The 57,175-nt window shown below is 69.1% G+C and carries 51 protein-coding genes, 1 tRNA gene and 1 pseudogene (2 of these 53 running past the window's edge); 28 read left to right on the top strand and 25 right to left on the bottom strand.

Going from position 1 to position 57,175, the window contains the following annotated elements:
* Together WEF05_03645 and WEF05_03650 are read left to right on the top strand one after the other, a co-directional pair.
* A protein-coding gene (locus tag WEF05_03645) for a lysophospholipid acyltransferase family protein (protein ID MEX1100990.1) crosses the window boundary here: on the top strand, nt 1-258 show its end. Its footprint begins 648 nt before the window's first position; only the last 258 of its 906 coding nucleotides appear in the window; the start codon falls outside the window, past its left edge; its stop codon occupies nt 256-258.
* A 13-nt stretch (nt 259-271) separates the two neighbouring features.
* Nucleotides 272-886, top strand: a complete 615-nt coding sequence (locus WEF05_03650) for a TetR/AcrR family transcriptional regulator (GenBank protein MEX1100991.1) — start codon at nt 272-274, stop codon at nt 884-886.
* Here the strand turns inward: WEF05_03650 and WEF05_03655 are convergent.
* Together WEF05_03655 and rpsD are read right to left on the bottom strand one after the other, a co-directional pair.
* Entirely contained in the window at nt 883-1,167 is a 285-nt protein-coding gene (locus WEF05_03655; GenBank protein ID MEX1100992.1) for a hypothetical protein, read from the bottom strand. The two genes, WEF05_03650 and WEF05_03655, sit on opposite strands and share 4 nt — an antisense overlap.
* A gap of 139 nt (nt 1,168-1,306) precedes the next feature.
* Entirely contained in the window at nt 1,307-1,909 is a 603-nt protein-coding gene (gene rpsD / locus WEF05_03660) for a 30S ribosomal protein S4 (protein ID MEX1100993.1), read from the bottom strand.
* A 126-nt stretch (nt 1,910-2,035) separates the two neighbouring features.
* Here rpsD and WEF05_03665 point away from each other — a divergent pair, with 126 nt between their 5' ends.
* Both WEF05_03665 and WEF05_03670 read left to right on the top strand, forming a co-directional pair.
* A complete protein-coding gene (locus WEF05_03665; GenBank protein MEX1100994.1) occupies nt 2,036-2,962 on the top strand; it encodes an ADP-ribosylglycohydrolase family protein in 927 nt (308 codons plus the stop codon).
* A gap of 98 nt (nt 2,963-3,060) precedes the next feature.
* Nucleotides 3,061-5,520: a glycogen debranching N-terminal domain-containing protein gene (locus WEF05_03670; protein MEX1100995.1), complete on the top strand. Its 2,460-nt coding sequence runs from the start codon at nt 3,061-3,063 to the stop codon at nt 5,518-5,520.
* A gap of 5 nt (nt 5,521-5,525) precedes the next feature.
* On the opposite strand, the gene WEF05_03675 is transcribed toward WEF05_03670, so the two are convergent.
* Together WEF05_03675 and WEF05_03680 are read right to left on the bottom strand one after the other, a co-directional pair.
* On the bottom strand, nt 5,526-6,608 hold the full coding sequence (locus tag WEF05_03675; GenBank protein MEX1100996.1) for an NlpC/P60 family protein: 1,083 nt from the start codon (nt 6,606-6,608) through the stop codon (nt 5,526-5,528).
* Between the two features lie 237 nt (nt 6,609-6,845).
* Nucleotides 6,846-6,919: transfer RNA gene (locus tag WEF05_03680), tRNA-Pro, on the bottom strand.
* A 108-nt stretch (nt 6,920-7,027) separates the two neighbouring features.
* Here WEF05_03680 and WEF05_03685 point away from each other — a divergent pair.
* A complete protein-coding gene (locus tag WEF05_03685) occupies nt 7,028-8,053 on the top strand; it encodes a glycosyltransferase family 4 protein (GenBank protein MEX1100997.1) in 1,026 nt (341 codons plus the stop codon).
* Here the strand turns inward: WEF05_03685 and WEF05_03690 are convergent.
* Nucleotides 8,032-8,976 (bottom strand): metallophosphoesterase, encoded by a 945-nt coding sequence (locus WEF05_03690; GenBank protein MEX1100998.1) that lies wholly within the window; start codon nt 8,974-8,976, stop codon nt 8,032-8,034. The two genes, WEF05_03685 and WEF05_03690, sit on opposite strands and share 22 nt — an antisense overlap.
* 16 nt (nt 8,977-8,992) lie before the next feature.
* Between WEF05_03690 and WEF05_03695 the strand changes: the two genes are divergently transcribed.
* Entirely contained in the window at nt 8,993-9,448 is a 456-nt protein-coding gene (locus WEF05_03695; GenBank protein ID MEX1100999.1) for a GatB/YqeY domain-containing protein, read from the top strand.
* A 9-nt stretch (nt 9,449-9,457) separates the two neighbouring features.
* Here WEF05_03695 and WEF05_03700 read toward each other — a convergent pair whose 3' ends face one another.
* On the bottom strand, nt 9,458-11,977 hold the full coding sequence (locus tag WEF05_03700; protein ID MEX1101000.1) for a transglycosylase domain-containing protein: 2,520 nt from the start codon (nt 11,975-11,977) through the stop codon (nt 9,458-9,460).
* Between the two features lie 79 nt (nt 11,978-12,056).
* On the opposite strand from WEF05_03700, the gene WEF05_03705 reads away from it, so the two are divergent.
* The 3 genes from WEF05_03705 to WEF05_03715 all read left to right on the top strand — a co-directional run bounded on the left by WEF05_03705 (nt 12,057) and on the right by WEF05_03715 (nt 14,329).
* Nucleotides 12,057-13,430 (top strand): NfeD family protein, encoded by a 1,374-nt coding sequence (locus WEF05_03705; GenBank protein MEX1101001.1) that lies wholly within the window; start codon nt 12,057-12,059, stop codon nt 13,428-13,430.
* Nucleotides 13,431-13,535: 105 nt separating this feature from the next.
* Entirely contained in the window at nt 13,536-13,826 is a 291-nt protein-coding gene (locus WEF05_03710) for a WhiB family transcriptional regulator (GenBank protein MEX1101002.1), read from the top strand.
* A gap of 23 nt (nt 13,827-13,849) precedes the next feature.
* Complete coding sequence (locus WEF05_03715) at nt 13,850-14,329, top strand: RidA family protein (GenBank protein ID MEX1101003.1); 480 nt, start codon at nt 13,850-13,852, stop codon at nt 14,327-14,329.
* Here the strand turns inward: WEF05_03715 and selB are convergent.
* The 3 genes from selB to WEF05_03730 are packed head-to-tail and all read right to left on the bottom strand — an operon-like array spanning nt 14,318 to nt 18,118.
* A complete protein-coding gene (selB, locus tag WEF05_03720; protein MEX1101004.1) occupies nt 14,318-16,183 on the bottom strand; it encodes a selenocysteine-specific translation elongation factor in 1,866 nt (621 codons plus the stop codon). The two genes, WEF05_03715 and selB, sit on opposite strands and share 12 nt — an antisense overlap.
* Nucleotides 16,184-16,190: 7 nt before the next feature.
* The gene (gene selA / locus WEF05_03725) at nt 16,191-17,582 is read right to left on the bottom strand and encodes an L-seryl-tRNA(Sec) selenium transferase (protein MEX1101005.1); all 1,392 of its coding nucleotides are present in this window, start codon (nt 17,580-17,582) and stop codon (nt 16,191-16,193) included.
* A gap of 26 nt (nt 17,583-17,608) precedes the next feature.
* Nucleotides 17,609-18,118 carry a DinB family protein gene (locus tag WEF05_03730; protein ID MEX1101006.1) on the bottom strand — a complete coding sequence of 170 codons (510 nt, stop codon included), beginning with the start codon at nt 18,116-18,118 and terminating at the stop codon, nt 17,609-17,611.
* Between the two features lie 73 nt (nt 18,119-18,191).
* On the opposite strand from WEF05_03730, the gene WEF05_03735 reads away from it, so the two are divergent.
* Entirely contained in the window at nt 18,192-19,382 is a 1,191-nt protein-coding gene (locus tag WEF05_03735; protein ID MEX1101007.1) for an NADH-quinone oxidoreductase subunit D, read from the top strand.
* Here the strand turns inward: WEF05_03735 and WEF05_03740 are convergent.
* Nucleotides 19,379-20,836, bottom strand: a complete 1,458-nt coding sequence (locus WEF05_03740; protein ID MEX1101008.1) for a sialidase family protein — start codon at nt 20,834-20,836, stop codon at nt 19,379-19,381. The genes WEF05_03735 and WEF05_03740 overlap by 4 nt on opposite strands.
* Before the next feature lie 140 nt (nt 20,837-20,976).
* On the opposite strand from WEF05_03740, the gene WEF05_03745 reads away from it, so the two are divergent.
* From WEF05_03745 to WEF05_03760, 4 genes are read left to right on the top strand one after another with little or no spacing between them, the layout of a single operon-like run.
* Nucleotides 20,977-21,753, top strand: coding sequence for a carbohydrate ABC transporter permease (locus WEF05_03745; GenBank protein MEX1101009.1), 777 nt, complete (start codon nt 20,977-20,979; stop codon nt 21,751-21,753).
* A gap of 56 nt (nt 21,754-21,809) precedes the next feature.
* Complete coding sequence (locus WEF05_03750; GenBank protein MEX1101010.1) at nt 21,810-23,060, top strand: sugar ABC transporter substrate-binding protein; 1,251 nt, start codon at nt 21,810-21,812, stop codon at nt 23,058-23,060.
* 2 nt (nt 23,061-23,062) lie between these two features.
* Entirely contained in the window at nt 23,063-24,130 is a 1,068-nt protein-coding gene (locus WEF05_03755) for an ABC transporter ATP-binding protein (protein ID MEX1101011.1), read from the top strand.
* 2 nt (nt 24,131-24,132) lie between these two features.
* Complete coding sequence (locus tag WEF05_03760) at nt 24,133-25,020, top strand: sugar ABC transporter permease (protein ID MEX1101012.1); 888 nt, start codon at nt 24,133-24,135, stop codon at nt 25,018-25,020.
* Between the two features lie 4 nt (nt 25,021-25,024).
* Here the strand turns inward: WEF05_03760 and WEF05_03765 are convergent, their stop codons facing one another.
* Nucleotides 25,025-25,912 (bottom strand): carbon-nitrogen hydrolase family protein, encoded by an 888-nt coding sequence (locus WEF05_03765; GenBank protein MEX1101013.1) that lies wholly within the window; start codon nt 25,910-25,912, stop codon nt 25,025-25,027.
* Nucleotides 25,913-25,922: 10 nt separating this feature from the next.
* Nucleotides 25,923-27,038, bottom strand: coding sequence for an SAM-dependent methyltransferase (locus WEF05_03770; protein MEX1101014.1), 1,116 nt, complete (start codon nt 27,036-27,038; stop codon nt 25,923-25,925).
* Between the two features lie 78 nt (nt 27,039-27,116).
* Here WEF05_03770 and WEF05_03775 point away from each other — a divergent pair, with 78 nt between their 5' ends.
* On the top strand, nt 27,117-27,833 hold the full coding sequence (locus WEF05_03775) for an NUDIX domain-containing protein (GenBank protein ID MEX1101015.1): 717 nt from the start codon (nt 27,117-27,119) through the stop codon (nt 27,831-27,833).
* 8 nt (nt 27,834-27,841) lie between these two features.
* Entirely contained in the window at nt 27,842-28,711 is an 870-nt protein-coding gene (locus WEF05_03780) for an MBL fold metallo-hydrolase (protein ID MEX1101016.1), read from the top strand.
* Nucleotides 28,712-28,750: 39 nt separating this feature from the next.
* On the opposite strand, the gene WEF05_03785 is transcribed toward WEF05_03780, so the two are convergent.
* Nucleotides 28,751-29,422, bottom strand: a complete 672-nt coding sequence (locus tag WEF05_03785) for a Crp/Fnr family transcriptional regulator (GenBank protein ID MEX1101017.1) — start codon at nt 29,420-29,422, stop codon at nt 28,751-28,753.
* Nucleotides 29,423-29,575: 153 nt separating this feature from the next.
* Here WEF05_03785 and WEF05_03790 point away from each other — a divergent pair, with 153 nt between their 5' ends.
* The gene (locus tag WEF05_03790; GenBank protein MEX1101018.1) at nt 29,576-29,995 is read left to right on the top strand and encodes a cyclic nucleotide-binding domain-containing protein; all 420 of its coding nucleotides are present in this window, start codon (nt 29,576-29,578) and stop codon (nt 29,993-29,995) included.
* A gap of 12 nt (nt 29,996-30,007) precedes the next feature.
* On the top strand, nt 30,008-30,391 hold the full coding sequence (locus WEF05_03795; protein ID MEX1101019.1) for a hypothetical protein: 384 nt from the start codon (nt 30,008-30,010) through the stop codon (nt 30,389-30,391).
* A gap of 9 nt (nt 30,392-30,400) precedes the next feature.
* Here WEF05_03795 and WEF05_03800 read toward each other — a convergent pair whose 3' ends face one another.
* The 7 genes from WEF05_03800 to WEF05_03830 form a co-directional block, all read right to left on the bottom strand.
* The gene (locus WEF05_03800) at nt 30,401-33,640 is read right to left on the bottom strand and encodes an ATP-dependent DNA helicase (GenBank protein MEX1101020.1); all 3,240 of its coding nucleotides are present in this window, start codon (nt 33,638-33,640) and stop codon (nt 30,401-30,403) included.
* Nucleotides 33,637-36,543: an ATP-dependent DNA helicase gene (locus WEF05_03805; GenBank protein MEX1101021.1), complete on the bottom strand. Its 2,907-nt coding sequence runs from the start codon at nt 36,541-36,543 to the stop codon at nt 33,637-33,639. Before WEF05_03805 ends, WEF05_03800 begins: the two co-directional genes overlap by 4 nt.
* A gap of 59 nt (nt 36,544-36,602) precedes the next feature.
* The gene (locus WEF05_03810) at nt 36,603-37,775 is read right to left on the bottom strand and encodes a site-2 protease family protein (protein MEX1101022.1); all 1,173 of its coding nucleotides are present in this window, start codon (nt 37,773-37,775) and stop codon (nt 36,603-36,605) included.
* A gap of 29 nt (nt 37,776-37,804) precedes the next feature.
* A complete protein-coding gene (locus WEF05_03815) occupies nt 37,805-38,680 on the bottom strand; it encodes a DUF72 domain-containing protein (GenBank protein ID MEX1101023.1) in 876 nt (291 codons plus the stop codon).
* Between the two features lie 64 nt (nt 38,681-38,744).
* Nucleotides 38,745-39,227 carry a hypothetical protein gene (locus WEF05_03820; GenBank protein MEX1101024.1) on the bottom strand — a complete coding sequence of 161 codons (483 nt, stop codon included), beginning with the start codon at nt 39,225-39,227 and terminating at the stop codon, nt 38,745-38,747.
* Nucleotides 39,228-39,333: 106 nt separating this feature from the next.
* Nucleotides 39,334-39,750 (bottom strand): PGPGW domain-containing protein, encoded by a 417-nt coding sequence (locus tag WEF05_03825; protein ID MEX1101025.1) that lies wholly within the window; start codon nt 39,748-39,750, stop codon nt 39,334-39,336.
* Between the two features lie 34 nt (nt 39,751-39,784).
* Nucleotides 39,785-40,807 (bottom strand): TerC family protein, encoded by a 1,023-nt coding sequence (locus tag WEF05_03830; GenBank protein MEX1101026.1) that lies wholly within the window; start codon nt 40,805-40,807, stop codon nt 39,785-39,787.
* Between the two features lie 484 nt (nt 40,808-41,291).
* Here WEF05_03830 and WEF05_03835 point away from each other — a divergent pair, with 484 nt between their 5' ends.
* A complete protein-coding gene (locus tag WEF05_03835; protein MEX1101027.1) occupies nt 41,292-42,611 on the top strand; it encodes an ATP-binding protein in 1,320 nt (439 codons plus the stop codon).
* 652 nt (nt 42,612-43,263) lie between these two features.
* A pseudogene (locus WEF05_03840) lies at nt 43,264-44,361 on the top strand (histidine kinase).
* 40 nt (nt 44,362-44,401) lie between these two features.
* Here WEF05_03840 and WEF05_03845 read toward each other — a convergent pair.
* The gene (locus WEF05_03845) at nt 44,402-45,091 is read right to left on the bottom strand and encodes a DUF5317 domain-containing protein (protein MEX1101028.1); all 690 of its coding nucleotides are present in this window, start codon (nt 45,089-45,091) and stop codon (nt 44,402-44,404) included.
* Nucleotides 45,092-45,249: 158 nt separating this feature from the next.
* Here WEF05_03845 and WEF05_03850 point away from each other — a divergent pair, with 158 nt between their 5' ends.
* The 4 genes from WEF05_03850 (at nt 45,250) to WEF05_03865 (ending at nt 48,427) form a co-directional block, all read left to right on the top strand.
* On the top strand, nt 45,250-46,113 hold the full coding sequence (locus tag WEF05_03850; protein ID MEX1101029.1) for an oxygenase MpaB family protein: 864 nt from the start codon (nt 45,250-45,252) through the stop codon (nt 46,111-46,113).
* A 47-nt stretch (nt 46,114-46,160) separates the two neighbouring features.
* Nucleotides 46,161-46,937: an HAD-IIA family hydrolase gene (locus tag WEF05_03855; GenBank protein ID MEX1101030.1), complete on the top strand. Its 777-nt coding sequence runs from the start codon at nt 46,161-46,163 to the stop codon at nt 46,935-46,937.
* 67 nt (nt 46,938-47,004) lie between these two features.
* Nucleotides 47,005-47,700 (top strand): class I SAM-dependent methyltransferase, encoded by a 696-nt coding sequence (locus WEF05_03860; protein MEX1101031.1) that lies wholly within the window; start codon nt 47,005-47,007, stop codon nt 47,698-47,700.
* Nucleotides 47,693-48,427, top strand: coding sequence for a hypothetical protein (locus WEF05_03865; GenBank protein ID MEX1101032.1), 735 nt, complete (start codon nt 47,693-47,695; stop codon nt 48,425-48,427). The genes WEF05_03860 and WEF05_03865 overlap by 8 nt, the downstream gene beginning before the upstream one ends.
* A gap of 8 nt (nt 48,428-48,435) precedes the next feature.
* On the opposite strand, the gene WEF05_03870 is transcribed toward WEF05_03865, so the two are convergent.
* Nucleotides 48,436-50,382 (bottom strand): UvrD-helicase domain-containing protein, encoded by a 1,947-nt coding sequence (locus WEF05_03870; protein MEX1101033.1) that lies wholly within the window; start codon nt 50,380-50,382, stop codon nt 48,436-48,438.
* A 127-nt stretch (nt 50,383-50,509) separates the two neighbouring features.
* On the opposite strand from WEF05_03870, the gene WEF05_03875 reads away from it, so the two are divergent.
* From WEF05_03875 to WEF05_03885, 3 genes are all read left to right on the top strand, one after another.
* The gene (locus WEF05_03875; GenBank protein MEX1101034.1) at nt 50,510-51,904 is read left to right on the top strand and encodes a CapA family protein; all 1,395 of its coding nucleotides are present in this window, start codon (nt 50,510-50,512) and stop codon (nt 51,902-51,904) included.
* A gap of 46 nt (nt 51,905-51,950) precedes the next feature.
* Nucleotides 51,951-52,376, top strand: coding sequence for a hypothetical protein (locus WEF05_03880; protein MEX1101035.1), 426 nt, complete (start codon nt 51,951-51,953; stop codon nt 52,374-52,376).
* Nucleotides 52,377-52,442: 66 nt separating this feature from the next.
* Nucleotides 52,443-52,952, top strand: a complete 510-nt coding sequence (locus WEF05_03885; protein MEX1101036.1) for a hypothetical protein — start codon at nt 52,443-52,445, stop codon at nt 52,950-52,952.
* Between the two features lie 9 nt (nt 52,953-52,961).
* Here WEF05_03885 and WEF05_03890 read toward each other — a convergent pair whose 3' ends face one another.
* Complete coding sequence (locus tag WEF05_03890; protein MEX1101037.1) at nt 52,962-54,311, bottom strand: sulfatase; 1,350 nt, start codon at nt 54,309-54,311, stop codon at nt 52,962-52,964.
* Between the two features lie 281 nt (nt 54,312-54,592).
* On the opposite strand from WEF05_03890, the gene WEF05_03895 reads away from it, so the two are divergent.
* Nucleotides 54,593-55,231, top strand: a complete 639-nt coding sequence (locus tag WEF05_03895; protein MEX1101038.1) for a hypothetical protein — start codon at nt 54,593-54,595, stop codon at nt 55,229-55,231.
* A gap of 30 nt (nt 55,232-55,261) precedes the next feature.
* Here the strand turns inward: WEF05_03895 and WEF05_03900 are convergent, their stop codons facing one another.
* Together WEF05_03900 and WEF05_03905 are read right to left on the bottom strand one after the other, a co-directional pair.
* Complete coding sequence (locus WEF05_03900) at nt 55,262-56,098, bottom strand: class I SAM-dependent methyltransferase (protein MEX1101039.1); 837 nt, start codon at nt 56,096-56,098, stop codon at nt 55,262-55,264.
* Nucleotides 56,095-57,175, bottom strand: the 3' portion of a protein-coding gene (locus WEF05_03905; protein ID MEX1101040.1) for a CoA transferase. It continues 143 nt past the right edge of the window; only the last 1,081 of its 1,224 coding nucleotides appear in the window; its start codon lies beyond the right edge, outside the window — the gene reads right to left on this strand; it ends in the stop codon at nt 56,095-56,097. Before WEF05_03905 ends, WEF05_03900 begins: the two co-directional genes overlap by 4 nt.

Below are 57,175 nucleotides of genomic sequence, written 5' to 3' on the forward strand. Positions count from 1 at the left end.
GGCCGCCCACCGATCACGGTTCGGTACGGCCGCCCGATCTTCCCCGAGGAGGGCCAGACCCACCAGGAGCTGTCCCGGCGGATGGTGCAGGCGGTGACGCTGCTCCACGACGAGGACCGGACCAGCTGGTGGGATGCCCTCCAGCGCGCGGAGCGGGGCGAGACCCCGAGCATGACGGGTCCGCAGGGGCCGAAGTGGCTGCGGAACTGGGAGAGCTCCCGACCGCTCCCCAAGCGGAAGGGAACGACATGGCGCTGACCGCGACGGCCGCATGAGCCGGACCGGTGGGGAGAAGCGCCGTCGCTCGCTCGTCGAGGAGGCGATCCGCTGTTTCGGCCGCGACGGCTACAAGGCCACCAGCCTCGACACGGTCGCGAAGGCGGTCGGGGTCCGCAAGCAGACGCTCCTGTACTACTTCCCCACGAAAGATGCGTTGCTCGAGGCGTGCCTGACGAACGCGGGCGCCACCGTCGGAGCGGCGATCACCGCCGCCCTCGAGGACCAGGACTCGGCCGAGTCGAAGGCGGAGGCCGTCGTCCACGCGGTCTTCGAGCTCGCCGACGAGTTCCCGGAGTTCCCGATGTTCGTGCGCGAGACCGGGCGGCTGGGCCCGGACGCGTTCGAGCGCTTCTCCGCCGTGCTCGATCCGCTGCGCGAGCGCGCCGTCATCTCGCTCCAAGCGGGGATGGACGAGGGCTCGATCCGCAAGCAGGATCCGGCGATGCTGCTGTTCACCCTCTACACCGCGGTGATCGGCTCCCTCACCGAGGCGAGCGTGCTGAACGCCGTGGTCGGTCCCGACAAGAGCCGAGCATCGCTGCGCCGCCGTGAGAAGGAGGTGATCTCGTTCGTCCGCGCCGCGCTGGCGCCTCCCCCCGAGGACTAGCTCTTCGGCGGGGCCCAGGCGGCGATCGCGGCTCCCACCAGGAATGCGGCGTCGCCGGCGAGCATCCCGGCCGTGAGCGGGAAGTACTCGTCGAGCGATGACTCGCCGCTCATCACGCGGTCCAGCACGGGGATCATGGCGACGAGCACGCCGATCCCGAACAGGACCGCGAGGAGCAACGCTGCCAGCCACCGCAGCCATCGCTGCGGATTGAGGGCGCAGAGGATCGCGAACGCGACGCCCACACCGATGACGCTCAGGATCGGAAGGTAGGTCGGCATGCCGGAAGGATGCCGGTCGTCCGGCCGCGAGGGAAGGGTGTCCGTTCGGTCAGGACGGAACCGCAACCGATCCACCGGACCAGCGGGACAGATGTGGCGGAGCTGTAGCGAGAAGGCGACCGAACCGCCGGGCGCGGATCTAGGAGTAGTACTCGATGATGAGGCGCTCTTCGACATCCACCGGGAGCGGGATCTCGCTGCGTTCGGGGACCCGGGAGAGCGTTCCCTGGACCTGGTCGGTGTTCCGGTAGAGGTAGTTCGGCGGCTGGGGCGTGATCTCGATCGCCTCACGCACCGAGACGAAGTTCTTCGCCTTGCCCGTGACCTCGATCGTGGCGTTCTCCTTCACCCGCGCGCTCGGGACGTTCACGCGCTTGCCGTCGAGCAGCACGTGCCCGTGCGAGACGAGCTGGCGTGCCTGGCGCATCGTGAGGGCGAACCCGAGGCGAAGGACGACCGCGTCCAGGCGCGTCTCGAGCTGGCGGATCAGTTCCTCCCCCGTGACGCCCTTGGAGCGGCTCGCCTTGTCGTAGTAGCGGCGCATCTGGGCCTCGTTCACTCCGTAGATCGCGCGGAGCTTCTGCTTCTCGAGCAGGCGGACCTGGTACTCGGAGAAGCGCTTTCGGCCCCGGCCGTGCTGACCGGGAGGGTAGGGACGCTTGTTGGACGGGCAGTTGGGTCGCCCGCACAAGGGCGCCCCGACGCGCCGACACATCCGATGAGCTGGTCCGGTCTTCTGCATGAGAGTGATGAGGGTACCAAGGGACGCACGAGGTCCCCGGCAACCCCGAGAGGATACCAACCCGCGGGCCGCGTGACCTGCGCAGACACCGCCCGCGGCGGCGTCGAGCGGCTAGCATCCGCCTCGATGAGTGACGCATGGAAGGACCGGGCGGTGGGCAGCGTTCTCGGGTTGGCACTCGGCGATGCTCTCGGGACTCCGTTCGAGTTCACCCGGGCCGATGCGATCCCGGATCCGGTCCCGGCGTTCGAGCGGCCGTGGATGGGGTTTCCGCCCGGAACGACTACCGACGACACGGCGATGGCGCGGAACCTGACGCGCTCGCTCGCCGAACGCGGCGGGCTCGACACGGCGGATGTCCTCTCGAGGCACGCGGGCTGGCTGCGGACCGAGCCTCCTGACGTCGGGACGCTTACCCGGCAGGTGCTCTCGCGCGTCCAGCCGGGCCTCCCGGAAGACGCGGCGGCGCGCGAGGTCTGGGAGCGGCGCGGCCCCGAGGTCTCGGCCGGGAACGGCTCGGTGATGTACTGCGGTCCGCTCGGCGTCGCCTACGCGCACCGCCCGAACCTGCTCCACGAGCTCGCCCCGGCGCTTTCGGCGATCACCCACTGGGACGAGCGATGCCGAACGGCGGTCACGGCGGTCACGCTCGCCGCCGCCGCGTTCGTCCGCGGCGACACCGTGCTCGAAGCGGTGCAAGGAGCTCTCGTCGCGGTCGAGGACCGGGAAGGAGCCGAAGAACTGGAGTTCCTCGTCGAGGCCGCCGGCACCCAGCGACGGATCGACGGACCGGACATGGGCTTCTGTCTGTTCACCGCCGGGGTCGCGCTGCAGGCAGCGCTGCGCGACGACGAGGACTTCGAGGCATCACTGCGCCGGGTCGTGGCGCTCGGCGGTGATACCGACACGAACGCGGCCGTCGCCGGCGCGTTGGTCGGGGCTCGTGTGGGGCGCGCGGGTCTGCCCGCCGCCTGGTTGGACCTGCTCGCCGATCGTGCGGAGATCGAATCCGAGGCGTCGGCGTTGCTTCCACTTGCGGCGATCGATCGCTAGCGCGTCCGTTCGACGGTTCTCCGGCGGTAGGAGAAGATGCGCACGCCTTCCCGAACGATGGAGGGCTGCCGACGACCGGGAGGACGGCGACCCGACGGATGGAACCGAACGAGATCTTCGAGCTCATCATCAAGGCCGACGAACGCTTGAAGTACGCCAAACCCGAACAGCTCTCGAACCGTCGCCGGCAGGCGCGCGAGCTCCTCGTCCAGGCCCGCGAGGAGGCTTCGGCGATCGGGAACGACGCACTCGTCGACCAGGCCGACACCCGGCTCGCAGACCTGGATGCCGCCCCCGACGGGCCGTCACCGATCGCCGGAGGATCGGACGAGCTCTCCGCCGTTCCCTACCTCGTGACCCCCTCGTCCGCGACCGGGCACGACCGTCCGATGCGTCACGAGCCTTCACCGGACGGGCCGCGTCCCACCCCTGCGGATCCGCTGCCGGGAGAGGCCGAGGCGGCGGGCGTTCCCAGCGCCAAGCGCGACAAGGCCCCGCCCGAGCTCGGCAACGACGCGATCGCGATCCTGGAGGGCCGGACGTTCATGTACTCCGACGAGCGCGGCGATGTGCCGGCGGGGTCGGTCGGAGGGCTGGTCCACAACGACACGCGCTTCCTCAGCACGTGGCTGTTCACCGTCAACGGCGTCGCGCCGACGGTGCTGCGGTCGCACACGGTCGACTACTACTCGGCGAGCTTCTTCCTCGCGAACCCGCAGTTGCCGGGGCTTCCGCAGAACACGCTCGCGATCCGCAGGCAGCGGTTCGTGGGCGACGGTGTCCGGGAGAGCATCACGGTGCACAGCTACGCGCACGAGCCGGTGCAGGTGGAGATCCGGCTCGCCGCGGGCGTGGACTTCGCGGACCTGTTCGAGATGAAGGCGGCGGTGCGCGATCGCTCCGCCGAGACCACCGTCGAGGTCGAGGAGCCGAACCGGAGCATCGTGTTCCGCTACGAGCACGACGGGTTCCGCGCCGAGACGCATCTTCACACCGAGTCGGTCTGCGAGTTCCAGGGAACGGATCTCGTGTGGCACGCCACGATCGCGCCGAACGATCATTGGCGAACGGAGCTGCGCGTGCGTGTCACGGCGGGCGGACAGGTGCTCGAGCCCTCGCACGGGAGGTTCGGCGAGGAGCGCGACCTGGCCGAGGACGATCCGCTCGTGATGTGGATGGATTCGGTCCCTCGGTTCTCCTCGGAGTCCCCCCTGCTGACCAACGTCTTCGCGAAGTCCGTCGAAGACCTGGCGGCGCTCCGCATCACGGGCACGTTCCGTGGCAAGGATTTCGTCCTTCCGGCGGCCGGTCTGCCCTGGTTCATGACGCTGTTCGGGCGCGACACCCTGTTGTCCTCCTATCAGTCGATCTGGGTCGGCCCGCAGCTCGCGCGCGGCGCGATCGGCGCGCTCGCGCTGCTGCAGGGGCGGGAGGTCGACGACTTCAAGGACGAGGAGCCCGGCAAGATCCTGCACGAGGGGCGCACGGGCGAGCTCACGGTCCTCGGGATGAAGCCACACAGCCCCTATTACGGCGCCGTGGATTCCACGCCTCTGTGGCTCGTGCTGTTGTCGGAGTACTGGCGCTGGACCGGCGACGACGACTTCGTACGCAGCCTGTGGGATCAGGTGACCGACGCGCTGGACTGGATCGCGCAGTACGGCGACCGCGACGGCGACGGTTTCCTCGAGTACGGCACGCGCTCGCTCCAGGGGCTCGGGAACCAGTGCTGGCGTGATTCGTGGAACGGCGTGCAGTTCGCGGACGGGTCGATCCCGTTCCTTCCGATCGCGATCGCCGAGGTGCAGGGGTACGTGTACGACGCGAAGCAGCGTGTCGCCGAGATGGCCGAGGTGCTCTACGGCTCGACCGATTTCGCCGCGAAGCTACGCGGCGAGGCGGAGACGCTGAAGGGGCGGTTCAACGACGCGTTCTGGGTCTCAGAACACGGCGGCTACTACGCGATCGGGCTCGACGGCGACAAGCGCAGGATCGACTCACGCACCTCGAACATGGGCCACCTCCTCTGGTCGGGGATCGTGACCGCGGAGCGCGCTCCCGTGGTCGCGCGGCAGCTGCTGTCCGACGAGCTGTTCTCGGGCTGGGGGATCCGCACGTTGTCGACGGCGGATGCCGGTTTCAATCCGATCGGCTACCACCTGGGAACGGTCTGGCCCCACGACAACTCGATCATCGTGGACGGGCTCGCCCGCTACGGGTTCCGGGACGAGGCGAACCGCGTCGCGATGGCCCTCCTCGAGGCCGCCGGATTCCTCGAGTACCGGTTACCGGAGGCGTTCTCGGGGTTCGGTCGCGACATCGGGCGGTTTCCCGTTCCGTATCCCACCGCCTGTAGTCCGCAGGCGTGGGCGACGGGGGCGCCGTTCCTGTTCATCCGCTCGATGCTGGGCCTGGGGGCCCGCGACGGAGCGCTCACGGTCGATCCGCACGTCCCCGACGAGATCGGGCGGGTGTTCGTACACGGGATGCACGCCTTCGGCACGCACTGGGACGTCGAGGCGATCGGCACGAACGGTCACGTTCGGCTGACCCGCTGAGGAGGCTAGCCGGGGCGTCCGGCGCCGACGTAGCTGCCCCAGTACACGGACTGGATCTTGACCTGTCCGCCGGGGCCCGGATGACTCGCGTCGATCATCGCGTTGCCGCCGATGTACATCGAGACGTGGGAGATCGGCGAGTAGAAGAAGAGCAGGTCGCCGGGCTGCACGCTGCCGCGGTCGACGCGCGGGGTCGCGGCGTACTGGGCCGAGGACGAGTGCGGGAGCGAGACGCCCCCGTGCGCCCACGACCACATCGTGAGGCCGGAGCAGTCGAACCCCGATGGACTCGCGCCTCCCCATACGTACTGGGTCCCGAGCACGCTCTTGGCGGCGGACACCGCCGCCGCCGCGCCCGTCCCGTTGATCGGGGGGTTCCCGCCGCCGTCTGAGGGGGGGGCCGGTGCTCCGCCTCCGTCCCCTCCGTCCCCGGCGAGGGCGGCTTCGGCTGCCGCCTGTGCGGCCTCGCGCGCGAGCTGCTGCTCGCGCTGGAGCTGCTGTTCGAGGTCGGAGATCATGTCGCGCTGGGCCTCGATCGCGCTGTTGATCTGGTTCTGCTTCTGCACGTTCGATTCCTGCAGCTCGCGTTGGCGTTCGATCATCCCGTCGAGCTCGTCTTGGGCCCACTGCGCTTGCTGGCTGGCGTTCTCCGCCTCGGCGGCGAGGTCGGCGTCCTGCTGCTGGAGCTGGTCGAGGAACTCGAGCCGGTCGGAGAAGTCCCCGAAGTCGCCGGCCTCGAAGAGGACCTCGAGCTCGGAACCCGCCTCCATGTACGCCCCGGTCACGCGGCCTTCGAGGAGTTCGATCGCCTCGCCGGCCTGGGCGGTCGCTCGGATCTCGTCGTCCCTGGCCTCGTCGAGCGCCCCCTCGATGCGGTCCAGCTCGACCCGAGCGGCGTTGTACTCCTCCACCAGGCGCGAGAGCTCCTGGTTAAGCTCGGCGTAGCGGGCCTTCGCGTCCTCGATCGCGTCCTCGGTGGGGACGGCAGAAGACGTCGCTGGAACCACGACGAGGACGGAGAGGACGAGGGCGGCGGCTGCGATCAGCCTGCCGATCCGTCCGCGGGCGTTGTTCTTTGTATGCGGCATAAGTAAGGAAAATGGCTGCCGTAGCAGCCACCGACGAGGCTACCCGCCGGTCCTGGGGGCGTCAAACGTTTCTGCTCAGAAGGCCTTCTGACCTGCGCAGATGGATGCACTCGGGCGCACCGAAGCGGGCGCTGAGCCTCTCCGGGCGGGATCACGCCTGGTCAGGCCCCTTGCGGTCATGCGTATCGGAAAGCGCAACGGGGGGCACCATGGGCGCCCCCCGTGCGAGGTTCCGGGTCGGGACGGCGGGATTTGAACCCGCGACCTCAGCGTCCCGAACGCTGCGCGCTACCAAGCTGCGCCACGTCCCGAAGGGTCCAGTCTAGCCGCTCGGTCGGAGGGCGCTGCGCCGTGGGTAGGCTTGCACTCCGCCCGCGGTGCCCGGTGCCCGCGTCGACCGTAAGCGAGGTGCTCGAACGATGCGGATCGCCCAGATCGCTCCTCCCTGGCTCGCCGTTCCCCCCAAGGGGTACGGGGGCATCGAATGGGTCGTTTCGCTGCTCGCGGACGGTCTCGTCGAGCACGGGCACGATGTGACGCTGTTCGCCCCCGGTGACTCCACGACGCTCGCTCGGCTCGAGTCGGTGTTCCCGGTCGCGCCGGGCCCGGAGGCGATCAACTCGATCTGGCACGACGCCGTGCACGCTGCCTTCGCCCTGCGCGATCCCTCTCGCTTCGACGTGCTGCATGTCCACCCGTGGTGGTCGACGCTGGTCGCGGCCGTCCAGACGCCCGTGCCGGTCATCCACACGCTGCACACCGCGTTCTTCGATCACGTCCGCAGGATCTATGAGCAGGTTGCCGACCGAGCCTGGTTCGTCGCGATCAGCGAGGCGCAACGCGCGCAGATGCCCGAGCTCCGCTCCGCCGGGGTCGTCTACAACGGCATCGATCTCGACATGTATCCGCTACGCGCCGAGAAGCAGGACTACCTGCTCTTCCTCGGCCGTACCGCGCCGGAGAAGGGGATGGCACGCGCGATCGAAGCGGCCAGGGCCGCGGGGATGCCGCTCGTCTGCGCTGTCAAGGTCGCCAGCGAGACCGAACGACAGGAGTGGAACGACGTGATCGCTCCACTGCTCGGTGACGACATCGAGGTGCTCGGTGAGGTGACCCACGAGGAGAAGGTCGACCTGTTGTCCGGAGCCCGCGCCGTGCTGTTCCCGATCGACTGGGAGGAGCCGTTCGGCCTCGTGATGACCGAGGCGATGGCCTGTGGCACGCCGGTGATCGCCACGCGACGCGGGTCGGTTCCGGAGGTGATCGCGGACGGCGAGACGGGATTCATCGTGAGCGTCGACGGCTACGCCGACGAAGCGGCCGATCGGCTCCGCCACATCGGTGAGATCGATCCCGTGGTGTGTCGCTCCCGTGTGAGCGAGCGGTTCTCCAAGCGCGCGATGATCGAGGGCTACGAGCGCGTCTACGAGCGCGTGACGGCCTGAGACCGTTCTCCGCTCGTCCTTCCCGCGGACGGTTGCAGGTCGAGATACGCGACCTCGGGACGACACAGGAACCGGAACGGAGCGAACCGGTTCGTGCCGATCCCCGGTGAGGTGTACAGGTAGCTGGGTCCGAAGCGGATCAGACCCGAGACCAGACGTGTCGGCATCACGGAGTTGGTGACGAGCGCGCCGACCAGGGGCAGCCGCACCTGGCCACCGTGGGTGTGGCCCGACAGGATCAGGTCGTAGCCGAGCGCGGCCAGCTCCGGGGCCGCGTCGGGCGAATGGACGATCGCGAGCCCGAATCGGTCGGCCGCTCGCCGGGGTGCCACGCGCAGGTCGTGCCAGGCGATGTGCGGATCGTCGAGGCCGACCACCTCGGCCGGGATGCCGGCGAGATCGGTGACGATGCGCTCGTTCCGCAGCGAGGTCCATCCGTCCGCCTCGAGCGCCGCGATCAGTTCCGGCGCCCGTCCGCGACGCGCGACGCGGAGCGTGCGCGTCTTGGAGAAGTACTTCAGCCAGTTGAGGGACACCCACCGCGGGGTTACGAAGTGGTCGTTCGATCCGAGCACGAAGTAGGAGGCCACCCTGCCGCGCACCGGGCGGAGCGCCCCGACGACCGCCTCGACGGCCTCCGGCTCGCCCACGAGGTCGCCGGTGACGACGGTGACATCCGGTTGCGGGAGACGCGCGAGGTAGGCCGTCATGCGGCGGTCGCCTCGCGCGAAGTGCAGGTCCGACAGATGCAGCACGGTGAGCGGCGCCGACGTCCCGGCCTTCGGGGTCCGCGCGGTACCGGTGGGTAGGATGTCGAGTCGGTAGCGCACGGTCCGGTACCAGCGCCTCTCGATCAGCACGCCGTAGGCGACGCACAGGGCGCCGGCGACGACGAGGGCGAGCAGGATCCACCAGACCACCATCCAGCAGGGAGTCTACGTGGCCACCTCGGAGCTCAAGACGCGACTCGACGCCGAGATCAAACAAGCACTGAAGGCGGGGGACAAGGTACGTCTCGGCGCGCTGCGGATGCTCTCGGCCGGCATCACGAACCGTGAGAAAGACGTCCTGCACGATCTCTCCGACGACGAGGTCCGCGAGGTCGCAGCCCGTGAGGTCAAGCGCCGGAGCGAATCGATCGAGGCCTTCTCGGCGGCCGGCCGCGAGGAGCTCGTCGCGAAGGAACGGAGCGAGCGCGAGGCCCTCGCCGACTACGCCCCCGAGCAGCTGACCGAACAGCAGCTCGACGCGATCATCGACGAGGCGATCGCCGCCACCAGCGCCACCTCGCTCAAGGAGATGGGCGCGGTCATGGGCGCCGTGATGGCCAAGGCGAAGGGCAAGGCGGACGGCAACGCGGTACAGGCGAAGGTCAAGGCGAAGCTCGGCGCCTGAGCCCGTTCGTCAGTCCCCGTCCCCGCCGCGCAGCTGGCCGACGGTGAGGAACACCTTGGTCTTCTTCTCGACCAGCTCGCCGGTGTCCGGATCCTGTCGTAGCACGATGTCGGCGCGTTCCTCCTGCCGCACCTTCACGTACTCGATCTTGACCTTGAAGCCCTGCCTGCGTAGGAGCGCCCGTGCCCGCTGGCCGTTCGCGCCCAGCAGGTACGGCACCTCCAGGAGCTTGTTCTCGCCCTTCGGTTTCTCGCCGGAGCTCACGTACAGGGTCACGAACGTGGAGGTCGGGCCCTCCGTGTCGCCCGCGGGCGACATGCTGACCACGGTGCCGATCTCGAGGGAGGAATCGACCGTCTCGGTCGTCACCGAGCGGAACCGTGCGTTGTCGAGGACCTCGAGCGCGGCGCCCTGCGCCATTCCGACGACGCTCGGGACCCTGGTGGGTCCGATGCTCGTCGATGTGTCCAGCGGCTCGACCGGCAAATCCCCGGTGATCTTCTCCATGTACTCCTGCCATAGCGGCGCCGCGATCGTGCCGCCGTAGACCGACTCCCCGCCGAAGTAGCCCACCATCGACTTCTGGTTGCCCGGGAACCCCACCCAGACCGCGGTCGCGAGCTGCTTGGTGTAGCCGACGAACCACACGTTGTTGTTCTCCTGCGAGGTCCCGGTCTTGCCCGCGACCGGCCGCGATCCGAGCGCCGCCGCGCTGCCGGTGCCTCCGTTGATGACCCCGACGAGCGCGTCGGTGATCGTGTTCGCGATCTCCTCGGGCATCACCCGCTCGCAGCTCGGCCGGTTGCGGAAGAACGCGTCCTCGCCGCGCGAGACCGATGTCACCGCGTACGGCGCGCAGTGCACGCCCTCGTTGGCCCACGTCGCGTAGGCCGACGCCATCTCGAGCGGTGATGTCGATCCTGCGCCGAGCGTGACCGACTCCACTGCCGGGAGGTCCGACTCCACACCGACGTCACGCGCGGCGTCCACGATCGCCTCGGGCGTCACGTCCTCGGCGAGCTGGGCGAAGATCACGTTCGTCGACGCGGCCGTGGCCGCCTTGAGCGAGAGCGTTCCCTGGCTGCCACCCTCCGCGTTCTGTACGCAGCCGCACGCGTTGGACGTGGCCCACGCCTTCAGCTTCATCGGCGAACTGCCCGAGTAGGTCTTCGTCGGCGGGATGTTCTGGCGGAACGCGGCCATCAGCGTGAATGGCTTGAACGACGAGCCGGTCGGGTGGCCCGTCGTCACCAGGTCGACCTGATCGCGTTCGTAGTCCTTGCCCGAGAGCAACGTCCGAACGGCGCCCGTCTCGGTGTCGACGGTCGCGATCGCGGTGTCCGGGAAGCTGCGCGACGGGCTCATGTGGCGCTGTGCGGCCTGTTGGGCGATCCGCTCCCACTTCGGATCGAAGGTCGTCACGACGTCGAGGCCACCCTGGAACAGGGTGCGCTTGCGCTGGTCCGCGGTCTCCCCGAACACGTCGTAGTGGTCGTTGCCCTCGTCGAGGATCTCGCGGATCAGGTAGGTGACGAAGAACGGCTCCTTGTCGTCCTCGGCCTCGCCGGCGCCGCGTGCCACGGTGACCGCCTTCTTACGCGCCGCGGCGACCTCTTTCTGGGTGGTCATGCCCTCGGCGAGCATCGTCTGCAGGACGACGTTGCGGCGCCTGCGGGCCGCCTTCGGGTGGTCGAGCGGATCGTAGTCCTCCGGGCGCGCGATCATGCCCGCGAGCGTTGCCGCCTGACCGAGGGAGAGCTTCTTCGGCGGTCGGTCGAAGTAGAACTCCGACGCCGTGCCTATCCCGTACACGCCGTTCCCGAGGAACACCTCGTTCATGTAGAGCTCGAGGATCTCCTTCTTCGTGTACTTCTCCTCCATCCGTAGGGCGAGTCCGGCCTCCTGCAGCTTCCGCGCGTACGTGTCGTCGGCAGCCCCGGCGCGCGGTGACTGATTCTTGGTGATCAGGGTCGTCTTCACGAGCTGTTGGGTGATCGTCGAGCCGCCCTGGACGATCCGGCCCGAGAACATGTTCGCGATCAACGCACGGAACACCGACTCCGCATCGACGCCGCGGTGCTCGTAGAAGTCGCGGTCCTCGATCGCGAGCACCGCGTTCTGCACCTTCTTCGGGATCTCCTCGAGCGGGACGATCTCGCGGTTGAACGTCAGGTACACGGTGGCGAGCTCGGTCGTCCCGTCGCTCGCGTAGATCGTCGAGCGCTGTGGGGGCGCGGGCAGCCTGCGGAACGTCGACCCCTCGATCCGCAGGCGCTCGTTGATCCCCTTCACCGTCGCGTCCGCGCCGATGATCGCGGGAGCGACCATCAGCGCGATGACCCCCGCACACAGCAGGATCGTGAGGACGAACAGGAACGGCATCACGATGTAGAAGAGCGGGCGAGGGCGGTCCGGATCGCGGGGCCCGGAAGGGGACCGGCCACCCGGCTTCGGCCGCCAGAGGTCGTCGGACGGCGCGCCCGGCGACGCCGGACGACGGGAGAGCCGGGGTTCCGTCCGCTTCGCCATCGGGGTTGACTCGAAGGATAGACCTCGCAAGGGCTTCTGACGCGGGTGGCACATCGCGCCCGCTCGCTACGATGGGCGCATGCGCCGCCGCTCGCTCTTCCTGTTGGTGTTCGCCTTCCTGTGCGCGTTGGGTTCGCCGGCCGCCGGTCAGAACGACGCTCCCGATCCCGGTGAAGTTCCCACGGTCGAGGTCGTGAAGGTGAACGGCGCTCTCGACCGGGTGCTCACCGACTTCCTCCTCGGTGAGCTCGCCGACGCCGAGGCGTCCGGGAGCACCCTGGTGCTCCAGCTCGACTCCTCGGGCACCCTCGACGTCGACGCCTTGGCGCTGGCCCAGCGGATCCACGAGGCCGAGGTGCCGGTCGTCGTCTGGAACGGCGACGTTCCCTCGAGCGTGCGCGGCGGCGCCCTGCTGCTGATGGCCGCCTCGAGCGTCGCGGCCATCTCGCCGGGCTCGGCGACCGGCCCGCTCGAGCCGGTCGACCTCGCCCGTCCCGAACGCGTCGTGGAGGACGCCGACGGGATCGTCTCTGGCTGGTACGCCGACTTCGACAAGGGCCAGGCCCCCGCACTGTCCGCGCTGACCGGGGCGGTCCCGGGACAGGACGCCCTCGACCTGAACCTCGCGCAGGAGGCCGCGCCGTCGATCCCGGCGCTGCTCGAGGTGATCGATGGGCTCGAGGTCGGCACCGCCGCCGGCCCGGTCACGCTCGAGACGGCACTCGCGCAGGAAGAGGGCGTGGACGAGCCGGTCCTGTGGACGTTCCGCGACCTCGGACCGTTCGGACGGGTGTTGCACGCGATGATCTCGCCCTCGGCGATCTACCTGCTGCTGTGTCTCGGTCTCGCGGGCGTGGCTTTCGAGGTCACGCAGCCGGGATTCGGCTTCGCGGGGTTCGCGGGACTCGGTTCCCTCGCGCTCGCGATCTACGGACTGTTCCTCGTTCCCTTCAACCCGCTCGGCCTGGTCGTGCTCCTCGCGGGCGTGGGTCTGCTGGTGCTCGACGTGCAGCTTCGATCCCTCGGGTGGCGGACGTGGTCCGGGCTCGCGGTCTTCGTCCTCGGGTCGCTGCTGGTGTTCGGCGGCGTGTCCGACCTGATCGATCTCTCGCCCTGGTTGATCGGATCGATGACGGTCGCGTCCGTCCTCTACTACGGGTTCGCGCTCACGGTCGCGATCCAATCCCGGGATCGCATCTCGACCCAGCAGCGGGGGCTGATCGGTCTCGTCGGCGAGGCGCGCAACGATCTCAACCCGGTCGGGGGGGTCTACGTGAAGGGCACGATGTGGCGCGGAAAGGCGATCGAAGGCGAGATCCCGCAGGGAACGCGCGTCCGTGTTCGCCGGGTAGACGGGTTGGTCCTCGCGGTGGAGCCGGTCGCCGACGATGCCTCCGACCTCGAGGCCGACGTGACCGGCCCGGACGGGCAGCCGTCACCGGCGGGCGCATAGCCCAAGGTCGGTGGGCGGTCGCGGTCCGACGAATCCGGGCGCCCCGGTTTCCGCGAACAAGTGCATGAAGGGGCGTTTCCGCGCGCCCGAGGAGGTCCGAACCGCATGGCCGGGCAGGTTCACGCCGCGTGGGACGACAGGTGGCGCCAGCTCGCTGCCTGCAAGGGGGAGGATGCCACCTGGTTCTTCGCCCCCAGCTACTTCGAGCGCCGCGGTCAGAAGGATGAACGAGAGCGCAAGGCGAAGGCCCTCTGCGGGCGGTGTCCGGTCCGCGAGGAGTGCCTCGAGTACGCGCTCCGAACCCGCGAGGGACACGGCGTCTGGGGTGGGCTGAACGAGATGGAGCGCCGTGCGGTGCTCCGCCAGCGCGACCTGCGGGAGCTGCAGGCCGGCTGACGGGCCCCGGCTATGCTCCGGGGATGTCGATCGACGAACGTCTCGCCGAGCTCGGGATCGAGCTTCCCGATCCGCCCGGGGCGGTCGGGTCCTACGTCCCGGTCGCGCGCGACGGGGACCTGGCGTCGGTCTCCGGACAGGTCCCGCTGATCGATGGGGCGATCCTGCACCCGGGCCGTGTCGGCGCCGACGTCCCGGTCGAGAGGGCGCAGGAAGCCGCGCGCCGATGCGTGCTGCAAACCCTCTCCGCGTTGCGCGCCGAGCTCGGTTCCCTCGAGAGGATCCGTCGGGTGCTCCAGGTCTCGGTGTTCGTGGTGTCCGCACCGGGCTTCACGGGCCAGTCCGTCGTCGCGAACGCCGCGAGCGATCTGCTCGCCGAGGTGCTCGGCGCGGCCGGTACCCACTCACGGGCGGCGATCGGGGTGGCCGAGCTTCCGCTCGGAGCTCCCGTCGAGGTCACGCTCGTGGCACGTGTGGACGAGGACGAGGGCTCACCCGGCTGATCGATCTCCGGAGCGTGGGAACCGCAGGTCCCCGTCGCGGCGCGTGACTCCGGTCCGGTCGAGGAACTCCAGAAGGGGAACGGCGTACTTGCGTGAGGTGCCGAGCCGTTCTCGGAATCCACTCACGGTGATCCCCTCGGGGGTTGCCCGAACCGCGCGTGTCGCTTCGTCCACGAACGAGGGAACAAAGACGAGGTCCGGGGCAACCTGGACGACCGCCCCCGATGCCGCCGCGGCGTCGATCAACTCGGGAGGGGTCCCCGAGGCGACGAGCTGCTTGACGGTGGGCGGTTGCTCGGGGTGCCTCCCCACCGCGGCGATCAGCTCCGTGAGCCGCGGGTCGGTCTCGTCGAGCGCGACGGTGTGCGCCGAGAGCCGTACGGCGGTGGCCGACCGCACGATCGTGCCGTCCTCGGCGAGCTCGTCGAGCATCGTGTCAGCGAGATCGCGGTCCCTCGGACCGCCGTGGCGCGCGAGCGAAGCCGTCGTCGTCGCACGAACCGCGGAGAGTTCGTCCCCCCCACGCAGGGGGTTCGCGCGGTGGAACGCCTCCAGTTGCGCCGTCACGTCCCGGTGCACCTCGGCTCGCAGATCGTCGTCGATCAGCCAGGGACCTCCGATGCCGGGTACCCCGGTCAGCAGCTCTGCGTCGTCGGCTCGGATCGCGCCGCGCTCGCGCAGCAACAGCTCCGGGAGGCCGGCCGCCCGGGCGCGGTCTCGACGTTCGAGCCGTGCCACGGTGTCGGCCGCCGATGCGCGCGTCGGACGCAGATCGAGGACCCGGCCTCCGGCGACGGTCTCGCGACGACCCGCCTCGCGCAGCACGAGCAGATCGAAGGGGGCGAACGCATGCGGCCGCGCAAGGTGCAGGCGTGCGAACGCGGTTCCATCGGGATCGAGCCGCGTGGAACCGAGCAGTCGGAGCCGCGCGTCGATCTCCGCCGCGCCGGCGTAGACCTTGTAGGCCCCCCGCGCGGTGATCGGGTGCGACAGGGAGCGCACGGGGGTCAGCCGGACGTCGACGACGGCGGTGCCGGCGAACGCTCCGGGCCGCGTGAGCACCGCTCCTCGCTCGACGTCGTCGCGATCGACCCCCGCGAGGTTCACCGCCACGCGCGAGACCGGGACGGCCTGCTCGATCTGCCGTTCGTGGCTCTGCAAGCCACGGATCCGGGCACGGCGACCGTCCGGGAGCAGCTCCACCTCCTCGCCGACGGTGAGTGCGCCGCCGGTGAGGGTTCCCGTGACGACCGTTCCCGCCCCCCTGATCGTGAACACGCGATCGACGTGCAGGCGCGCCCGATCCACGTCCTCGATCGCCGCGCCGTCCGCTGGGATGCGGCCGACGAGCTCGTCCAGCGCTGCGCGGAGATCATCGAGTCCCGCGCCGGTCGCGGCCGAGCACGCCACGATGGGAGCATCGGCGAGCACGGTGCCGCGCGTTCGCTCGCGAACCTCGTCGCGTGCGATCGCGAGCGTCTCTTCGTCGACGAGGTCGGCCTTCGTGAGCGCGACGACGCCGCGCGCTCCGAGCAGGTCGAGGATCTCGAGGTGTTCCTCGGACTGTGGCTTCCATCCCTCGTCCGCGGCGACGACGAACAGCACGTCACGCACCGGGCCGACCCCGGCGAGCATGTTCCGGATGAAGCGCTCGTGACCGGGAACGTCGACGAACCCGATCTCGCGACCAGACGGCAGCGCGCACCAGGCGAATCCAAGGTCGATCGTGAGACCGCGGCGCTTCTCCTCTTCCCAGCGGTCGGGGTCGATCCCGGTGAGCCGGACGATCAGGGAGGACTTGCCGTGGTCGACGTGTCCCGCCGTGGCGACGACGCGCAGCGCGGCCTCGGCCACCGGCCGGTCAGGGCTCCTCGTCGTCGGGGAACTCATCGAGCTCCAGTGCGTAGAGCACCGCGCGCGCGATGTCGTGGAGCTGCTCGTCGAACACGGTCCGGCAGTCGAGCAGCACGTGCTGCTCCTCGATCCTGCAGAACACCGATGGACGCGCTGTCCGGAGCCGTGCGGCGAGGCTCGGAGGGTTCGGATGGCGCACCGCGACCCCCCACGAGGGGAGTGCCTGTCCCGGGACCGAGCCGCCGCCGACCGCGGCCTCGGTCTTCTGTACGTGCGCTCCCTCGAGCTCGCCATCGAGGGACTCTGCGAGCCGGCGTGCTCGATCGTGCACCACGTCGGCGCTCTCGCGGAGCATGCGCCACACGGGCAGCTCGTCGTGACGACCCCGCGCGTGCAGCAGCAGCACCGACTCGAGGGCTGCGACCTGCATCTTGTCGACGCGGACGGCCCGCGCGATCGGGTGTCGGCGGAGCTTGTCCACGAGGTCGGCGCGGCCCAGGACGATCCCCGCCTGGGGCCCACCCAAGAGCTTGTCGCCCGAGAAGGTCACCAGGTCGGCGCCCGCGGCGAGCGATCCGGCGGCGCTCGGTTCCTCCTTCGGGACGCCGGGAAGTCGATCGAGCAGGCCCGAGCCGAGATCGTGGACGAACGGCACGCCGGCCTTGGCGGCGATCGTCGCGAGATCGGACGTCGCGGGGGACGCGGTGAACCCCACGACGCGGTAGTTGCTCGGATGCACCTTGAGCACGAGCCCAGTCGACGCGTCGATCGCGGCGCGGTAATCGGCTGCGCGCGTGCGGTTCGTGGTCCCGACCTCGACGAGCTTCGCACCCGACGCCTTCATGATGTCGGGGATCCGGAACTCCCCGCCGATCTCGATCAGCTCGCCGCGGGAGACGAGCACCCCCTTGCGTCGCGCGAGCGCCGCGAGGGTCAGCAGCAGCGCCGCCGCGCAGTTGTTCACGACGAGAGCGTCTTCCGCACCGGTGATCGCGGTGAGGATCCGCTCGGCTCGCGTGCTGCGCTTCCCCCGGCGTCCCGTCTCGCGATCGATCTCCAGATCGCCGTACCCGGAAGCGAGCATCGCGTGCGAGATCGCGTCCTCCGGCAGGGGCGCGCGTCCGAGCCCGGTGTGGAGGACGACGCCCGTGGCGTTGATCACCGGGAGCAGCCCCGTCGCCACGATCGAGGCCACGTGGGCGGCGCGTCCGAGCAGGACGTCCTCGCCGGGCGGGTCGACGCCGTCGGCGGCGGCAGAACGCGCCTCGGCGAGCACCTGCGCGAGCGCGGCTTTCAACAGCGGACGCCCCAACTCATCAGCCGCCCGCCGTCCCGGTTCGGAGCGCAGGAGTGCGTCGACCGATGGAAGCCTGCGTCGGAGTCCGGCGTCGGTGCTCATCGTGGTCGGAGCCTACCCCGCCGCTGCTACTCGCCGGTCAGACCGTCGGTCTGCTCCCGCAGGATGTCCAGGTGCCCGTTATGGCGAGCCGTCTCCTCGATCATATGGATCAGGATCCAGCGAAGGGTGCGCGGTCCTCCAGGACCGGCTGCGAGGTCGTCGGGGGAGTTATCGACGATGGCGCGGCGGCTCTCGTCGCACGCACGGCGATACAACGCGAAGATGACCTCCGGCGTCTCGCCCGGCTCGATCCGCAGGTCGGCGTCGGGATCCTCCTCGGTCCACGGGATGCCGACGTCGGGGTCGCCGACGAACTCCTCTCGGAACCAGTGCCGCTCGATCCAGGCGAGGTGCTTGACGATCGAGAGCATGTTCGTTCCCGACGGCACCTGCTCACGCCGCAGATCGGCCTCCGACACGCCGCCGCACTTCCAGAGCACCGTGGCCCGCTGGAAGTCGAGGAACTGCCCCAGGGTCTCCATCTCCGTCCCCAGGTGGGCGGGTTCCGGGCGATCGTCGGGTGGCATGGACGCCATGGGTTGAAGCCTATCGAGGGCGGGAGCAGCCGGCCTGGGCGGATCCGGGCCCCGTCTGCGAAGATACGCACGCATGGACACGCGCGAACGCCCGGCCTTCCAGAGCTCCGTCGTCACGTCGATGGTGCGCGGCGGGGGGCTCGATGTCGAGGTCGTCCCCGCAGGGGGGCTGCGCACCGAGGAGATGATCCTCAACATCGGGCCGCAGCACCCGTCGACGCACGGGGTGCTGCGTGTCGTCCTCGAGCTCGACGGTGAGGTCATCACTCGCGCGGAACCGGTGATCGGCTACATGCACCGCGCGGCCGAGAAGCTCGCCGAGCATCGCGATGCACGCCAGGTGCTCGTCCTGATGAACCGCCACGACTGGATCAGCGCGTTCAACAACGAGCTCGGCTGGACGATCGCGGTCGAGCGGCTCGCCGAGATCGAGGTGCCCGATCGTGCGCAGTGGATACGGACGATGTTCGCGGAATGGAATCGGATCCTGAACCACCTGATGTTCACCGGCTCCTACCCGCTCGAACTCGGGGCGATGACGCCGATCTTCTACGCGTTCCGTGAGCGCGAGATGATCCAGGACCTGCTGGAGTCGGCGACCGGCGCCCGGATGCATCACTCGTTCTGCCGGGTCGGGGGCCTGAAGGATGATCTTCCGCGCGGATTCCTCAAGCGTTCGGTCGAGGTCCTCGCAGAGACCCGCAAGCGGATCGCCGAATTCGAGACCTTGATCATGGGCAACGAGATCCTGTTCGCCCGGACGAGGAACGTCGGGGTGTTGCCCCCTGAGACCGCGGTCGCGTTCGGCTGTTCCGGTCCGGTGCTGCACGCTTCGGGCGTGCCGATGGACCCGCGCAAGGATGACCCGTACGAGAAGTACGGCGAGGTCGAGTTCGAGGTACCGGTCGGCAAGGATGGAGACTGCTACGACCGGCTGTGGGTGCTCGTCGAGCGGATGAAGCAGAGCTGCAACATCATCGAGCAGTGCATCGAGAAGCTGCCGGCGGGCCAGTTCCGTGCGGCGAAGCTCCCCAAGACGCTGAAGATGGATGGCGAGATCTACGTCCGGACCGAGAACCCCCTCGGGTTGATGGGCTACTACCTGATCGGCGACGGGGGCACGGAGCCGTACCGTCTGAAGATGCGCACGTCCTCGTTCAGCAACGTGTCGGTGCTCCCGGCGATGTTGCCCGGAACGCTCGTCTCGGACCTCGTGGCGATCCTCGGCTCGATCTTCTTCGTCGTCGGCGACGTCGACCGCTAGGTCTGGCGGTTGAACCACACCCCGCCGGGACCGGTCCAGCTGAACCCTTCTCCCCACGTGGCGATCGTCTTGCCCGTGCTCGTGATCGCCAGCTCCCCGTAGTCTCCGTAGACCTCGTCGAAGCCCGCCGCGTCCTTGTAGTCGGCGCCGGATGGTGCGTCGGAGATCTTGGTCGGCGAGGTCCACGTGGCTCCACCGTCGGTGGAGGAGCGGTACCACACGTTCCAGGAGTCCGCGTCGACTCCGCTGGTCTCCATGTACCAAGCGCGGACGTCACCGGTTCCGCGGGCCTCCACCGCCGGTGAGGTCGCGTGCTCCGCGGCCGTGGAGATCCCGGAACGGGCGGTCCACGTCGCTCCGCCGTCGGTCGACCGACGCACCCAGATCCGCTGGGGTCCGCCTGCGGTCGTCGCCCCGTCGTACAGCAGGGTCAGCGCGCCGTTCGCGGCCGCGGAGATCGCCGAGTGCCCCAGGTAGAAGTCGCTGCTGCAGCCGTCCGCGACGCAGGGGATCCCCGGTTCGACGGCGTCCACGATCACGTTCTGCCACGTCTGTCCCTGGTTCGTCGATCGGAGAACATGCTGTTGCACCGGGCCTTCGGGACTTGATCCGGGACCCGTGTAGCTGATGCTGCTTTCGGAGAACACGACCGTTCCGTTGGGAAGGACGTCGGCGTCGAACGCGAAGAAGTAGCGACCGGAATCGACGATCTTCGTCTGTGTCCACGTGACGCCGGCGTCGTGCGACTGCGCGACGTACGGATCGCCGAAGCTCGGTCCGTTCCACGAGACGTAGACGTGCTGGCCGTCGTCGCTCATCGCCAGGACGGGCTTGTCCTGCCATTGCACCTTGCCGTAGGTCTTCACGGGGGTGCTCCAGGTGGCCCCGTGGTCGGTCGACTTGGAGAAAACGACCTTGGAGTCGTTCATCCACACGGCATGGACGTGGCCGGTGTTCGGAACGACCTCGATGATGGGATCGAACTGGCCTTTGACACCGCGACATTCGCAGATGAACTGTCCGCCGCTCCATGTCTGCCCGTTGTCGGTCGAGCGCTCCAGGATCAGGTTCGGGGACGGACACCGGCTTCCGCACGCCGTCGGCCCGCCGTAGCGCGTGACGAGCAGATACGCGAAGGACCCGTTCGGATCGGTAGCGATCGCGGGTTCCCAGTCGTCACCCGTCGCATCGAACAGCTGCTCCCCGCTCCACCCGGCAGCGGCGAGCGGTTGGATCCGCCCCGTCTTCCCTGCGATGCCCGCTCCTCGCGCTTCGGCGAGGGCATCCTCGCGCAACTGCGTGCTCAGAGCCTGCTCCTGCGCCTCCTCGTTGCCGCCGCGAACATTCTCCGCGGATCCCGCCTGCGGCGCCGCTCGGGCGACGAGCAGGGCGCCGGTCAAGGCGGCCGCGGCCACCAACGTGATGCCCGTCGTGACGATCCGGCGCTGCTGCATCCAACGTCCTCCTTGAGTCGGCCCCGGAACCGTAGGCCTCGGTTGAACGCGGGGTCAAATCAGGGCTATCGTCCGCGCCTGTGGAACCGAGCGGGAGGTCCGGTACGGGAGAGGGATCCGGTGCCGTCGCGGCTCGCGCGGTGGTCGTGCTGCTCGTCGGCCTGATCTTCTGCTTCCCGTTGCTCGTGATGCTGATCGGCTCCCTGCGGCTCGCCGGGTTGCCGCCGCCACGCACCCTTTCGCTGTCGTGGCCCCCCGCCTTCGAGAATTACGCGCGTCTGGATCACCTCGCGGGTGTGTGGAGGGCTGCGGGTGTCTCGCTGCTCGTCGTCGGTATCGCGGTCCCGATCGCTCTGGTCGTCGCGTCGTGGGCGGGTTTCGCGATCGCACGGACGACGCCGCGGATGCGAGCCGCGATGCTCTCGGTGACGGTGGCCGCTCTCCTCGTTCCACCGGCGAGCCTGCTGGTGGGACGATTCTGGCTCTTCCGTCGGATCGGGGTGATCGACACGCTCGTTCCTCTGGTGGTCCCCGCGCTGTTGGGGTGCACTCCGATCGTGGTGCTGCTTTACGCGTGGGGCTTCTCCCGGGTTCCGCAGGCGTTGTACGACGTCTGTCGCATCGAAGGCCGGGGTGTGATCGGCGGATGGCGGGCCACACTGCCCCTCGTGCGCCCGGTGACGGTGGTCGTGGCCGCGCTCGCGTTCCTCGTGACGTGGGGCGACCTCCTCGGACCGCTCGTGTACGTGTTCGACGACCGGCTCGCGACCCTTCCACTGGCGCTGCGGGAACTCGCGACCCTGGATCCACCGCAGGCCCCATTGCTGCTCGCGGGAGCCGTCATCGCGACCGTGCCCGTGGTCGTGGTCCTCGGGATCGGGGCGCGGCTGCTGGCCGAATCGCGGGGAAGGGTGTGAGGTCTCTGCGTTCCGGCGGCAGATCGGTTGGGTCGGCTTTTCGAACGGTCGCGGTGGTGGCCCTGGTGGGAGCAGTCGCGATCGGGTGTTCCGGCGGTAACGATGGGACGCAGGTTCGGTTCCTGGTCGCGGGGGAACCCGAGGAGCTTCAGGCGTTCCGCGACGTCGTGACCGCGTTCGAGGATGAGCATCCGGATATCGACGTGCGGCTGATCGAGACCGGGGATCGGGATGCGCTGCTCGCGCGCCTCTCGTCGTCGATCGCCGGTGGGGAGCCGCCCGATCTGTTCCTGGTGAACTACCGGTTCTTCGGGCAGTTCGCCGCCAGGGACGCGCTCGAACCCCTCGACGAGCGGATCGGTGGATCGACCGTGTTCGCCGAGGACGACTTCTTCCCGGCCGCGATCGAGGCGTTCCGTTTCGGTGGACGGCAGCTCTGTCTGCCCCAGAACCTCTCGAGCCTCGTCGTCTACGTGAACGAGGATCTGTTCGCCGAGGCGGGGATCGAGGTGCCGCGCGGCGGCTGGTCGTGGGACGAGATGGTGCAGGTCGCGTCGCGACTGACCGTCGACGAAGACGGCGACGGCACCCCCGAACGGTACGGCCTCGGTGTCGATCCCGAGCTGCTCCGGATCGCGCCGTTCATCTGGTCCAACGACGGTCGCCTGGTCGACGATGAGGAGCGGCCGACCTCGTTCACGCTGTCGGAACCCGAGTCGGTGCAGGCGATGCAGCTGTTCTTCGATCTGCGCTCGACCTACGAGGTGGTTCCGACGGAGGAGGAGCTCGAGTCCGAGGACAACGAGTCGCGATTCCTCAACGGTCGGACGGCGATGCTGATGGAGTCGCGCAAGGTCGTCCCGAGCTTCCGGACGATCACCGATTTCTCCTGGGATGTGGTCCCGCTTCCGGTGCTCCAGGAGCGAGCCACCGTCCTGCACTCCGACGGGTATTGCATGCTGGCGTCCTCGCCAGTGCAGGAGGAGGCATGGGCGTTCACCGAGTTCGCGCTCGGGCCCCGGGGACAGCGGATCGCCGCAGCGACCGGGCGCACCGTACCGTCGCTGCAGTCCGTGGCGGACTCGCCGATCTTCCTCGATCCGTCCCAGCCGCCGGCCAACTCGCAGGTGTTCCTCGAGTCGGTCGCCGCGATCCGGCGGGTTCCCAACATCTCGACGTATCCGGAGATCGAGGACATGGCCAACGTGCTCCTCGAGGAGGCCGTCTTCGAAGGCGATCCCGCGGAGGAGGTCGCTCGTGCGATCGACCGGCAGACCCGTCCCTTGTTCGAGCGGGGGGAGGGCTGACCGTGCCGGCGCTGGACTTCGCCGGGATCGCGAAGCGGTTCGGGGCCCTCGAGGTGCTTCGAGATCTCGACCTCACGGTCGAGGACGGGGAGCTGGTGACGCTCCTCGGGCCGAGCGGTTCGGGGAAGACGACCGCGCTCCGGATCGCAGCGGGACTGGATGGCCCCGACGCGGGGCGGGTCCGGATCGGAGGGAACGAGGTCACCTCGATCGCTCCGGCCGAGCGCGACGTCGCGATGGTGTTCCAGGGGCCCTCCTTGTTCCCGCATCTGAACGTGCGGGCCAACATCGGCTTCGGCCTGGCGGCCCGGGGGCGCCGGGGCGAGGACCTCCGCGTCGCCGTCGAGGAGGCGGCCGCGCTCGCGGGCTGCGAAGAGCTGCTCGCCCGCACGCCCGACCAGCTCTCCGGGGGGGAATCGCAGCGTGTGGCGCTCGCGCGGGGGCTCGCGCGCCGCGCGGGCGTGTTCCTGATGGACGAACCGCTGTCGAGTCTCGACGCACCGGTGCGGGCGGCGTTGCGAACGGAGATCCGGAGGGTGCAGCGAACGATCGGCGGGACGATGCTGTACGTGACGCACGATCAGGACGAGGCGATGCTGCTCGGCGATCGGGTTGCGGTCCTCGTGGACGGCAGCGTGCGGCAGATCGGGACCCCGGACGTGGTCTACGCGGCTCCGGTCGACCGCCCCGTTGCCGCGTTCGTCGGTACGCCGCCGATCACGTTGTTGCCGTGCGCCGCAGATGGCGGCACGCTCGTCGCCGGCCCCTTCCGCGTGCCGGCCGAGGGTGCGCGCGAGGCGACCGAGATCGGTGTGCGCCCCGAGGACGTCCGCCTGATCGCTCCCGAGGGCCCGTCGGACGCGGTGGTGGGAAGGGTCGTGCGGGTGGCGACGACCGGCAGCGATCGCTTCGCGACCGTCGCCGCGGAGGGGGTGGAGCTGCTCGCGCGGTTCGGACCCACGGTGGACGTGCGTGAGGATTCGGTCGTTCACATCGCCTCCCGGCCGGTGAGGGCGCATCTGTTCGCGGCGGACGGCCGGCGCTTGTCGACCGTGGAAGCGCGGAGGTAGGCATGCGCCTCGCCGCCGCCGAGAAGCGACGCACGCTGCTGCTGTTGATCCCGTTCCTGACGGGAGTCGTGCTGCTCGTCGTACTCCCGTTCGCGGCCACCGCCGTCCTCGCGTTCACCGAGTACGACCTCGTCCGGCCGCCCCGCTTCGTCGGGATGGACAATCTGCGTGCGCTGCTGGACGACGACGTGTTCCGGATCGCACTCCGCAACTCCCTGCTGTTCGCGGCGGCGTCGGTGCCGCTCCGGCTGATCGGTGCGACCGGGCTGGCGCTGCTGCTGCGGCGTCCGGGACCGGGAGTGCGATCGGGCAGGATCGCGGTCGTGCTGCCCGTGGCGATCCCCGACGTCGCGCTGGCCCTCGTGTGGCTGTGGATCCTGAACCCGTTGTACGGGCCGCTGAACCTGGCCCTCGATGCCGTCGGGCTGCCGACCCCCTCGTGGCGCTCCGAGGCCGTACCGGCTCAGTGGTCGGTGATCGGACTGTCCGTGCTCCAGCTCGGGGAGGGGTTCCTGCTGGCTCTGGCGGCGCGGGCATCGGTGCCGCGCGTGCTCGAGGAGATCGCTGCCGTCGAGGGAGCAGGGCCGTGGACGACGTTCCGGCGTGTGGTGTTCCCGGTGATGCTGCCGGCGCTGCTCCTGCTGGCGATCCGCGACACCGTCTGGAGCTTCCAGGCGACGTTCGTCCCGGCCCTGCTGGTGACCGACGGGGGTCCGCCGCCCTATGCGACGACGACGCTGCCCCTGCTGGCCTACCGGAACGCGTTCGAGTACCTGCGGTACGGCTACGCGTCGGCCATCACGCTCGTGCTCTTCGCGCTCACGGCATCGGTCGTATGGCTGGAGATCCGGCTGATCGCGCGATGGCGCCGGACATTGCGATGGAACTGAGGCGTCAGCGGCGGGCCTGTCGACGCTCGAACGGGGGGTGGACGGTGGTGTCGGAGAGCGGTCCGTAGAGCTCGGGGCGGCGGAACGCGTTGCCCCACGTCTCCGCCGAACGCCACGCGCGCAGGGTGTCCAGGTCGACGTCGCACAGCACGAGCTCCTCTCCCGGCCCTCCACGTGCCACGGTCGTGTCGACCGGGGGGCCGCCCTGGCCCTCGTAGGCGATCGGGCTGACGGCGATCGAGCCGCCGTCGGCCCCCGGCGGTGCGTGATTCGCGACGGCGACGACCACCATGTTCTTGGTCGCGCGGGTCAGGGTCTGGGCGACGCGGACCTCGTCGAGATCACAACAGTTGGGAACGACGATCACCTCGGCACCGGCGAGCATCAGCAGCCGCGCGGGCTCGGGGAACTCGCGGTCGTAGCAGATCATCGCACCCACGCGGACCTCGTCGGTCGCGGTTCGCAACGTCGCGACCGGGAAACTCTCCCCCCTGGTCAGGGTCCGCTCCCAATCGAAGTCGCACGTGTGAGACTTCGCGTACACGAGGACCCTCTCTCCGGTGCGATCCAACACCACGACCGTGTTGCGCACCCCGCCGTCGACCCGTTCCAGCAACGTCGCCCCGATCGCCATGTCGAGCTCGTCGGCCAGGTTCGCGAAGTGGGAGATGTACGGACCGTCCAGGGGCTCGGCACGCCCGAACCAGGCCTTTCGCTCGGACGCCGACTGCGGCACCGGCGTGTACCCCGTGCTCCACATCTCCGGGAGCACGGCGAGATCGGCGTCTGCCTCCGCCGCGCGTCGACACCAGGTGTCGGCACGGGCGAGGTTCGCCTCCACGTCGTCTTCGCGCGCCGACAGCTGCAACAGCGCGATCCGGAACCGCCTCATCGCCGCATCATCACCCATCCTGCGGTGCGCGGGAACGTTCGTTCGCGTCACGCAGCCAGTCGGGCTCGGGGAGTGGATCGTCGCCCCGGTCGTTCCCGTCGATCGCGAGCACGAGCCATCGCAGCCGCCCCAGCGCCGCCGGGTCGGTGAGGAGGGTCGCGCGACTGCGCCCGCTCCAGGCCCGAACGGCGTCCAGGCCCTCCCGCCGGTCGAGCAGGGTTCCCTGGTGTTCGAGTTGCTCCGCGCTCCAGGTATCGAAACCCAGGGAGCGCAACGCCGCATGTTGGGCGGGTGTTCCGAGCACCCGGAACCCCGTTCGCTCGGCGTGGCGCCCGACCGCGTCCAGATCGACACCTGCGGTGATGTCGGTCGAGCCGGGGTCGGCCAGCACGTCCTCCACGATGCGTTGGTTCCTGTAGCCGTGGACCGCGCCGTCGGCCGAACCAGCCGAGGCGTAGTCGATCAACACCGCGTACCCGCGGCGCAGCCGGGCGGCGAGCGCGTCGACGAACGCGAAGGCGCCGGTCGGGACAGCGACCTCCTCGCCGGGTCCGGGTGTCGCGGGCACGAGTGCTCGCAACGTGTCGTCGCACGGCGCGGTCGTGACGCTCAGTGCGTCGTCGACGATCGTCACGCGGACCTCGTCCGGTCGATCTCCGTCCGCGGCCCGTCGCACGAGCCGGAACGGAAGGTTGTCGAGCAGCTCGTTCGCGATCAGCACCCCTTCGAACGTCGGCACCTCCTCGAGCGCCGGGATCCCGCGGGAGGAGAGTGCCTCCCTCGCGCCGGACGAGCGCTCGACGCCCTCGTACCGCAGCGGGAGGTCCTCGAGCCACGTGGCGAGCTCGGTCGCCAGCGTTCCGTCACCGGCACCTGCTTCGACCACACAGAACGGGTCCGGCCGGCCGAGCCCTTCGTGAAGCTCCCGCAGCCCTCCGGCGAGGAGCCGAGCGAAGACCTCGTGGACATGCGGGCTCGTTGCGAACGCAGCCCCTTCGCCGGTGCCGACCGGGGGGTCCTCGTAGAAGCCGCCGAGGCCGTAGAGAGCGATCTCCATGTACCGGTCGAAGCCGATCGGACCGCGTCGCTCGATCTCGTCGCGGATCGCGCGCTCGGGTTCTCGCATCCCGCGAGTATCCGGCAGCGGCGACCCGACCGGCCACGACGTAGGACTCCGGCGCCGGGAGCCTGGGAGGATGGCTGCATGAGCGGCGCGGATGTGATGCGCAGGGCGGCGACCCTGGTCGCCGCCCGCCCGGGGCCGAAGGCAGGCGTGGAGGTCCTCGTGCTGCGCCGCTCCGACCGCAGCCGGTTCCTGCCCGGCTACGTCGTGTTCCCCGGGGGAGCGGTCGACCCTGAGGACGAAGCCCTGGCCGTGGCCTGGTTCGGTTCGGGATCCAGACCCGAGCAGGTCGCTCGGGCGGCCGCGATCCGCGAGCTGATCGAGGAGACGGGATTGGCAGTGACCTCCCGAGGACTCGAGGCCGCCCGAGGCGGCAGCGACGTGGCGGCGCTCCGAGCGGTGACCCTGGACCCTCCCGCTCCGGTCGCCCTCCGGCAGATCGCGCATTGGGTCGCCCCCGAGGATGTCCCCGTGCGGTTCGACGCTCGGTACTTCGCCGTCGACGCGCCGCGTGGCGTCGAGCCCGTGCCCGATGCGGTCGAGGCGGCCGCCGCGTGGTGGGCGGACCCTCGCGAGCTGCTCGAGCGATGGGCCGCGGATGGGGAGAAGCTCTACTGGCCGACCATGAAGACCGTCCAGGCGCTCGCCGCGTGCGAGGACGTCGGAGCGCTCCTCGCCCTCGACATCCCCCAACACGAACCGGAACCGGGAGACGAGGAACGGATGCCGCGTTCGACCTTCTACCAGTCCGACGCGGAGTTCGAACAGGCGCGACGCGCTTCGGTGGAGGGTCGGTGAACCGGAGCATGCGGATCGTGCGGGTCCTCGCGCCCAATCCCGACGTGTACACGCTCGAGGGAACCAACACGTACGTCCTGGGCGCGGATCCGGCGATCGTGATCGACCCGGGTCCCGACGACGCCGGACATCTCGTCGAGATCGAGCGTGTCGCCGGCACCGTCGGCGCGATCATCGTCACGCATCAGCATCCCGACCACGCGCCGGGAGCAGCGCCGCTCGCCGCGCGCACCGGGGCGCCGTTGTACGCGTTCCGTCCCCCGGAGGGAGGGGAACTGCTGCGGGACGGGCAGACGGTTCGGGCCGACGGCGTCGCGTTGACGGCTGTGCACACGCCGGGACACACCCCCGATCACGTTGCGCTCTTGCTGGAGGACGGCCCGGTGCTGTTCACGGGCGATGCCGTCCTGGGTCGCGGTACGAGCGTCATCGACCCTCCCGAGGGGGACCTTGCCGCATACCTCCGTTCGCTGCGCAGGATGCGCGAGCTCGCACCGCGCACGATCTACCCCGGCCACGGTCCCGTCGTGCTCGACGGTGTCGCGAAGGTGGACGAGTACCTGGCCCACCGCGAGGAGCGCGAACGACAGGTGGTAGTCGCGCTCGGCGACGGGACCGGAACCGTCGCCGACCTCGTGGACGCGATCTACGCCGACTACCCGGACGCCGTCAAACCGCTCGCGGCGCGATCGGTGCTCGCGCACCTGCTGAAGCTCGAGGGAGAGGGACGCGCATCGCACACCGGACACGGGGACGATGCTCGATACGCACAGGCCGAGCAGCGTGCGTGTGAACGGTGCGGCCGCCCGGTCCGCGGCCGTGCCAAGCTCTGCGACCGTTGCGGCGTCGGGGCCCTCCAGGAGGCGCCCGAAGAATGAGGCAAGGCGATTAGCGACAACCCGACGGTTCCGACCGCGTCAAGGCGCAGGGACGCTCCAGGGGAGAGCGCCGGTTGCCGCGTCCATGATCACGAACCGACGTCCCTCGAACCGCACGAGTCCCCTGGCGATCAGGCGGACCAGTGCGCGGTTCACGGTCTCCCGCGCCGCGCCGACCATCGCCGCGAGCTGCTCTTGCGTGACCGTGATCTCGATCCGTACGCCGCCGGGCACGGGACGTCCGTGCCGCCGAGCGAGATCGAGCAACCGCAGTATCACCCGCTGAGGGACCGCGTACCAGGTCAGCTCGCATGCGCGCCGTCCGGCGTCGTCGGCTCGGCGTTGGAGGGCGCGGAGCAGGGCGATCCCCAGCGCAGGTCGGCGCGCGAACAGCTCGTCGAGGCACCACGGATCGAGCATCCGGACCTGAGCCGGACCCGCCGCCCGCACGGTCGCGGAGCAGCGGTCGGGAGGCAGAGTTCCGGACAGGTCGCCGGGCGCCAGCAGGTCGTGCAGCAGCCACCGCCCCTCGGGCGAGTCCGAGGACTCGAACAGGAGGCCCGAGCGGACGACGAACAGTCCGGGGGCCGGCATACCCTGCGTCAGGAGTGGCTCGCCCCGTTGCAGGCGTCGCACAGCACCGAGTCCCTCGGGCAGCCGGACGCTCGGCGGGGTAAGGGGGAGCGATCGGACGGAGGCGGTAGCCCTCATCGCATGCTCCTCGTGGTCGAGGCTGGGCCGGGGAGGCCGCCCTCGCCGCTTCGGCGGAACCCTAGCCGGAACCACCGACACTCGGGGACGGCTCCGCGTTCCTGCCGGCCGGCGCTTCGGGGTAGGCTGGCGCCCGCAGGCGAGGAGGACGGTATGGCCAATCGAGGACTTCCCGCACTCGAGCGTGTTCCCCTGTTCGAGGGGCTCTCGCGCCGACACCTGAAGCGGATCCAGGATCTCGCGGTCGAGGCGCGCTACATGCAGGGCGTGTCGATCGTGAAGCAGGGACAAGCGGGCGACGGCTTCTACGTGATCCTCGAGGGACAGGCGAAGGTCACGCGCGGCTCGCGGACCGTGACCCGGCTCGTCCCCGGCGACTTCTTCGGTGAGATCTCGTTGCTCGACGGTGGCAAGCGCACCGCGTCGGTGGTCTCCGAGACACCGATGGTGCTGCTCGAGCTCAAGCAGCGGGCGTTCCAGCGGCTGCTGCGCGACGATCCCGAGGTGGCCCTCAAGCTGATGGAGGCCCTCGCGCGCCGCGTGCGCCGCACCGAACGAACGTTGCAGGACTGAGGCGCGCACTCGATGCGGATCGAGTTCAGTCCCGTCTCCGACGAGGCTGCGACGCCCGTCGGCGGTGCGTTGTGGACCGGCGCGGGCGTTCGGATCGAGGCCGGAGACGATGCCGCCCGAGCGGCGATCGAGCGGATCTTCCGGCTCGCTCCGGTGCCGACCGACGACCCTTCGTACCGTCGCTTCGGAACATCCGGCGACAGCGTCATGCAGCCGGGGACCCTGGAGTGGTTCCGGGCCGCCGCGTTCGCGCGAGCGCCCGCCGAGGGGCTCGCGGCACGCCTGGTCCCGACGGTCGCACGTGGCGCGGGATGGGATCCCGCCGCGCAGTACCGGTCGTTCGAGGATGTCCTCGAGCGTTTGGACCGTGCCGACAGAGGCGTCGGCGAGGCGTGACCGATCAGATCAGGTCCGCGTCGCCTCCGCGTCGGCGAGCCACGCCGTGCCGGCATCGCAGAAGGGGCGGAAGTCGCAGTAGCGGCATTGCGGTCCGGGCGTCGGGTCGAACCGTTCGTCGGCGATCCCGCGCAGCGTCGTGCCCACGCGGTCGCGGATCTCGTCGGCCGCGTCGCACACGTAGCTGACCTCGGCTTCGCTCGCCAGGTAGAGGTAGGTGAGGGTGAGCTGCTCGGGCCGCTTGCCCCACACGTCGATGCACGCGAGTGCGTACAGGTCGAGCTGCAGGCGCGCCAGTGGGTCGTCGGCCGCCGGAACCCTGCCGGTCTTGTAGTCGACGATCTCCCAGTCGCCGTCGAGCTCGCCGTAGATCGCGTCGATCCGCCCCCGGATCGTGGCGTCGCCGACCCGCAACAGGAATGGACGCTCGGCTGCGAGCGGCACGACGCCGCTCAGGCGGCTGCGTTCGAAGGCGCGCTGCAATGTGGCGATCTTGCCCGGCTCGCCGGCGAGCTCCTCGACCGTGACATCGGGCGCCTCATCGGTCTCGAGCAAAGTCGCCTGGCCGCGAGCTCGGATCTCGATCCACCGGTGGACCTCGGTGCCGATCCTCGCGGCGGGACCGCTGAAGCGCGGGAGGGGGCGCACCGCCGACCAGTAGAAGCGCTTGGGGCATCGCCCGTACTCGATCACGCTGCTGACCGACAACGTCGAGGGAGTGCTCGGGGGGTCTGGGGGCCCGGCATCCTCCCGCTCGCGCAGGTGTGCGGCGAGGATGACGCGCTCGCCCGCGACGCGATCGAAGACCGAGCGCTCGTCGGCCGCGAGGGACTCCAGCAACGAGGGTTGGACCGCTCCGGAGGCGGCCGCCTCGACCGCGACCGGTCGCCAGCCCTCCGCGAACAGCGCGTCGGATTCGGGCCGCAACGCCGGCTCGGGCCAGTCGCGCACCAGGTTCTCGCGGAAGCCGAGCAACGGGTTCTCTTCGGGCTGCTCTTCGCTCCGGTCCGTTCGTGCCAGGCCCGATCGTTCGCCCCAGTCGCACAGCTCGTCGAAGAACACGCCCGGTCCCTTCGCCTTGAACAGCTCGCCGTACCAGTGAGCCGAGGACGCGTACAGGTGCCGGCGGGCGCGGGTGAGTGCGACGTAGCACGTCCGGCGCTCCTCGATCAGCTCCTGGGCCGTGAGCTGTTCCTTGAAGTGCTTCAAGACGCCGTCGTAGCGGGGAAGGATCGCAGCGTCGCCCCGCAGCTCGAAGTCGAGGGACCGTCCCTTCTGTGCCGGGTTGTGGTGGACGCGCGTGTCGGGGAACACGCCCGTCGCCATGCCCGGAACGAACACGCTGTCGAACTCGAGTCCCTTCGCCGCGTGGATCGTCATGACCTTCACCGAGTCGTCCTCGGTCGGCTGCACCGGTGACCATTCCTGCTTCTCGACTGCCATCAGCGCGTCGATGTAGGCGAGGAACGCCCGCATCGTGAGCTCCCCCTCGAGCGGTGCGAACGCGTGGACCTCGTCGAGGAACGCAGCGAGGTTGCGGCGCGACGTCGTCGAACGATGGCGGTCGACCTCGGCGTCCAGCTCGGCCAGCAGACCCGTCCGCCGAACGACCTCGGCGAGGAACGCACCCACGGGTCGCCGAGCCAGCTCGCGCAGCCCGTCGATCTCGTTGCGGAACCCCTCGAGCCGGGCGAGCGCCTCGTCGGAGAGGTCTTGGACCTCGTCGAGGTGGTCGTAGACCTCGGCCAGCAGGACCGGGAGCTCGGGTCCCAGGTCGTCGTCGGTCTCGCTCGACCGATCGCGTGGGTTCTGCGTCTTCGCCCACGCCGCGAGCCGTGCCATGTCGCGCGCGCCGATCCGGTAGCGCGGTCCGAGCAGGATCCTGGCGAGCGCGACGCTGTCGCCGGGGTCGGCCGCGACCCGCGCGTACGCGAGCACCTCGACGACCTCGGGCATCTGGAGCAGGCCCGCGAGCCCGACGATCTCGACCGGCACGTCGCGATGGGAGAGCGCGAGCTGCAGGGTCGAGAACAGCCGGGACGTTCGGCAGAGGACCGCCGCCTCGCGCCAGGGTTGACCCGCCGCGTGCAGCTCGACGGCGCGATCCGCGATCGCCTCGGCCTCGGTGACCTCGTCGGGGAACAGCGTGACCCCGACCTCGCCCTCGCCGTTCTCGGGCCAGGGCGTGAGCTGCTTGTCGGCGGGGCGTTGATCGGGTGGCAGAGGGGCGATGACGGTGTCGGCCGCCGCGAGGATCCGCGCGCCGCTGCGGAAATTGGTGAACAGGGGCAGGACCTCGGCGGGCGAACCGTCGGCCCTCGGGAACGCCGTCGGGAACTCGAGGAGGTTGAACAGGCTCGCGCCCCGCCAGGCGTAGATGTTCTGGTCCGGGTCGCCGACCGCGGTGACGGGGTGCCCCTCGCCGAACACCGCGGCCATGAGGCGGGCCTGCGCGACGTTGGTGTCCTGGTACTCGTCGAGCAGCACGGCCGGGAACCGGTCTTTGTACTCGGCCGCGATCTCCGGGTGCGCCTGGACCGCGCGCAGGGCCAGTTCGATCTGGTCGCCGTAGTCGAGGACGCCGAGCCGGCGCTTCTCGGCGCGGAACAGCGTCGCCGCGCGTGCCAGCTCGATCCGCTCGAGCGCGGCGGCGTAGGCCCGATCCGAACGATGGGCGGACAGGGCCTCGAGGCGCTCCTCGTTGAAGGCGATCACCTGTTCGGGCGCGACGAAGTGGTTCTGCAGTTGATCGTCGAGCGTGAGGATCGCGTCGATCATCGAGGGCTGCCACTGGGTGGTGAAGTGCTCGAACGGCATGAGATCGAGGACCTTCGCGCACAGCTCGGCGCGTTGGATCGGTTGCAGGACCCGTTGTCCCGGCTCGACCCCCGCGTACATCCCGTACCGCTGCAGCAGCGAGGCCGCGAACCCGTGGTAGTTCGCGATCTCGGGTTCCTCCCCTTCGTCGAGGTCGAGGACACGCAACGCATGGCGGATCCGCGCCACGAGGTTCTCGGTCGCCTTGTTCGTGAAGGTCAGACAGAGCACGTTGCCGGGGAGCACCCCCTCGCGGCCGGCGAGCGCTTCGAGCGCGAGGTGGATCACGCGCGCGGCCATCACCGAGGTCTTGCCCGACCCGGCGCCCGCGATCAGGACGTAGGGCTCGAGCGGCATCGAGATCGCGCGCCACTGCTCGTCGGTGGGCGCGTTGCCGAGGAACTCGACGATCTCGCTCGGGTGGTCACTCATGCCTGGGCCTCCACGGCTCCGGAGGATGCGCCCTGCTCGGACGTGTCGAAGACCGGACGTCCCTCCGGGTACAGGGAGCAGAGTGTTCGGAAGTCGCAGAAGAAGCAGTTGGCTCTGGTCGAGGGCCGCCAGGCTTCCTCGTCGCGTCGTTCGCGGATCTCGCCGATCAGTCCCCCGACCCGATCGCGCATCTGCTGTTGGTACTCCTCTTCTCCGGCCGGGGAGACGGGCCAGGCGACCTGCTTGGTGGGGCGGGGACGGCGGAACGTTCCGGAGAGGTAGGCCAGCTCGACGGCGCGCACCGGACGGAACCGCGCGAGCTCCTCCGCCTGCTGCACGGCGAGGTAGTAGATGCCGAGCTGCAGGCTCTCCCCGGGCTTGGGAGCGTTGTCGCCCTTGCCGGACTTGAAGTCGGTGATCCGGTTGCCGCCGCCCTCGAGCGGCCCGATCCGGTCGATGAAGCCGCGGAAGTGTGCGCCCTCGTGATCGAAGCGGAACTCCACCTCGGACTCGGTCGCCGGCAGGGGTCCGTAGTCGTCGAACCAGTTCGGCAGCATCCGTTGCTCTGCGACCTGCCGGTAGCCGTCGGAGACCGCCTTGGAAGGGAACTCACCCTCGCGCCAGCGACGCCGGAGCTCGTCGACGAGCGCCGGCAGCGAGCGCTCGAGCTTGCCGTTCTCGCAGTCCTCGATGATCGAGTGGACCGTGGTGCCGACCCACGCCTGGTGGCCGCCGCCGCGCGAGAGTCCGAGCTCCTCCGACAGGACGTACTGCAGGCCGCAGTTCTCGAGCTTCTCGAGCCGCGAGTACGACAGGTGGAGAGGGTCGTCGTCCGGCGCCCCGTCGGCGTCGGTCCAGTCGCGCAGGAACCACCACGATGTGGGGTCGACGCCGAGGGACACGAGGCCGGCGAGTCCCGCGAGCCGCGCGGCCGGCGTTCCGGTGGTGTCGGCGAGCTCGCGCCGCCACCGCGCCGCGGCTTCGTCGACGGAGGCGGGCTCAACTTCGATCCAAGCCGGCGAGAGATCGCGCCACGCGACGCCGATCTCGTCGGCGAAGCGCGAGCGGATCGAAGCTTCGTCGCCGTGAGGATCACCGGCGGTCAGAACAACGCGACGACGGGCGCGCGACGTGACGACGTCGAACAGCCGGCGTTCGTCCGCCAACCGGATCCGGTTGCGGTCGGAGCGTGAACGCCCGGCGTCGAGGACCTCGAGGTCGAACATCGGCTCGGGACGACGCAGACTCGGGAAGTTCCCCTCGACCAGACCCGCGACCACGACGGTGTCGAACTCGCGCCCGGCCGCCGCATGTGCGGTGAGCACGTGCACAGCGTCGTGATCGTCCGAGCCGGCAGCGCTCTCGGGGCCGCCCTCGCCGCGATCGAGTCGTTCGAGGAACGCGGCGACCGACCGATCGGGCGACTCGTCCGCCGCCGAGAGCACACGGGTGAGTGCGAGCACGGCGTCGAGATCACGCGCGGAGCCCGGGTCGGTCTCGGCCCCGGCGACCAGTCGCGCGGCACAGGGCAGTCCGCTCCACAGGGCGCGGAAGCACTCGAGCGCGGACGACGTCGCGATCGGCTCCGCGGCCGTGAATGCCTCGTGGAGCGCGCGAAGCGAGCCGGCCTCGTCCTCGTCGAGTCCCGCCGCGAGCCCGATCGCCTCGCGGCGGGGGAGCTTGGCCTGCCGCGCCATGCGGAGCAGGGTGCGCGCCGCTGCGGGGGACAGGGCGCCGAGCTCGGAGGTCAGGACGGACTCCACGAGATCGTCGCGCCGGCCGGGGAACGCGATCCACTCCAGCGCGAGCAGGTACGGCACCGCGCCCGGTTCGGCGCGCAGGGTCGCGGCGCCGCGCGGCGCGTGCCGGGGAACACCGGCGTCGTCGAGCGCGCGGAGCAACCCCGCGAGGTCCGCGTTCTCGCGGCGAACGACGACCGCGAGCGATCCCCAGGGCACGTCGTCGTGGACATGGACCCGGCGCAGCTCGCGGGCGATCGTCGCGTGTTCCTCGGAGGTGTGCATCGCACGGACGGCTTCGATCGTGCGACCGGCGCCGCGATGATCGGCGGCCAGCTGGACATGCCCAGCGCCCGGGAATCGCTCGTGGAAGTGCTCAAGGGGTCGAAGGGTGGTGCCCTGGAACGAGAAGATGTGCGACCCGGCGTCGCCCGCGACCACGAGCGAGGACGGGCGTAACGCGGCGATCAGGGCTTCGGCTCCGTACGTCGTGTCGTGGTAGTCGTCGACGAGGAGGTGGTCGAAGAGGGGCTCGTCCTTCGCGGCGGCCGCCGCAGCCTGCTCGACGAGCCCCGCGAAGTCGACCTGTCGCTGGCTGTCGAGTACCCGGAGGTAGGAGGCGGCGAAGCGGGCGACCTCGCGCCAGCCGGTCAGCTCGCGCTCGGCGGCGCGTCGCTCGATGTCTTCGGGGGTGCGCAGTGCCTCTTGGGCGCGCAACAGGAACTGGCGGAGCTCGTCGGCGAAGCCGCGCATCCGCAGCATCGAGCCGAACGCCGGCCAGTCGGCCGGATCCTCGCCGTCGAGGAGTTCCTGCACGCGTTCGAACTGATCCTGCGCCGACAGGACCGTGGGCGGTTGCTCGTAGCCGAGGAGCCCGTACCGTCGGCCGACCACGTCGAACGCGAGCCCGTGGATCGTCACGATGTGCACGACGGGTTGGGATCCGGAGATGCGGGAGAGCAGCTCGTTGCGTGCCTCGTCGCGAGCGCGCCTCGAGCCGACGATCAACGCGACGCGCTCGGCCTCTCCGCGCTCGACCAGGTGGAGGAACCGCTCGCGCAGCACGGTGGACTTGCCGGTGCCGGGTGCGCCGGTGACCAGGAGGGGGCCGACGCCGTGGTCGAGCACGCGGCGTTGGTCGTCGTCGGGGAGCCGAGGGGTCATGACTCGGGATGCTACCCAGGGGCACCGACAGGCGCTGCTCGGAAGGGCTTCGCCTCCGGTCAGGCGTCGGGCCGTGGTGGGGCAGAGGGGCCGGGGGGCGGGATCGGGCCGACCCCGGTCGGCGGGGCGGGTATCGCGCCGCGCCGCTTCTCGAACCACTCGGAGATGTCGTCGGGTCCGATCGCTCCGAGCATCCGCTCACCCTCCATGACGAGTCCCGTGCGGCCGGGACCGAGGGAGACCAGCACGCGGTCGAGGGGTTCGTCCGCGGAGACGACCGGGACGTTCGCGAGCGGCTCCATCCCGTCGCGAACCGGTCGCAGGGGATCGCGTGCGCCGACCCGCCGAGCCGTGTCGAATGAGATCACGCCGACCGCCAGCCCCGTCCCGTCCACGACGGGGAAATTCTCCTTCTCGTGGCCGCGCAGGTACCGGTCGAGCGCCTCGGACAGCGACAGGTCGGCGGGAACCGTCGCCGGTGGAGCGCGCATCGCATCCCGCGCCCGACCATGCGCGAGCTCGGAGCGCACCCGGGTGCGCTCCTGCGAACCGCGTCCGGATGCGACCATCGTCCAGCCGATGAACCCGAGGAAGATCGTGTAGCCGAGCGCGCCGCGCGTCGCCATCCAGATCGCCCCGGCGATCAGGGCCCAGCCGACGAGGATCCCGGAGACTCCCGCGACACGCTCGCCGGTCTCGCGCCGACCTGTGATCCCCCACACCGCGGCCTGGAGTACGCGTCCTCCGTCGAGGGGAACGCCGGGAAGGGCGTTCAGCACGGCGACGATCGTGTTGATGTAGGCGAGGTAGCCGAACAGGCCGTTCCACACGGGATCGCTCGCCGCGATCTCGAGCAGCTTGAAGGCGCCGCCCAGGACCAGGCTGCTCAGCGGTCCCACGATCGAGACGATGAACTCGCCTCGGGCTCCTCGCCGGTCGGCCTGCACCTCGGTGTAGCCGCCCCAGAAGATCAGCGTGATCGAGCGGACTGGAAGCCCCAGGGCGCGTCCCGCGACGGCGTGGGCTCCCTCGTGGACCAGGATCGATCCGAAGAACAGGACCGCCGAGAGCAGGGCGAAGCCGAGGCTCTCCGCGTCGGGAAGGTCGTACCGGCGTGTGTAGCTGGCGTAGAGGGTGTAGGTCGTCAGCGCCGCGATCACGAGCCACGACACGTCGAGCCGGATCTGGATCCCGGCGACGGTCGCGATCTTGAAAGAGCGTCCTCCGAACACGGTCCCGCCACCCTACCCCGGGGTCGCCGCTACGCCCGCGGAGGTGAGTCGAGGTCTACGTCGAGCAGGCTCGCGAGGTCGCGCGCGTTGTTGACCGCGAAGTCGCGGTAGCAGTTGTTCATCAGCACGTGGGTCTCGCGGGTCTGTTCCGCGAGGGACTCGATCCTCGGGACCCAGGGCTGCAGCTCGGCCTGCTCGTAGTGATAGGTGAACCGGTCGACCGCGGTCTCGCTCTTCTTCTCCCAGTTGTCGGTGTTCCGACCGTGGAACCGGACCATCGACAGGTCATCGGCGGTCGCCTCGGCGATCGGCGGCAGGCTCGAGTCGAAGCCCTGCGGCATGTCGACGGCGACGAAGGGCAGGTTCCGCTCGCGCAAGAACGACAGCGTCTCGTCTTGGTTCCGTTCCTCGAGCCAGCTCTTGTGACGGAACTCGATCGCGACCCGGTAGTCGGGCAGGCGTTCGACGACCTCGTCGATGTAGGCCTTGGACTTGCGCGAGATCGTGAACCACTGGGGGAACTGGAACAGCACGGCCCCGAGCTTGCCGGCGGAATGCAGGGGCATCAGCGCATCGCGGAACCGCTGCCACGCCTCGTCGACGATGTCGTCGGGCAATTGCTCGCGATACCAGCGTCGCTTGCCCTGCTCGGACTCGGGGACCCGTTCGACGAGGTCCTTGTATAACGAGTCCGGCCGCGTGGGGTGGTTCGTCAGCAGCGAGTACGCCTTGATGTTGAAGGTGAAGTGCGCGGGCGTCCGCTCGATCCACAGCACCGAGTTCCGCTCGCTCGGCGGGAAGTAGTAGGTGGAGTCGACCTCGACGAGCGGGAACTGCGACGCGTAGAACCGCAGCCGTTTCTCCGCCGTCTTCGCCTCGGGTGGATACCAATCGGTTTCCTTCACCAGCGTCGGATCGGTCCAGCTCGAGGTACCGATGAGGATGCGATTGCTTCTGCGTGTCACGCGTTCACGACCGAGGGGCGAACTGGCTGCCGAGCAGATCTTCCAGCGTGCGGATGGAGCCCGCCCTCTCGCCGAGGTACACGACAATCAGCGATCCCGCTCGATAGAGATGCTGACCGCCCCAGTCGATGACGGTAGAACCGATGTAATACCCATCCTTGCTAACGGACTCCTGCAGCCGCGTGGCGGCGCTCTTGCTCGGGTAGTCGAAGGCCATGAGTCGCGTTCCATCGAACGACACCGAGTAACCACGGACCCCGAAGATGTCGTTCGCCCAATCTTCGTGCCGGTCGATCTCCACCTCGTGCCCCGCCAGCTCCAGGCCCTTCACGAAGGAATCGAGATCCGTGACCGCGAGGGGCTGGATGGTCGGAGGTGGGCTAGTGACAGGCGGGGAAGTGGAGGTGGGCGTCGAAGAGTCTCCCGTGCACGCCGCAAGCATTGCAGCGACGATGAGGCCGACATCGACCGTCTTGAGTCTCCGCACGTCTACATCATGTCTCGCGGAGCCATGTGTGACGCGCGGCGGGATAACCGGCGACCCATTTGGTGTGCCGATCAGGATGCTGCCGGGGGCCATGGTCGGCTTCGGCTCAGGGCTCGGCAGGGCGGCGGTCCTTTTTCTTCTCGTCCCGCTTGCGCTTGCGTCCCAGGGCAAGATCCTTCGCCTGCGTGGCCTTCTCCTTCGCCTTGTTCAGCAAGCGCTGGGCCCACACGTACTCGGTCGCGAGCACCGCGAGGCCCAGGAAGATCGCTGCCCAGCCCGGGCCGGGCAGCACGAGCATCGCGATCCCCGCGATGATGAGCGCGAAGCCGGCGATCGTGACGGCGACACGCTTGGCGTTGCGACCGATGAACTTTGCGACGACCTTGAATGGGAAGATCGACCAGTGATCGTGCCAACGCCCTTGCCGACCGCCGCCAGCCTCGAACTCGGCGATCGCCGCGGAGGCGTCGCGCTCCTCGGGGTCATCGCCCCACACCTGGCGTTCGCGTTGAGGGTCGGTCATCGTGATCGACGGGTGAACGAGGTGCCCATCAGGGTCAGTCTCGCACATCCTCACTCGCGCCAGCGTCCGAGGGTTCCGACGGCTCAGGGGTTGTCGGCGACGAGGATGTCGCGCCCTCCGGCGGCGCAGGCAGCGAGGCACCCGGGGGGGTGGCCGACCGCCGAAGGGACGCGACGACCGCGACGGCCAGTGTCGTTCCGATCACCAAAAGCGAGAGCCAGATCGGCACGTGATAGATGTCGGAGATCAGCATCTTCGCTCCCACGAAGACGAGCACGGCCGCCAAGCCGAGCTTGAGATAGGTGAACCGGCCCATCATGTCGGCGAGCAAGAAGTAGAGAGCTCGCAGTCCGAGGATCGCGAACGCGTTCGAGGTGAACACGAGGAACGTCTCGTTGGTCACCGCGAAGATCGCGGGGATCGAGTCGACCGCGAAGACGACGTCGGTCGTCTCCACGATGATCAGCACGGCGAACATCGGAGTGGCCACCCATTTCCCGGCCTGCCGTACCCAGAACCGTTGCCCCTGAAACTGGCTCGTGCTCGGGACGAGTTTCCGAACCAGCCGCAGGACCGGGTTCCTGTCCGGATGCACTTCCACGTCCTGGTGGCGCGCCATCCGGACGCCCGTGACCACCAGCAGCGCTCCGAACACGTAGATCGTCCAGTGGAAGGTCTCGAGGAGCGTGGCACCGGCCGCGATGAAGATCGCACGCAGGATCAACGCGCCGAACACGCCCCAGAACAGAACGCGATGCTGATACTTGGACGGGACTGCGAAGTAACCGAAGATCAGCGCGAAGACGAAGATGTTGTCGACCGACAGGGACTTCTCGATCAGGTAGCCGGCGAGGTACTGGCCGGCCAGGTCGGGACCTTGCCAGACCCAGATCAGGGCTCCGAACGACAACCCGAGCGCGACCCACACGGCGCTCCAGATCCCGGACTCTTTCGCACTGACCACGTGCGCGTCCTTGTGGAACACGAACAGATCGATGCAGAGCATCGCGAGGATGAAGCCGACGAACGCGAACCAGATCCAGAGATCGACTTCCACGAGGTCTCTTCCCTTCGGCTAGGCGCGATACCTCTGACGCGTCCGCCGAAGGTCTTTCCCGCCTCTTGGCGAGGCTACGCCGCCGGGCCACAGGCCGTAATGACGACGACGCTCAAGGGGATACTCCCCTTCGGTGTCCCTCAAGGATAGCGAAGGAAGCCGCCGGATCAGGGTCGCTCGCCGCTGTTCGGTTCCCGACCTCCATGACCTGCGGGTTCTTGGACGTGGACTTTGTCGCTCTTGCGTGGAATGAGGTAGTCAGTTATGAGTAGCCCGCCCGCGCGACGAGAAGAGGGACGGATGAACCGCGCGATAGGAACTGGCGAGAGGGGCTTCGCACGGTGGTGTCCTGGGTTCAACTCGCGGAGTGGCCACGATGTCCGCTGATTCGAGCCTTGTTTCTCCGGCCCCTGGGAGCGTTACCCAAGGCGTGGTGGGTGGTGGGCGTCTAGCGGTCTTCTTCTGGTCCGTCACGATTCCAACCGTGGTTCTGATCGGCACGATGTTCTTGATTCGGCCGGTTGACCCCGACTTGCTTTTCGTCGCTGCGGCCTGGCTATCGGTAGTTGCAGTCGCGGACCTTGTTCCCGTGCCGGTGTGGTCATCAATCGTCCTGACCATGTCACTTCCGATCCTCTTGGCGGCCGGTATGGTCCTACCGCCGCACGTTGCTGCGATTGTTGCGCTTCTTGGATCGGTGGATCCGAGGGAGTTCCGGCGCGAGATCGGACTTGCTCGGGCGCTGTTCAATCGGAGCCAGGTGGCACTGTCGACTCTAGCCGCCGCTCTCACTTTTCAGCTCTTTCAAGCAGATCCCCTTGATTGGCCAAAGGTGGCCCTTATCGCCTGTCTCGCGCTGGTCGGTGATCTCACGACGAACGTGTTGTTGGTTTCCGCTCCTGCTCATATGACCTCGGGCATTGGCCTGCTTGAAGTGGTTCGTAGGATGATTGGAACCGAGCCCCGCCACCGACTTGCGGGTTACCTTTGTTGTGGATTGCTCGCTCCAGTACTGGCCCTCTTGTTTGTGGAAATCGGGATATGGGGGCTTATCGCTGGCCTTGCGCCCATCTTCATGGCGCGAGAAGTGTTTGCGCAGAATCATCGATTCCGTGAAGCATCCACGCGAGTCGTGACGCGGTCGAGAGCCCTTGCGCATGCCCTAACTCGAATCTCAGAGGAGAGACGGCAGGAGAGGCTGTTCCTGGCTGGGGATCTTCACGACGAGGTCCTGCAGCCGCTGTACAAGGTTCACTTGATGGGCCAGGTACTCAGGCGTGACCTTGAATCTGGTCGACTCCTTGATCTCGATGACGATCTTCCGGGCTTGCTGGCGGCAACGGAATCAGCCCAGGAAGCAATTCGCGCCATGGTTCGCGACCTCAGGACATCTCGATTAGGGGTGGCTGGTCTCGTCGGGACCCTGAGGCTGCTTCTGCGAGAGTTCGAGGAGGACACGGGAATCCAAGTTGAGGTCGAGGCGGAGGAAGTGTCCGGATCAGGGCTCAGCGAACTCGTCGCCTACCAGGCAGCGCGCGAAGCGTTGGCGAACGTCCGAAAGCACTCAGGTGCCTCCTGGATTGAGGTTTCCGTTTCCCGACAAGACGGCTGGATTCGTGTGGCAGTCGTTGACGACGGGCGAGGCTTCGAGCCAGAGCTCGTGGATGGTGACGAGCACTTGGGATTGCTCACTCTTCGTGAACGCGTCGAGTCCCTAGGTGGCGTTCTTCAGATCGTCTCATCAGTGGGGAAAGGTACAGCCATCACCGCACTTGTACCTGCTCGATCGGGGTTTGAAGAGTAGGCAATGCAACGCGTGTGCATGAACTCGAAGAAACCCGGCACCTTCGAGCACCGGGTTTCTCGATCGAGCTCTTGAAGCTTGGTACTCGCAGCAGAATCAGAAGCGGTGGTGTGCGCCTCCGGCAACGACCAGGGCCAAGAGCGAGCCCAGGGCAATGGCTGCACGCTTGATCATGTTCATGGTGCCTCCCTCCTCACGGGTGCGAGGCGATTACGCCCCGCTAGGCGCGGCCACAGCACCGCCGACCTTCGGGAGACATGATGGGGGTCACCCGTTGAGGGGACAAGCCACGCGACCAGCCTACGCCCTACGACGTAGCTGAGCGGAGGAGCCCTATCGGTCAGGGAGAGCTTCTATTGATGGCGCGCACGATTCATCATTGAGCGTCACGCATCGGGGAGCAGCGCGTTGCAGGAGCGGAAACCGAATGGCTGAGAGCCAGGTCACGGCGATGTCCGTGCGGAAGCCGACCGTCCTCACACTTTGGGGGGCTGTCGTCGTCATTCCAACCATGATCGGCGTCGCGGCACTCGCAGCCGATCAATGGACGGTCGAGTGGCACACGGCTGTCTTCTGGATCCTCCTGATCGCCGGTGTTGAGCTCCTCCAGGTACCCACATGGAGAGGGACATCGGTGAGCCTCGGGTTCCCGATGTTGATTGCGGTCGCATTCTTATATCCACCCGGTATCGCCGCGGCCATAGCTTTCCTCGGATCCTCAGACCCTAGGGAACTGAGACGTGAAGTAACCCCGCTGAGGGCGCTCTTCAATCGATCCCAGGTTGGATTGTCAGTACTCGCTGCGAGCGCCGTGTTCCAATCTCTGGCGTCAGTCGAGGACGAGTCGCTCGTGGCGATCCTCCCCGCCGCGTTCCTGGCGACCCTAGTTGACTACGCAATCAATATCGCTCTCGTCACGAGTGCTGTTGCTCTTGCCTACCGCCTCTCGCCGCTTGAAGTCGTGCCGAAGCTCTTGGGGAAGGGGCAGGAGTTCCTAATCAGCTACGTGGGGCTGGGGCTCGTAGGCACCGTCCTTGCGAAGCTGTACACGCTTGAGGGAGTCGGCTTCTTTTCTGTCGTCACCGTGTTGGCGCCGCTCCTCCTTGCGCGACAGATGTTCTTCCGCTCCCGTGCGCTGGAGGAGGCGCACAAGGAACTCCAGGAACGCGAACAGGTTCTCCGTGTGCTGTCCAACAGGATGGCCGAGGAGCGGCAGGACGAGCGGTCCGCGATCGCGGCCTATCTGCACGACGATCTCGCGCAGCTCTTGTTCCGACTCTCGATCCAGGTCGACGTCGCGCGCCGTCACTTGTCGACAGGCAAGCTCGACGAGGTCGAGGAGAGTCTCGACAAGATCAAGGGAACCAAGCAGGAGACCTCGGACCGCGTCCGTGCGCTGATCCGCGACCTCCATCGGTCACCGCTGGGTCATGCAGGGCTCGCGGAGGCGATCCAGGGCTTCGTGGCCGAGGCGGGGCGCGACTCGGGTGTTCGTTTCAAGGTCGACGTACAAGAGATCGAGTTGCCGGCCCCGATCGCGCTGCTGATCTACCACGTTGCCCGCGAGGCCACGATGAACGCGCTCAAGCACGCCGGCGCGCATAACCTGGAGATCTCCGTCCGCGAGGTCGACGACGAGATCGAGTTGGTGATCGCGGACGACGGCGAAGGCTTCGACATCGAGGCGCCGGGCCCCGAGGGTCACTTCGGGATGGCGATGATGCGTGACCGCGCGACGGTCGGTGGCGGAACCTTCGATGTGCGGAGCGCTCCGGGTGCGGGGACGACGATCACGGTGCGGTTCCCGAGCGCGCTGCTGCAGCAGGAACAGGACGGCTCCGCCCGCGCCGTCTCGGTTCCGCGGCCGGGAGCGCCCCAGGACGGTGCTTCCCCCGGTACCCACGAGCCGGACGGTGGGTCGAAGGCGGATCCTCCCGCCTCGGTGCCGGCCTGAGCATGGCGCCGATCACTACCCACGCCGCACCGGCGTAGGCGACCAGGTCCCCGAGACTCACGACGGTCCCCAGCGGCGCGATCGGGATCGTGTCTCCCATCACCGCGAGCACGTCGTCCTCACCGCGAACGTGGTGCTTCACGTCCGCGCTTCCTGAGAGTTCCTGGACGTCGGCTTCGGTTCCTCCCGCGGCTCGGATCGCGCTCGGGCTCACGGGCATCCCCCCGTTGGGAGCGATCACGACGAGGTTCAGCACCAGGCCGACGAAGATCAGCGCGAACCCGGGCACCCGGCGGTTCACACCGAGGAAGAGCAACAGCACGGGGAAGCTCGCGACGAGCACCCCCGCCGCGATCGCCTCGCGCACCGGATCGCCGTCGGTCGGGATCGGCGCCAGCTGCATCGCGAGGCCGAGCGGAGCGAGCAGCCACCACCGGAGGTGGAGCGCCTCGAAGCCACGCAGACGTCCGCCGGCCAGATAGCCGGCCCCGATGGCGACGAGGACGATCAGCAGGGGAAGGAGCATCCGGGCACGGTACGGGTCGGGCCCGCCGCGTGACGAGCCGGGATCCGATGAACCGGCCGTTATCGTGCGACGCCGCAGCCGCCCTGTCCAGTAGGTGCACCGCAGCCCACCGCTCGCGGGCTGCGGTCGAAACCCGACCGCCCTCCTAGAGTGGCACGGTGAGCAACGACCCCGATCTCGGCTATTTCGGACCCGACAGCGTCTCGTGGCGGGTTCACCGCGAGGTGACGGTCCTGTTCGGGGGTGCCCGGGCACTTCTGCTCCAGTCGGCGCATCCGCTCGTCGTCGCGGGTGCGCGACAGACCGCGATGTTCCAACGGAACCCATGGAAGCGGCTCCAGCGCACGCTGCTCCTGCAATACACCCTCACATTCGGAACGAGGTCCGAGGCCGATGCTGCGGCGGAGCGGATCAACGCGATCCACGAACCGATCCACGGCATCGACGAGGTCACCGGCAAGCGCTACGACGCGCTTGACCCCGAACTGCTGCTGTGGGTCCACGCGACGCTCATCGACAGTGCGCTGCTGTTCGAGCGTCTGACGATCGGACGGCTCGACGACGCGGGGCGTCAACGGTTCCACGACGAGCAGAAGCTCGCGGCCGAGCTCTGTCGGGTTCCCCGCGACCTGGTCCCGCAGACCGTGCCGGACCTGCATGCCTACGTCGAGGAGATGGCGGCCGGTCCGGAGCTGCTGATCACCGACGATGCGCGCACCGTGGCGGGTTTGTTCGCCCATCCTCCCGCGGAGGCGGAGTGGAAACCGGTGCTGCGCGCGGTGTCGAGGTGGGCCTTCGGCACGTTGCCGTCGCCGGTCCGGGAGGGGTACGGCGTGTCCTGGAACCCGGCGAAGCAGGCGCTGCTCCGCGCCACGCTCGCGGGCGTCAAGCTTGCCCACGGGTTGATCCCACCGAAGCACCGCTACATCACTCCGTACCAGGAGGGGCTGCGCCGTCGACGCGGTGAGGAACCGGCCGGGACCGTCGAGTGGGCGCGCAAGCAGGCGGGTATCCGGCTCTGACGCCGTCCTTCCACGGTTCGTGCCGTCGGTCGCAGTACGCTCCACGCATGAAGTTCGATGTCGTCCTGCTCGACATGGACGGTGTGCTGTTGCTCGGTTCCGAACCGATCGACGGTGCGCCCGCGACGATCGCCTGGCTCCGTGAGCAGGAGATCCCCCTGCGGGTGGTCACCAACTCCACCCACACGACGGCGTCCGGGTTCGCGAAGCAGCTGAACGATGCCGGGATCCGGGTCGAGGCCCACGAGATCGTCACCGCGGTCGTGGGGACGGCGAGCTACCTGCGGATGCACCACCGGGGCGCCACGGTGTTCCTGCTCTCCGACGGCGACCCGGAGGAGGACCTCGCCGGCATCACACTCGTGGAGGAGGGCGCCGATGTCGTGGTCGTCGGCGGCGCGAGCGACCTGTTCACCTACGGCGCGGTCAACCGCGCGTTCCGGATGCTGATGGACGGTGCCGCGCTCGTCGCGATGCACCGCAACCTCTACTGGCGAAGCGAGGACGCCTGGCACCTCGACGGCGGCGCGTACCTGCGTCTGCTCGAGGACGCGGCCAACACGCAAGCCGTCGTCTGCGGCAAGCCCTCGACGACCTTCTTCGAGGCGGCGCTTGCCGGGACGGGTGCCGCTCCCGACCGCGCGCTGATGATGGGCGACGACATCCGCAACGACGTCCTCGCCGCGCAGCATGCGGGGATGACCGGCGTGCTCGTGCGGACGGGCAAGTTCCGCCAGGACGACCTCGAAGCCGGGGAGCCGAACCATGTGATCGACGGCGTCGGGGATCTTCCGGCGCTGCTCGAGTCGTTGCTCGAGGCCTGAGCCGACCGACCGCTCGCCGACTAGGCTCGGGAGCATCGACACCCAGCGCACCCGGCACGCACGCAACCTGTTCGCGGGCATCGCACCGCGGTACGAGCGCATGGGTGCCGCGCTCTCCCTCGGGCAGGACCCCCGGTGGCGGCGGTTCCTCGTCTCGAAGGTGAACGCCGTTCCCGGGTCGCTCGTCCTCGACGTCGCGAGCGGAACGGGGCTCGTCGCACGCGAGCTCGTCGCGAGGCGAAACGTGGACGTCGTCGCACTCGATCCCAGCGAGCCGATGCTGCGAGTGGGAGTCGAGGCGACCCGAGCGGCGGGGATGCAGCAGCGGATCTCGGCGGTCCTCGGGCGGGCGGAGCGCCTTCCCTTCGACGACGCCATGTTCGATTCGGTGACCTTCACCTACCTGCTGCGCTACGTGGACGACCCTGCGGCGACGCTCGGTGAGCTCGCGCGGGTGCTTCGGCCGGGTGGAACGCTGGCCTCCTTGGAGTTCGGAGTCCCGGAACGCCCGGCGGCCAACGCCGCCTGGACGCTGTACACACGTACCGTGTTGCCGGTCGCCGGCGGGGTCGTCTCGCCGGCCTGGAGACACACGGGTGCGTTCCTCGGACCGAGCATCGCGAGCTTCGCTCGCCACTACCCCCTGCCCGTGCAGGTGCGGATGTGGCAGGAAGCGGGCATCGGCCACGTCCGAACCCGTGGTCTCACGTTCGGTGCCGGACTGGTGACCTGGGGTGTGCGGAAGGGCCGCCCGCGTGGCTGATCCCGGCGATCGGCCGGCGTTCTACGCGCTGTCGCCCGGCGGGTGGCGCGATTACTGGAGCCTCCTGCATCCTCCCTACACGCTCTGGAACCTCTCCGCCGTCGCGATCGGCGCGTCGATCGCCCCCACGATCTCCTGGCGTTGGCTCGGCGAGAGCCTGCTCGCCTTCTTCCTCGCGATCGGACTGGCGGCTCACGCCCTCGATGAGCTGCACGGCAGGCCGCTGCGCACGCGGATCCCCGATCGTGTGCTCTGGGCGATCGCGACCGCCGGGCTCGCAGGCGCGGTCGTACTCGGGATCGATGGTGCAGCCCAGGTCTCCGCATGGATGTGGGCGTTCATCGCAGCCGGTGGGTTCCTCGTCGTCGCCTACAACCTCGAGCTGTTCGGCGGTGCGTTCCACTCCGATCTGTGGTTCGCGCTCGCCTGGGGCGGGTTCCCGACCCTCACCGGGTTCTTCGCGCAAACCGGTGAGGTGACGGCACCGGCCGTGCTCGCCGCGTGCGCGTGTGGGGCGATCGCCGCGGCCCAGCGCGCGCTCTCGACGCCGGCCCGCCGTTTGCGCCGGCGGGTCGAGGACGTCCGCGGCGAACTGACCTTCCGCGACGGCACCCGCGAGCCGATCGACGCCGCAGCCCTGCGTGCGACCCCAGAGCGCGCGTTGCGATGGATGTCGGTCGCGATGCCGGTGCTCGCCGCGAGCCTGGTGCTGAGCCGGACCCTGTGACGCCGGGGTCAGGCGTCGGCGACCACGTCGAGGACGTCGTCGCCGTAGCGGTCGAGCTTGGTGGGTCCCACCCCGCCGATGTTCGCCAGGGCAGCGCGGGAGCGAGGGCGCTTGTCCGCGATCGAGACGAGCGTGGAGTCGTGGAAGATCACGTAGGCGGGAACGCCGTCCTCGCTCGCCCGCGTGCGCCGCCACGCGCGGAGTGCATCGAACAGAGGATCGCCGGTCGGCACGGGCGCCTTCCCGTTCGTGGACGAACGCGGGCGATCGCGCTCGGTCTTGCGCTGCTCCCGAGCCGGTCGGATCCCGAGCTCGTCGAGGAACGGGCTCGCTCCCTTGCGCTCGTCCAGCGGCCAGGAGAGCGTGAGCACGCGCCGCGCCCGCGTGAGTCCGACGTAGAGCAGCCGCCGTTCCTCCTCGGGATCGGCCTTTGACCGGGCCGCGCGGAACGGGAGCTCCCCGTCCAGGAGCCGGGGCAGGAACACCGCGTCCCATTCGAGTCCCTTCGCCCGGTGGTAGGTGAGCAGGTGCACGCCTCGGCCGCTGTGTTCGGTCGAGAAGCGCCGGGTCAACTCGGAGACGAACTCCGCGAGATCGCCGTTGGGGTGCGAGCCGGCGAACTCCTCGGCGAGTGCGCGCAGTCGCGCGAGGTCCATCTGCCGGGTCGCTTCATCGTCGGACTCGGGCTCACCGTCCGGGTCGTAGCCGACCTGCGAGGTCGCGTCCTCGATCACGGGAACGGGAGCGCCCGCCGGGTCGGCGCGTTTCAGGCGTTGGAGGACCGAGCGCGGCCCCGGCCTCCGCAGGAACGCACCATCGCGGACCTGATAGGGGATCGAGCTCTCGGCGAAGGCCTCTTCGAACGGTTCCGAGCGCGCGTTGATCCGGTAGAGCACGGCGATCTCCTCGTAGGGCGCTCCCGACGCATGCAGCCTCCGGACGTCGGCGACGATCGCGTCGACCTCGTCGACCTGCGTCGGGTGGCTCCGCGCGACCGGATCGGGGCCGGCCTCACGCGAGGATCGGAGCCGCTTCTCGAACCCTCCGAGCCTGGGGACCAGCTTGTTCGCGAACGCGAGCACCTGGGGTGTCGATCGGTAATTCTCCTCGAGCCGAACGATGTGCGTGTGCCCGAACCGATCGGGGAACGCGAGCAGATGTTCCGGCGAGGCGCCCGTGAACCCGTAGATCGTCTGGTAGTCGTCGCCCACGACGCACAGATCGTCGCGATCCCCGAGCCATCGATCGAGCAGGGCCTGTTGCAGCGGGTTCACGTCCTGGTACTCGTCGACCGTGAACGCGCCGTAGCGGTCACGGACCGCCGCCAGGGCCATGGGGTGTTCGTCGAACATCTGCACGGTGAGCCCCAGCATGTCCTCGAAGTCGAGCCTGCGCATCGAACCCTTCCGGCGCTCGTAGCCCTCGAAGATCTGCTGCATCAGATCGGCGGGGATCGGCGGCTCGTGCCCGGTGCGTTCGAGCTCGACGAGGTACCCGTCGGGACCGACGATCCGGTTCTTCGCCCATTCGATCTCCCCGGAGATCTCGCGGCGCGGATAGAACTTGTAGGGCGGGGGCAGGGAGTTCGCGAGCGAGGCCACGACCGGCGCCTTCGAGTCGAGCACGTCGGGGAGCGGCTCGCCGACGTTCGGCTCCCAGAACCGCGAGAGCTGCGAGAGAGCGGCGGCGTGGAAGGTGCGCGCCTCGACCGCGTTGACCCCGAGCGTGGTCAGTCGCTGCTTGAGCTCGCGCGCGGCCTTCTCGCTGAATGTCACCGCCAGCAGCTGCTCGGACCGGAACGTCCCGGTGGCGACCTGGGCGGCGATCCGCCGTGTGATCGTCGTGGTCTTGCCCGTGCCCGCACCGGCGAGGATCGCGACCGGACCCCGCACGGCGAGGGCCGCTTCGCGCTGGGCGGGATTGAGCCCCGCCAGGATCTGCTCCAGGTCGCGCACGGGCGGACCGTAGCAGCCCCCACTGACGTCGTCGCCGACTCGTTCTCGCAGCTCTCGCGGTTGCCGTCTGACCGGAGGTCGCGACCTCCCTTCGACCACCCGCGGTCCCACGGCCTATGCTCCGCGCGTGACCCAGCACGAGCCTTCCGAGCCCCCTGCCGCGTTCGACCCACGTCGCCCGCTCGATCGGGAGCTCGACGCCAGCGTGACCGACGGCTTCACGTTCGCGGCCGTGGGTGACTGCATCACCTCACGACCCCTGTTGCCCTCGATCGGACACGATCCAGGGCTCGCTCGAACCGTCGATCTGTTGCGCGGAGCAACCGCCACGTTCGGCAACCTCGAGACCTCGATCGTCGACGTGGCTCGTTTCCGCCACTACCCGCGGGTGCACGAGGACTGGTCGCTCGTTGCCTCGCCGGCCGTAGCACAGGATCTCGCGGCGCTCGGCTTCGGCCTCGTGGGTCGCGGGAACAACCACGTGCTCGATTGGGACGTCGGGGGGATGCACGAGACCGGACGCCATCTCGACCGCGCGGGTGTGGTCCACGCGGGCGCGGGGGGATCGCTCGCCTCGGCGCGCGCCGCGCGCTACCTGGAGACGGCGGGGGGCCGCGTCGGCGTGGTTTCGTTCCACACGACGGAGCGCTTCGAGCCCTCCGCGGCGCTCGATCAGCACAACGAGGTTCCGGCGCGCCCCGGGCTCAACGGGATCCGCCTGCGTCGACGTCTCACGGTTCCCGAAGCCACCTTCGAAGGGCTCCGCGAGATCGCACGCCTGTTCGATCCGGAGGGGACGTGGGAGAGATACGCGTCGGAGGGTCCGGGAACGGTGAACGTCTTCGACACGACGTTCCGCGTCGGCGAACGGACCGAACTGCGATACGAGCCGTACGGACAAGACGTCGAGGGGAACCTCCTCTCGATCCGGCAGGGCAAGCAGTTCGCGGACCTCCTCGTCGTTTCGGCGCACGTACATCAGGAGGGTCCGGACGGGGCAACGCCACCTCCGTTCCTCGTGGATCTCGCCCACGCGACGATCGACGCCGGCGCGGACGTGTTCGTCGGTCACGGCGTTCATCGACTCTGGCCGGTCGAGATCTACCGTGGCCGGCCGATCTTCTACGGCCTCGGCAACTTCATCTTCAGCGACATCCAGGAACCGATGGTGCGCGCCTTCCGGGAGGAAGGTGCCGAGGCCCTCCGTCGAGGGCTCGGTGAGCGCGCCGAGGATGCGACCGACGCGGAGATCAACCTGATCATGAACGCGCAGGGCTTCGACGATCCGCGCTACTTCGAAAGCGTGTTGGCACAGGTCGAGTTCCGGGACGCCACACCCTCGATCGTCCGGTTGCACCCGGTCGATCTCGGGTACGGACGACGACTCACCGAGAGCGGTATCCCGCGGATCGCGGATGCGGAGACCAGCTCCTCGATCCTGAAGAGGCTCCAGGCTGCGTCCGAGCCGTTCGGAACCTCGATCGCGATCGCCGACGACGGCACCGGTTCGATCTCCGTGTAGTGCGCTTTGGGCCGGATCAGCTCGAGACCTCGTAGCATCTGGCGCCGTGGACACCGTGCACCAGATCCTGGGCTTCACGGTCGTGGCCGTCTTCACCCTCGGGTGGGTCTGGGGCCTGGCGGCGAAGGTCAGTCGCCGCGGACCCGGGGAGCTGTACTGGAAGTGGGTCGCCCTCGCCCAGGTGGTCGCGGCAGTCCAGGCGGTGATCGGGATCGGACTGCTGATCGCAGGAGGACGACCGGAGGCCACAGGCCTGGCGCGAACGCTCCACTATGTGTACGGGCTGCTGCCGCTGCTGCTGTTCGCGATCGCGCACGTCGTTGCGCGCATCGGGAACCTCTCGGTGCTCGGGATCCAGCACCGCGACGGAACGCAGATCCCGATCCGGCCCTGGACCCCGTTCGCCTGGGTGTCGTTCATCGCGTTCGGTCTCACCCTGCGCGCGCTCATGACCGGCATGGGCTGGGGCTGATCCGGCGCACGACGTCTGTGACCTGGGGCGTTCAAGCCGCGAGGGGGTCGGGCCGACGCTTGGCACATGGCCTCCTCACCGTGGCCCGATCAGACACGCGCCGACCGAACGGGCACCGGCTGCATCCCCCGCCCTCTCGGCGAGGAACTGGTGCGGCTCGATCCGTGGATGTTCTGGTTCGCCCGGCCCCCGAAGGACTCGGGCTTCGGCGCGGCCGTCGTCGTCGGCGTCACGGGAGCGTTCCTGATCCAGGCGAACGACGCGACCGGGTACTTGAAGGTCGGGACGGCCTCGGCGTCCGTCGGCGACGAACGCATCGGTGGGTTCCTACGTGCTCGCCGCGCAGCGCGAAAGCTCCACTACTGGTTCTCCGGCAAGAACGTGTTCCTGGACGTCGAGCCGGTGATCTGTCTAACGCGCGCAACGGCCGCCGGCCCGCGCCGGGTGCGGGGAGTGACGATCTGCGCGCGGGAACACCTCGCGACCGTCCTCGCGCGAGGCGAACAGACGGTCGCACCTCTGCACGCGAAGAAGGCCGCTCGTGCTCTCGGGCTCAGTCCCGACGCCGGTGACTGACACCTCGCATCATCCGAACCCCGGGATCTGATCGTACGGGCAGTTCTGCCGCGCACGCTTCCGCGCGTCCCGCAGCCCTGCGGGCCGGTTCCCGGCCAGGTTGCGGAGTTGCGCGGGGTCGTGGTGCAGGTTGTAGAACTCCTCTTCGCCGCTGGAATACCGCACGTAGGTGCGGTCGGTGTCGGTGTGGATGCCGCAATACGACGGCGGATCCGGCTTGCCCCCGTGGAACCGCACGTGCTCGAAGAGCACCTCAGAGCGCACGGCCTCGCCCGCTCCGGTCAACAGCGGCAGCAGGGAGTAGCCGTCCACCGGGGCCGGCATCGACGTGCTCGCGGCCTCGACGAGCGTCGGGGCGATGTCCACATGGGAAGCGAGTTCGCGCACCCTCGCGCCTGCCGGGATCACTCCGTCCCATCGCACGAGCAACGGCACGCGGACGCTCTCCTCGTAGGGAACGAGCTTGCCGGTCCACCGGTGCTCACCGAACAGGAACCCGTTGTCGGAGGTGAACACGATCAGCGTGTCGTGGAGGCGGTCCGTCGAGGCGAGCGCGGCGAGGACGTCCGCGATCGCCTCGTCCACCGCCTCGAGCGTCTCGACGCGGGTGCGGTAGTCCGCCCTGAGCTCGGCGGCTCGATCGTTCGACAGGCGCAGCCTCTTTTGGATGTACCTGGGTTTGTCGGCGACGTTGTCCTCGTTGAAGGCGGGCCCCAAGCCGACGTGCAGCTGATCCATGACGCCCTCGTGGCGAGGCGCCGGGATCGCTCGGCCGTGGGGTGCGAACGGCGCGAGCAACAGGAACAGCGGGTCGCTCTCGGGAACGTCCTCGATGAACGACACGGCATGCGCGGCGAGAACGTCGGTCGCGTAGTCCTGCGGCGCATCACCATGAGGCTCGAGCGCCGACGGCTGCGGGCCCTGCCCGTCGGGATCCACTCGAAGGAAGTAGTCGTAGTAGCCGGGCCGATCTTCGGCGAACGCGACCCATCGATCCCATCCGGGCGCCGCCGGTGCATCCTGAGCGCCGTTCATGTACTTGCCGATCAACGCCCCGTTGTAGCCCGCTTCATCGAGTGCGACCGCGACGGTGCGCGACTCGTGCCCGAGATCGTGGAACACGTCCCAACCACCGAGCGACGGATCCGTTCCTTCGCCGTTCGTCCAGACGCCGTTCGTATGGGAGTAGGTGCCCGTGAGGATCGAAGCACGTGCCGGGCAACACAGGGGATTGCCCACGAACGCGCGCGGGAACGTCGCGCCGCGGTCCCCGACCTCCGACAGCAACGCGTCCATCTCCCTGATCTGATCCGCGCGCTGATCGTCGGTGAGGATCACGACGATGTTCGGTGCGTCCACAGGGATCGGGCCGCCCCTTGTCTCACCGGTCGAACCGCTCCCGGCGGCTCCGACCGACCCCGTGGCGAGCAGGACGCACACGAGGGCCGCCGTCGACCCCGATCGTCGGGGCCGTCGATAGCGGTTTCGCGAGGGCTGGGGGATCGTTCGCTCCCGTCATCGGGGCGGGCAAGGGCGCACCCTAACACCGAGATGCTTGCGAGAGCAATCCCTCGCGATCCGTGGGTGTTCGAGTCCGCGAAAGGGCCTGGCACGGCTCGCGAACGGTAGGGTCGTCCGTCATGCAGGACCACACGCGGCATCGCTGGCTGTGGCCCACCGTCGTCGTGGTCCTGATGCTCGGCGCCTTCGGGGTCGGCGCGTTGATCGCCTCCCGCACCGAGCTGTTCCCGCCGCAGGTCGACGGGGGCGCCGACGTCGTCGTGGATCCCGGGGCGAGTGCGTCGCCCACCGGAGGACCCGAGGGGCCGGCCGCGGCGTGGACCGGACGATTCGACAGCCGCACATCGCAGGCCTATCGGGAGGGTGTCTGCCGGACGAGCTGGGCGGGTGCATTGGCGTTCGAGGTCACGACCGAAGGAACGCTGACCGGCCGCGGCGAGGCGGTGCTGGGTGGCGATCCCGACTGTCCGTTCCCGCTGCGACAGCCGCAGGTGCGCAGCTACACGTTCGAGATCGAGGGCACGGTGCGAGGCGAGCGAGTGTCGATGGCGTGGGAACGGTTCCGTGCGGCGGGACGTGGACTCGTCGACCACGGGGGGTTCGGACCGACGATCGCCGACCCGGGAGTGCAGATCGACGCGCGAGCCCCAGGGGGCTCGGGCTCGACGACGTTCACGCTCGACGTGCCGACCGCGGAGGGTGTCGCCAGCGCCCGATCACGAACCCGCGTCGAGTTCGGCTGCGCCCAACGGTGCTGAGCGGCCGACCGGCGCCGGATCACCCGAGCGTCAGTTGCCGGTGTCCCACCAGAGGGTGACGAACGACGACGGCACCGCGGGACCTGCCGACCACAGGCCATCGTGGAGCGCGAGCCGGTTCCCGAGCGCCGCAGCGAGCTCGTCGTCACGATCCGCGGGCAGGCACAGACGCCGCCGGATCCAGGCGACGGCGGCCGCGCGCTCGACGAACCCGCCATGTGCGCGACGCTCGTGATCCTCGCGGCGCGGGTGGATCCCGAGCTCGAACAACACGTCGGCCAGGTCGTCCGCGGTGGGTCCACCGGGCATCTCGACGTCGTGGAAGGTGCTCCACAGGTCCCGCGTCCACGCGAGGGGGTGGACCTCGGTGATCTCGACGACGATCCGATGTCGGGTGTGTGTCGCGAGGGCCTCGACGAACGGCGCGATGTCGGGAACGTTGTAGAGGACGTGGTGGCACACGGCGACGTCGCACTCCGGCGCCCGTCCGGCGACGTCCGGCCAGCGACCCTCGATCGTGGTCGCCCCCACCCCCGCGAGCTCGCACGCCTCGGCGAAGGCGCGCAGCAGGTCCCACGACGGATCGACGCCGGTGAGATGCGAGGCACGCCCGGCGAGTGCGAGGGAGCTCGCACCTCCTCCGCACCCCACATCGAGTGCCGTTCCTCCGGCAGGGAGCGCCTCCAGGGCCCGGAGATCCGAGGAGCTCGGCCCCATCTTTCGCGCGGCCTCCGCCCGATGAACGAACAGCTCGCGTGGGAATCCGTACGGAGACTCGGGCGCCGCCGCGAGGATCGGCTCCGGGATCGAGAGGGAGGCGAGCGAACGCGCCCACCTATCCGCGGCGCTCGTCTCGGGCGGGCTCACGGTCGGTCGTCGAGTCGGTCGAGCTCGGCCAGTACCTCGTCCGTGTGCTCGCCGAGCAGCGGCGGCGGGCGAGGGGCGACCGGCGCGGTTCCCTGCAGGTGGATCGGCTCGCCTACCGATCGGAGCATCCCGCGTACGGGATCGTCGATCTGCTCGATCGTCGCCGCGCCTTCGGGCGTCGCGAACACCTCATCGAGCGCGAGGACCGGGGAACAGGGAACCCCTCGCGAAGTCAGCTCTTCGAGCCACGCCGTCGCCGTCCGGGTCGCGAAGGCGTCGCGCAGGATCGAGACGAGCGCCTCGCGGTTGCGCACACGTGCTTCGTTCGTCGCGAACCGCTCGTCACGCGCCAGCTCCGATCGGCTCATCGCATCGCACGTGCGCTCGAACAACCTGTCGTTGCCGGCGGCGAGCACGAACGGTCGGTCGGCAGCGGGGAACACCTGGTAGGGAACGATGTTCGGGTGCTCGGTTCCCATCGCCCGGGGAACCACCCCCCCGAGCAGATGGTTCGCCGCCTGATTGACCATCGCAGCGACGCTCGCCTCGAACAGCGACACGGTCAGTCGTTGCCCCCGGCCGGACACGTCGCGGCCCCGCAGCGCGGATTGGATCCCGTTCGCGGCGTAGAGGCCGGCCACGACGTCGAGGAGGGCGACACCGACCTTCACCGGTTCGCCACCGCGCTCGCCCGTGACGCTCATCAAGCCCGAGACGGCTTGCACGATGATGTCGTAGCCGGGGCGCGTGTCGTCGTCATGCTCGCCGAACGCGAGCAGCGAGCAGTATACGAGTCGCGGGAACCGCGCCCGGAGGTCGTCGTATCCCAGGCCCCAGCGCGACATCAGACCGGGGCGGAAGTTCTCGACGACGACATCGGCGCCGGCGATCAGTCGTTCCGCGGTGCGCCGCCCTTCGTCGGTCGTGAGGTCGACCGCGATCGATCGCTTGTTGCGGTTGAGCGAGAGGAAATACGCGGCGTCGTCGCCGACGAACGGTGGTCCCCAAGATCGGGTGTCGTCCCCGCCATCCGGGCGTTCGACCTTGATCACGTCCGCGCCGAGATCCGCGAGCACC

The sequence above is a fragment of the Actinomycetota bacterium genome (genome assembly GCA_040881665.1).
GTDB lineage: Bacteria > Actinomycetota > UBA4738 > UBA4738 > HRBIN12 > JBBDWR01.

Bases quoted from the DNA above. Each gene is read 5' to 3' on its own strand.
- WEF05_03895 (MEX1101038.1), top strand. From the start codon at position 54,593: ATGCAGGACCACACGCGGCATCGCTGGCTGTGGCCCACCGTCGTCGTG.
- WEF05_03655 (MEX1100992.1), bottom strand. From the start codon at position 1,167: ATGCCGACCTACCTTCCGATCCTGAGCGTCATCGGTGTGGGCGTCGCG.
- WEF05_03800 (MEX1101020.1), bottom strand. From the start codon at position 33,640: ATGAGTGACCACCCGAGCGAGATCGTCGAGTTCCTCGGCAACGCGCCC.
- WEF05_03665 (MEX1100994.1), top strand. From the start codon at position 2,036: ATGAGTGACGCATGGAAGGACCGGGCGGTGGGCAGCGTTCTCGGGTTG.
- WEF05_03705 (MEX1101001.1), top strand. From the start codon at position 12,057: ATGCGCCGCCGCTCGCTCTTCCTGTTGGTGTTCGCCTTCCTGTGCGCG.
- WEF05_03710 (MEX1101002.1), top strand. From the start codon at position 13,536: ATGGCCGGGCAGGTTCACGCCGCGTGGGACGACAGGTGGCGCCAGCTC.
- WEF05_03715 (MEX1101003.1), top strand. From the start codon at position 13,850: ATGTCGATCGACGAACGTCTCGCCGAGCTCGGGATCGAGCTTCCCGAT.
- selA (MEX1101005.1), bottom strand. From the start codon at position 17,582: ATGAGCACCGACGCCGGACTCCGACGCAGGCTTCCATCGGTCGACGCA.
- WEF05_03790 (MEX1101018.1), top strand. From the start codon at position 29,576: ATGGCCAATCGAGGACTTCCCGCACTCGAGCGTGTTCCCCTGTTCGAG.
- WEF05_03775 (MEX1101015.1), top strand. From the start codon at position 27,117: ATGAGCGGCGCGGATGTGATGCGCAGGGCGGCGACCCTGGTCGCCGCC.
- WEF05_03765 (MEX1101013.1), bottom strand. From the start codon at position 25,912: ATGAGGCGGTTCCGGATCGCGCTGTTGCAGCTGTCGGCGCGCGAAGAC.
- WEF05_03675 (MEX1100996.1), bottom strand. From the start codon at position 6,608: ATGCCGCATACAAAGAACAACGCCCGCGGACGGATCGGCAGGCTGATC.
- WEF05_03690 (MEX1100998.1), bottom strand. From the start codon at position 8,976: ATGGTGGTCTGGTGGATCCTGCTCGCCCTCGTCGTCGCCGGCGCCCTG.
- WEF05_03735 (MEX1101007.1), top strand. From the start codon at position 18,192: ATGGACACGCGCGAACGCCCGGCCTTCCAGAGCTCCGTCGTCACGTCG.
- WEF05_03760 (MEX1101012.1), top strand. From the start codon at position 24,133: ATGCGCCTCGCCGCCGCCGAGAAGCGACGCACGCTGCTGCTGTTGATC.
- WEF05_03670 (MEX1100995.1), top strand. From the start codon at position 3,061: ATGGAACCGAACGAGATCTTCGAGCTCATCATCAAGGCCGACGAACGC.
- WEF05_03770 (MEX1101014.1), bottom strand. From the start codon at position 27,038: ATGCGAGAACCCGAGCGCGCGATCCGCGACGAGATCGAGCGACGCGGT.
- WEF05_03780 (MEX1101016.1), top strand. From the start codon at position 27,842: ATGCGGATCGTGCGGGTCCTCGCGCCCAATCCCGACGTGTACACGCTC.
- WEF05_03885 (MEX1101036.1), top strand. From the start codon at position 52,443: ATGGCCTCCTCACCGTGGCCCGATCAGACACGCGCCGACCGAACGGGC.
- WEF05_03795 (MEX1101019.1), top strand. From the start codon at position 30,008: ATGCGGATCGAGTTCAGTCCCGTCTCCGACGAGGCTGCGACGCCCGTC.
- WEF05_03700 (MEX1101000.1), bottom strand. From the start codon at position 11,977: ATGGCGAAGCGGACGGAACCCCGGCTCTCCCGTCGTCCGGCGTCGCCG.
- WEF05_03730 (MEX1101006.1), bottom strand. From the start codon at position 18,118: ATGGCGTCCATGCCACCCGACGATCGCCCGGAACCCGCCCACCTGGGG.
- rpsD (MEX1100993.1), bottom strand. From the start codon at position 1,909: ATGCAGAAGACCGGACCAGCTCATCGGATGTGTCGGCGCGTCGGGGCG.
- WEF05_03740 (MEX1101008.1), bottom strand. From the start codon at position 20,836: ATGCAGCAGCGCCGGATCGTCACGACGGGCATCACGTTGGTGGCCGCG.
- WEF05_03845 (MEX1101028.1), bottom strand. From the start codon at position 45,091: ATGCTCCTTCCCCTGCTGATCGTCCTCGTCGCCATCGGGGCCGGCTAT.
- WEF05_03650 (MEX1100991.1), top strand. From the start codon at position 272: ATGAGCCGGACCGGTGGGGAGAAGCGCCGTCGCTCGCTCGTCGAGGAG.
- WEF05_03785 (MEX1101017.1), bottom strand. From the start codon at position 29,422: ATGAGGGCTACCGCCTCCGTCCGATCGCTCCCCCTTACCCCGCCGAGC.
- WEF05_03825 (MEX1101025.1), bottom strand. From the start codon at position 39,750: ATGACCGACCCTCAACGCGAACGCCAGGTGTGGGGCGATGACCCCGAG.
- WEF05_03685 (MEX1100997.1), top strand. From the start codon at position 7,028: ATGCGGATCGCCCAGATCGCTCCTCCCTGGCTCGCCGTTCCCCCCAAG.
- WEF05_03855 (MEX1101030.1), top strand. From the start codon at position 46,161: ATGAAGTTCGATGTCGTCCTGCTCGACATGGACGGTGTGCTGTTGCTC.
- WEF05_03805 (MEX1101021.1), bottom strand. From the start codon at position 36,543: ATGACCCCTCGGCTCCCCGACGACGACCAACGCCGCGTGCTCGACCAC.